This is a genomic window from Desulfuromonas soudanensis, from assembly GCF_001278055.1.
Taxonomy (GTDB): Bacteria; Desulfobacterota; Desulfuromonadia; order Desulfuromonadales; family WTL; genus Deferrimonas; species Deferrimonas soudanensis.
This window is the reverse complement of record NZ_CP010802.1, coordinates 3664120-3721790: the sequence shown is the minus strand read 5'-3', so window position 1 is coordinate 3721790 and position 57671 is coordinate 3664120. Positions and strand designations below refer to the sequence as shown.

The window sequence follows — 57671 nt, the reverse complement described above, 5'->3', positions numbered from 1 at the left end:
GTGGCCGATATCCGCGTCGTGACAAGCTCCGGCTACCGGATGCTCGACAAAAACGTGATCGAAACCATCAAAAGGGCCTCCCCCTTTCCTCCCCCTCCGGTCAGGGCCGAAATCGTCCTGCCGATCACCTATACGTTGAATTGATTTCGCCAGAAAAAAGGGGCGCTTGCGCCCCTGCCGCGCCCCGGTTCCTTCAGGACCGGCCGCTGTCCTCAGAGTAAAACAGGGCTTCCCGTTGCGCAACGGGAAGCCCTGTGGTTTAATTATCAGGATTATTTTTTCAAAACCGCAGCCGTGACGCCCTGTTCCGATCCGAATGGATCCGGATTAAGCCCGGCTGTCCTTGCAAATTCACGGAGTTGAGCCCTTGATGACGCGCGCCGGAAAACTTCTTCTGATGATGTTGGGTCTATCCCTGTTCGTTCTCCCCGGAATCGTTTGCGCTGAAGAAGTATCGCTCCCCGGCCCGAAGGAGCGATGCGTCGTTTGCGGCATGTTTGTCGCCCCCTACCCCGAATGGGTCGCCTCCATCGAATTCAGGGACGGGACGACGGCCTTTTTTGACGGCCCGAAGGACATGTTCGTTTACTTCTTTGACCTGGAGAAGTACAGGCCGGGAGCCAAGCCCGACGACATCGTCGCCATGGTCGTGACCGAATACTATACGGCGCGGCCGATGCCCGTCGGGGAGGTCTTTTTCGTCAGCGGCAGCGACGTCCTCGGGCCGATGGGGTATGAACTGGTGCCGGTGGCGGGGAAGGAAAACGCCGAAACGTTCATGCGCGATCACGGCGGCAAGAAAATAATGCAATTCAACGGCCTGGACTTCTCGGAAATCCCCGCAGGCAAATGACCAAACACCGGAAATTCATCGCTTTGACGCTCTTTTTGGCCGCCGCCCTGGGGCTGTTGCTCGGTTATGGCCGGAGTCAGGTTTCCGCCCGCCTCGCCGGGGAGCTTCCTCCCTTGCAGGCACTTGTTCGAACCTTGCAGCTGACCGACCTCTCCCTCTGGACCGAGGCCCGCTACACCCGTCATCCGTCCCAGGCCGACCGCTTCACCCCTTTTCAGGATTTTCCTGCGGCTCTGGAGCATTTTCCCGCCGGGTCCATCATCGCTCCGGTTCTGACCCTTCACCCCCAACCTTGATCCCCGGACAGGCTTGATTGTGATGCGTCATCTGAAAATCCTCGAATACGCCCTTTCCTCGCTGGTGCGGCGGAGATACAAAAACCTCGCCATCATCCTCGTCTATGCCTTCACCATAGCCGTTCTCTCCTCCGTCCTCTTTCTGACCCACGCCCTGAAGACCGAGGCCTCCCTGCTTCTGGCCGAAGCGCCGGAGCTGATCGTGCAGAAGGTCATCGGCGGCCGTCACGATCTGGTCCCCGTCGCCTACGGCGAAAAAATTGCCGCGATCCCGGGAGTGGCCGCCGTCGTACCGCGGTTCTGGGGGTATTACTACGATGCCCTGACCAAGGCCAACTACACCCTTTTGGCCGTCGAATCCGATCCCCCTGCCCTGGACATGGTTCAGGGACGTCTCCCCGACGGGCCCGGCGAGTGCGCCATCGGCGCCGGGGTGTCGCAATCGAGGAATGTCGGAACCGGCGACGACCTGATTCTCGTCGACAGCGAAAATCTCGGGGTTTCCCTCGAAGTGGTCGGCGTTTTCCGCGCCGAGTCCCGGTTGCTGACCAACGACCTGGTGGTGCTCGGCCGCAACGACCTGACGGCTTTTTTCGGTTATCCCCCCGACCTGGCCACCGACATCTCGGTGGCGGTCCGCAACCCGCGGGAGGTCAATACCGTCGCCGAGAAAATCAAGCGCATCCTTCCCCACTCCCGGCCGATTTCCCGCAGCGAAATTCTCCGGACCTACGCCGGGGTTTTCAACTGGCGCAGCGGCATGATGCTCTCCGTCTTTTCGGCAGCCTTGATCGCCTTCTGCATCCTCGCCTGGGATAAGGCGACCGGAATCAGCGCCGAGGAAAAGAGGGAAATCGGCATTTTGAAGGCGATCGGCTGGGAGACCTCCGACATTCTCGAGCTGAAGTTCTGGGAAGGGATTGCCGTCTCGCTCACCAGTCTGCTCCTCGGCCTTCTTGCCGCCTATGTCCACGTCTTTTTTCTCGGCGCCACGGTTCTGACGCCGGTCATCAAGGGGTGGTCGGTCATCTTCCCGACCTTCCGTCTTCTCCCTGCCGTCGATTTCTACCAGGTTCTGGTCATTGGATTCCTGACCGTCACCCCCTATGTGGCCAGTACCGTCGTCCCCTCGTGGAAGGCGGCCATTACCGACCCCGAAACTGCGATGCGAGGCTGAGCCGTATTGAAACCCCTGATCCGCACCGAAAAGGTCTGCAAAATCTACAACTCCCGACGGCCCGACGAATTTCGGGCTCTCGAGGACATCTCCCTCAGTATCGATTTCGGTGAAGTCGTCGTCCTCAAGGGCCCCAGCGGCTCGGGAAAGACCACCCTCCTGAGCCTCATCGGCTGCATGGGGCGGCCGACCTCGGGGCGGATTGTCGTCGGAGAAAAGGATGTCGCCAAGCTCTCGGAGCGTTTTCTCACCCGGGTCCGGCAACAGACCTTCGGCTTTATATTCCAGCAGTTCAACCTCCTTCGCGACGTCACCGTTCTCGAGAATATCCTTCTGCCGCTCTATCCGCAGCCGACCGGCTTCGCCGAAATGGAGGAGCGGGGGCGCACCCTGCTGGCCATGCTCGGCATGGAAAAAAAGGAGAAGATGAAGGTCAACAAGCTCTCCGGGGGGGAACAGCAGCGCGTCGCCATCGCCCGCGCCCTGATCAATGATCCGGAGATCGTCATCGCCGACGAGCCGACGGCCCATCTGGACAGCAAACTCTCCGCCGACCTCCTCGCCATTCTCGAAGACATCAGTCGCATGGGGAAGACGATCCTCATCGCCACCCACGACCCCCTCGTCTTCAACCATCCCCTCGTCCTCCGCACCATCTCCATGAGGGACGGCCGCATCGAAGGGGGCTCGGACCAGTGATTCTGCATCCGGGCATTCTTGCACTGATTTGCGGCACCGCAACGGTCTTTCTCATGCTGCTGTATGCCGGCATCCTGGCGGTGAAAATTCTCCGGCGCTGGGATTTTGCCAGCTCTTCGGAGGAGCAGCTGGTCCTGGAGAGAAAAACCTATCTGGCGTCGACGATTGTCAACTACGCCCTCGGGTTTGAAATCTTCTCCCTCTTTCTTTTTATCTACACCGTGGATGAAATTCATCCGTTGTTCGTCGGCGCGATGTGCGCCACCGGCGTTCTCAACGCCAACCCCCTCGGCTGGTACGTCCTGGCGGTGAAAATAGCGATATTTTTCGCCGCCGCCCTGTGGGTGGCCCTGAATTTTATCGACAGCCAGGCCGAGGACGTCCCCCTGACGCGGCGGAAATTTGCCTGGCTCCTCCTTCTGGCCCCCCTGGTGGGCGTCGAACTCTACCTGCAGATCGTTTATTTTCTCGGCCTGCACCCCGAAGTCATCACCTCCTGTTGCGGATCGCTCTTCAGCAGCAGCGACGGCGGGCTCGCCGCCGATATGACGGCCCTGCCGGTGAAACCGATGATGGGATTTTTTTATGCCTCAGGCTTCCTCTTTCTCGGGAGCTCGTGGCTCTGCTTCCGGAAAAAGAGCCCCTTCTTCCGCACCCTTTTTTCCCTGCTGGCGGTAATTTTTTTCCTCATATCCCTGGCCTCGATCGTCTCTTTTATCTCCCTCTATATATACGAGCTTCCCACCCACCACTGCCCCTTCGATATTTTTCAGAAAAACTACCGGTTTGTCGGCTACCCCCTCTACCTCGGCCTCTTCGGCGGAACCTTGTTCGGAGTCCTGCCCGGGGTTTTCCAGCCGTTGAAAAAGGTCTCGACCCTGGCCTCGGACATCGACCGGGTTGAAAAAAAGTGGATCGTTCTGGCGGTATGCTTCATTCTGCTCTTCATGGCTCTCGCCTCCTGGCCGATTCTCTTCGGTCCCTTCGAGCTCGCCGGTTATCCGGATTTTATTCAGGGGTAAAGGATGATGGGTTCTCTTTTTCTACGTTTCCGGCGTTTCGCGGGTCAGGAAAAACAATGGCCCCGGCAAATTCGACGGGGCCATTCTTCTCGGGTCGGCATCTGCCGGCGGCGATCCCGGCGGTGGAGCGCCGTTACTGCAGGACGGTAAATCGCGAACCCTTTCGCGACCAGGGGGGCTCGATCTGGGGAAGATCGCGGCAGCAGGAGGGGCGGGGGAGGCGGGTGTGGAGGTAGGTTTCGTAGTTGAAAAAATCGTCGTGGAACCAGGTGCAGGTTTCGGTCTCATCGAGGGCCCCCGGCTTCCCGCAGTGGGGGCAGACAGGGTCGCCGGAATCCTCATATTCGATGGTGATGTCGAGTCGGCGGCGGTCGCTGGCAAAGACCACCTTGGTGACGGACCAGGGTTTGGCGAGGCCGAGGGTTGAAGAAATTATGGCCGGCAGTTGCATGGGGCGGTCCTGGTTAACCTCCTTCGGGATGCGTCCCGGGGCTCCCCGGTGGAGTTCGGTCCGGCGCCCCGAAAGAAGGCTGTTCTCCCCGAATCGTATCAAATTGTATGCCAAAGGCCGGAGGCGGCTCGATTCGGCCGGTGCAGCGAAATTGCGCCGTCCGCAACGGTGCCTTCTCCTGAAAAAATTTATCGGCCGTCGACCTGAAAACTCCCCTTTTTTGCGTTAAACTATAGGAAAAATAAATAGTTGTATAAAAAGCAATAAATGTGGCAGAGCATGGATCTGTGGCACCCCTGCTCCCCTCCCGGCGGTCCCTTTCTGCCGGCATTTCCGCGAAAAGCGTTGAACCGATGCCCCGGAACCCTTCGAAAAACAGATGGACGATCGCCTCCTTCGGAACCTATGCGTTTCTGCTCGTCAGCATTTTCATCACCGAGCTGGCGGTCATGGACCTCGGGGCGCCGCTCCTTCTGCGCCTCCCCCGGCTGCCGGCCGCCCTCCTTGACGCCGCCATTCTGGTGGCGGTCTTCTCCCTGCCGCTCCTTCTCTTCTGCCGGCGCCTCAAGTCCGGGGAATTCGGAAGTCGCCGCTCGAGCTGGCGCCTTTTTCTCCGGGTTCTGGCGGCGATCTTCCTCATCGAATTCACGGTGATGCTCCTTTTGCCGACCCTTCTTCCCGACGGCGATTTCGAGCGGATGGGTCTGATCGATGCCCTGCTGACCCTTCTGTTGAGCGCACCGGCGCTGTGGTGGCTCTTCCGGCAACTGGAATTGCGCTATCGATCGGTCCCTTTGACCGATTACCTCAACAGTCCGCCGATGCTTTTTGTCCTCCTCCTCTTCCTGGTCTTTCTCCTCGATCTCTTTCAGGAACTGCTGCTGCCGATGGTTTGGGGCGCGCAGGACTCCAGCTCGCACAAGGCGTTCCACGCCTTTTTCACCACCCTCTTCATCGCCCCGGTCCTCTGGCTTTTGGTGACCCGTCCGTTGATCCGTCTGGCGCGCTTCGAACAGGCCCGGACCCGGGCGGTTTACGCCCAGGTCGTCGATGCGGTGATCACCTTCGACGCCAATGGCTTGATCGAATGTTTCAACCCCGGAGCCCGGAGGATTTTCGGCGGCTCGGCCGAAGAGATGGCCGGCCGGCCCGTCGCCTCTCTCTTCAGGGACGGGGAGCGGGAACTCGATCGATTGACGCGAGCGGCCCTGACCTCCGTCAAGGATTCGGACAAAATCCCGAGCTACGAATTGCCCGGCTGCCGGCGCGACGGCAGGGTGATGACCATGGATGTCTCCATCAGCCGAATCGAGACTCTGGGAAGACCTGAATTTCTCCTCATCATGCGGGATATCACCGAGCGCCGGCTGGCCGATGAAGCCCTGCAGTCCAGCGAACGCCGCTTTCGCCAGATCTTCGAGCAGAGCGATGACGCCATCATTTTTCTTCATCCGCGAAACCATGCGATTCTCGATATCAACGGCACGACCTGCGACATGTTCGGCTATCGTCGGGAAGAGCTCGTCGGCAAGAGCCTGGCGCTGATCTCTTCGCCCGAAGACTGCCAGCGACTCGATGCCCTGGTCCGGCGCGTCGAAAAGGGGGAGTCGAGTCAGCTGGAAAATTTTGCGGGATTGCGCAAGGACGGCGCAGAGATTATCCTCAGTCTCAGATGCAAGATCATGACGCTTCTCGATCAGGATGTTCTTTACTGCACCGTCCGCAATGTCACCGACCGGGTCCGCATGGAGGCCGAGGCGCGGGAGATTCAATCGAAGCTGATTCAGACCAACAAGATGACGGCCCTGGGGCTGATGGTCTCGGGTGTGGCCCACGAGATCAACAACCCCAACAATTTCATCCTTTCCAATGCCCAGATGCTGGAAAGGATCTGGCTCGACGCCTGCAAGATTTTCAGGGAATATCATCGGGAACAGGGAGAGTTCTGTCTCGGCGGAATGCCGTATTCCCAGATCGAGGCCCATTCGCCGCAGCTCTTTGCCGGGATTGTCGACGGTTCGCGGCGGATTTCCGAAATCGTCGGCAATCTGAAGAGTTTCGCCCGCAAGGAAACCGTAGCCCTCAACGGCGAGGTCGACATGAACCAGGTGTCCCGGTCGGCGGTCTCCATCCTGCGCCATGAGATCGGCCGCCTCACCGATCATTTCAGCTTCGAACCGGGCCAGGGGCCCCTCAGCGTCAGGGGGAACCGGCAGCAGCTCGGACAGGTGGTCGTCAATCTTCTCATGAACGCCTGCCAGGCGCTCCCCGACAGGACCCGGGGGGTGAAACTTGCGACCTTTCTCGATCCGGAGACCGTCGCCGATGACGGCGTCACTCCCTACGCCGGCAGCATCAGCGGCACCAACGTCTTCAACCATTTCTCCCGGCCCCCCTTCCTCCAGGGGTTTTTCCCCGGCGACCCGGTGGCCGAGTGCTGGGTCGGCCTCAACGACGCCGTCACCGGACAGGGGCTCCTCGCCGTCCCCTGCGATGGCGAGAGCAACTTCAGCCTCACCGGCATCCCGCCGGGGACCTACCAGCTGGTCACCTGGGACACCCCCCTCCAGGCCCTCTTCGGCTTCAACACCGTCACCGTCCCGGCCGGCCTCGGCGCAGGCGAGCCCGTCGACCTCGGCAACGTCCTCTCCTTCCGCTGGTTCGGGACCTACGAGGGGTCGGTCTTCCTCGACCACAACCAGAACGGCTTCCGCGATTGCCTGACGGCCGAGTGCAATGACGTGCTGCAGGACGAAATCGGCATCCCCGAACAGGTGGTCAATATCCGCTTCCGCGACGGCACCCTCTACCAGGCCCAACCGACGGACGTTTTCGGCGGCTTCGAGCTCTCCGGCGTCTTCCCCTTCTTCAAGTGGCTGGTGACCGAGGTCGATTTCGCCCGCTTCAAGGCGACGGGTATGACGGCCGTGGTCGATGCCGGCGGCGAAGTCCTCCCCGACAACGGCTGGGCCATGCCGTCCCGCGACAAACTGACCCCGCAGCCCCAGGCCGAAATCAATCCCAACACCGGGAACAACCTCTCCCGCACCGAGACCGGCCCGGTCCTGACCCAGGGGCTGATGCTCTTTCTCAACCAGACCAACACCATCGACTGGGGGAAGCATGAGTACGCCGCCGGCGAAAACGGCGGCATCAGCGGCATCGTCTACTACGCGGTGACCCGCGCCGAGAACGACCCGCGCTACGCCGCCGGCGAGGACTGGGAGCCGGGCATTCCCCGGGTGCAGGTCAACCTCTATGAGGACTTCCGGACCAATGCCACAGGCGTCCCCGGGCCGGACGGCCGGATCGACGACCTCGACGGCGACGGTGTGGAGACGCCCGCCGACGTCGACAACTACCCCTTCGGCAACTTCCCGGCGGCCGAGGATAGGGACCGCAACGGCAACGGCGTCTTCGACAGCGGCGACGCCATCCAGATCGCCACCACCGACAGTTGGGACGACAACCTGCCGAGCGGCTGCATCCAGACCCTGCCGGTGATCGACGGAGAGACGGCGCGCGAGTGCTTCGACAACTTCGGCACCTGGAACCAGGTGCGCCCGGCGCTCTTCGACGGCGGCTTCGCCTTTGCCTCCTACGTCCCCGGCGGACTTTTCAGCGGCCGTCCGGAAGTCGAAGGGCTGCCGGCCGGCACCTACATCGTCGAGGCGGCCAACCCGCGCCCCGGCGTCTACCGCCTGCAGAAGGAAGAGGACAAGAACGTCGATTTCGGCGAGGCGCCGATACCGAGCCCCCTCCTGCTGCCCCAACTCTGCGTCGGCGATCCGCACCTGGTGCCGAACGAACTGGCCCTCTTTCCCGGCGTCGCCATCGATGCGCCGCTGGCCGGCAGCAACCAGCCGCTCTGCGACCGCAAGCAGGTGGAACTCAGCGATCGCAACAACACCGGGGTCAACTTCTTCTACTTCACCGAGGTGCCGAAGGCGGCGCGCGTCGTCGGCTTCGTCAACAACGACCTGGCCGCCGAATTCGACCCGACCAGCCCGATCTTCGGCGAGAAGGCCGCTCCGGAGTGGATTCCGGTCTCCTTCCGCGACTGGCAGGGGAACGAAATCACCCGCGTCTACTCGGACGCCTACGGGGCCTACAACGCCCTGCTCCCCTCGACCTTCAGCATCAACGTCCCCTCGGCGACGGGGGTGGCGCCGAACATGATCACCGCGGTGCTCAACGATCCGGGGCCGATCCCCGACCCGAACAACCCCGGACAGACGATCATCGACCCCAACTACGACGAGCGTTTCGCTGTTGCCCCCTGGACGCTGAACTACGAAGTGGGGCGCACCACCTACCTCGATACGCCGATTGTGCCGGTGGCGGCTTTTGCCACCATCCCCAAGGGGAATCTCGACACCGGCGTTCCGGCCGGGACGCCGGTCATCGCCGGCGCCGTCGGCAACAGCGGCGCGGCCGCCGTCTGTACCGACCAGGCCGGCACCACCCTGACAATTACGGCCGCAACCTCAAGCGACGGCCGCGACAACGGTTTCGGTCCGCAGCGGGGAGAGGTCTGGATCAACGGTGTGCAGATCGACCCGGCGGCCATTGTCCTCTGGACCCCGCAGACGATCATCGTCGGGACGAGCGGCGCCGCCTCCGGCCCCCTGGTGGTGGTCCGCAAGGACACCGGCAAGGCCAACGAGAACGGCGTCACCGTGGAAATTCTCGCCGATTGCAGCCCCGCGGCCGGCGTGCACAGCATCGCCGGCGGCAGCCTTTACCCCTATGCCGGCGGCAGCATCCAGGCCCTGATCGACGCGGCCAATCCCGGCGACCTGATTCTGGTCGGCCCGGGGAGCTACTTCGAAAACATCATCGTCTGGAAACCTGTGCGGCTGCAGGGCTCCGGCGCCGGGGCGACGCGGATCTTCGCCAACCCCAACCCGGCGGAGCGGCTGCAGGTCTGGCACGATAAGACCCGCCAGATTCTCGGCATTACCGACCCGGCCGTCCCCAATCCCTTCCTGGCCAACGAGGCCCCGGGCATTCTCGTCCTCAACGCCCCTTCGGCTTTGATCGACGGCTTCGAGATCAGCGGCGCCCTGTCCGGCGGCGGCATCCACGTCAATAACGACGCCTTCGGCCTGCGGATCAGCAACAACACCGTCCGCAGCAACCAGGGGAATCTCGGCGGAGGGATCGTCATCGGCGTCCCCGACAACGGCCTCGTCTCGGGGAACGGCGACATCGTTATAACCGACAACCGGATCGTCGCCAACAGCGGCGTCCTCGGACCGGGCGGCATCGCCCTCTACGGCGGCGCCGACAACTACCGGGTCGAGAACAACCGCATCGTCGGCAACTTCTCCCGCGATTCAGGGGGCGGCGTCGGCCACGTCGGCCTCTCGGACGGCGGAGTCATCCGCGGCAACAAGGTCCTCTTCAACGAGGTCTTCTACGGTCTCCTCACCCCCGGCGGCGGCCATGGCGGCGGCATTTTCGTCAGCGGCGAAATTCCCCCGCCCCCGGCGGCCCAGCTCTCCGGCGGAGCCGGAAACGTCGTCATCGAGGACAACCTGATCCAGGGGAACCTGGCGGGCGCCGGCAGCGGCGGCGGCATTGCCGCCTATGCCTTCAACGGCGAGGATGTGGCCAACAACCCGACCAACGATCCGGCCGCTCCCGACAGGCCGTGGGACACCCTGACCGTCCGCAATAACCTGGTCGTCAACAACGTCGCCGCCATCGGTGGCGGCGGCATCTCTCTGCAGGACGTCGTCGCCGGGACCCTCGTTCACAACACCGTGGCCAAAAACGACAGCACCGCCACGGCGGCGCTGGCCTTCAACGCCGGCAACCTGACCTTCTCCGTCCCCCAGGGGGCCGGGATTATCAGCAGTGCCCACAGCCAGTCGCTGCGCGGCATACCAGGCTTCACCCAGACCTATTCCGACCCGGTTCTGGTGAACAACATCGTCTGGCAAAACCGCAGCTTTTACAACGACAGCACCATCAACGGCACCGCCGGCGGCCTCGTCCCGGCCAGCCGGCACCAGAATGCCGAAGCCGCCTACGCCCTGACCCATCCGGGGTATGTCCCGGATACCCGGAGCTACGCGGATTATTCCGACCTGGCGGTGTCCGGCGCCCTGGCTCCGGGGGATGTGCTGCATCCGTTCTTTTCCATCCTCACCGATAAGGCCGGTTACGACCCGTCCAATATCGACTTCGACCCGGGCGTGGTGAAGAGCTACGAAAACGACCTGCAATCGTCCACCGTTCTCGACGAGGGGGGCAATGCCATCACCGTGCGCTTCACCCCCCTGACGGCCGATGCCGGCGACTACCGACTCCTCACCGCCTGCTCGCCGGCGGTGGATGCCGGGGTCGATCCTGCCCTTGCGCCGTACAACAGTGCCGTGAACTTCGACTTCGAGGGCGACGTTCGTCCCATCGGAGCCGGGTTCGACATCGGCGCCGACGAGTACGATCCGGCCAGGGAGACTCCGCCCGGTCCGGTCCTCGAACTCCTCAACCCCAACGGCGGCGAGAAACTGACGGCCGGAACGCAACTGATTGCCCGCTGGACGGGACTGAGCGGCGCCGCCACGTACGACGTCGGCTACTCCCTGAGCCCCGGAAGCCCCTTCCGGCTGATCGGCAGCGGCCTCACCGGCACCTGTCTGGCCTTCGCGATTCCGTCGGAAAACTCGGGAAACGCCGTACGATTCGGCGTCATCGCCCGGGACGGCGGGGGTCAGGTGCTCGCTCGCGACCTCAGCGACGCACCGATGAGTATCGTCGTCGAGGCCCTCCTTGTCCCCAACGGCAACGAGGTGCTCATCGGCGGCAATACCGCCACCCTCACCTGGACCAGCAGGCACTACGCCGGCCTGGTCAACCGCGTGGCCCTCTGGTATCAGACGGAGGCCGGCGCTCCGTGGACGGCCATCGGCGTCACCACCGACACCGGCCGCTTCGACTGGGTCGTGCCGTCGCTGCCGGTTACCATCGCCACCGCCCGTGTCGCTCTCTCCTTCTACGGAGCCGACGGCAAGGTTTTGGCCAGCGATATCAGCGCCGGGCCTTTCACCATCATCTCCAACCTCCCGGCGACACCGGCCGCCGCCCCGCAGGCTCTCCAGGAGGCCGCAGAGGCGTCCCTGGATACGGGTACGGCAGGACTCTTTTCCCCCGGCGCCGGAACGCCCCTGACCTCGGCCCAGGCCGCGGCCGCGACGCCGGGCGTGGAGGTGTTCATCCCCGCCGGCGGCGAAGTCTTCACTCCCGGCGAGAGCATCCCGCTCCTCTGGACCAGCCCGTCGATTGAAAGGGTCGTCGCCGGTGTCGAAGTCGCTTTCAGCGGCGACGGCGGCAGCACCTGGCAGATCGTCGGCGAGGCGGATACGGATGCCGGCTACCTCCTCTGGACGGTGCCGTCCCTGGAAGGCGGCACAGGGAAGGGGTTCATCGAAGTCCGGCGTTTTGACGCCGAGGGGAGCGCCATCGATTCGGACCGCAACGACGCGCCCTTTACCATCACGGCGCCGAATAACTGACCAACGACCGGGGGCGCCAGGCGCCCCCGGCACAGGGGAGTCAACGATATGACCATTCTGCAGAAAAGATGGATGTCCCTGGCGGTCGGCCTTCTGGTTGCGGCCGCGGCCCTGCCGGCGCAGGCCGGGGTCTTCCCCCAGTGTCCGACCCGGGACCCGGCTCCCGGCTCGCCGGTTGTCTACGGGAGCTGGTTTTCCGACGTCAACGGCGACGGCATGCTGCGGGCCAGCGACGGCGAAATTCTTAACCCGGTCTCGCCCGAACAGGTCTGCGTGCACCTGGCCGCCGGCGACGGCTTCACCAACATGGCCGACGGCCGCGAGCAGTACATCTTCGGTTTCGTCAACGCCACCGGCTTCAATGCCCCGGCCATGAATGAGCCCTGGGACGCGGTGATGATGGGGTATATGGAGAAGGCGCAATTCCCGGCGCCGACCCTGACCTTCCGGGAAGGGGACGAGGTCTATCTGTCGTTGACCAACGTCGGCATGATCAACCGCCCCGATCTCTTCGACCCCCACTCGGTGCACTGGCACGGTTTCCCCAACGCCTCGGCGATCTTCGACGGCGTTCCCGACGCCTCGATCATCATCAACATGGGCTCGACCCTGACCTACTACTACCAGGTCGTCGAGGCCGGCACCTTCATGTATCACTGCCACGTCGAGGCGACGGAGCACATGCAGATGGGGATGCTCGGCAACCTCTACGTCTCCCCGGCGCAGGACGGCACGACCTTCGGGCCGTTCAACAAGTTTGCCTACAACGATGGCGACGGCTCCACCGGCTACGACGTCGCCTACCCCCTGCAGATTGCCTCCTTCGACCCGGTCTTCCACGAAAAACACATCGGCGTGCAGCCTCTCCCCTTCGCCGATATGGACGACAAATATCCGATGCTCAACGGTCGCGGCTATCCGGATACGGTGAATCCGGCCCTGGCCCTCCCCTACGAGCACGGGTCGTCGAGCCCGATTCCGGCCCTGATCTCCGCCACTGCCGGACAGAAGATCCTGCTGCGGGTCTCCAGCCTCTCCACGACCTCGTTCCACACCCTGACCGTGCAGGGGATCCCGATGCAGGTGATCGGCAAAGGTTCGCGCAAGCTCGGGCTTCCCGGCGACGCCAGCCAGTATTACACCACCAATTCCATCACTCTCGGCGGCGGTCAGTCGATGGACGTCCTCCTCGACACCACCGGCGTTCAACCCGGCACCTATTTTCTCTACACCACCAATCTCGATCACCTCGCCAACGAGGCGGACGATTTCGGCGGCATGATGACGGAGATCCGCATCCAATAGAGAGCGTTTCCATTTCGGGAGAAACACTATGAACAAGCTTTTTCAGCAACCGTTATTGCGGAGCCTGACGTTGGCCGCGGCCCTGCTCTGCTGCGCCGCTTCCGCCGCCCTGGCCATGCACGGCAACATCGCGGTCTCGGGCGTCACGGGTACGGACTTCTCGTTCACCGCCAGGGCCGGCCATATCACAACCGGCGACGGCAATAACGTCTATTTCTGGGGCTATGCCAACGCCGACGGCGCAGTGCAGTACCCCGGGCCGACCCTGATCGTCAATCAGAACGCCGTGGTCACCATCCGCCTCGTCAGCCGGCTCCCCGAAGCGACCTCCCTGATCGTTCCCGGTTTTTCCGTCAGCGCCAGCGGCGGCCAGCCCGGACTGCTGACCCGCGAGGCTCCGCCGGACGGCGTGACCGCCGTGACCTACACCTTTACCGCCGACCGTCCCGGAACCTTTACCTACTACAGCGGCACCCACAGCGACCTGCAGGTGGAAATGGGACTGCTCGGGGCGATCGTTGTCCGTCCCGCCAACTTCGACGCCGCCGATCCGCTGCTGCGCACCGCCTACGGCGACGCCCGCTCCGCCTACGACCAGGAGTATCTCTATCTGCTCAGCGAAATGGACCTTGAAACCCACATCCTGGCGGAAAAGGGGCTCTTCTCCGAGATCGACACCAGCAAGTTCTGGCCGGTCTACTGGTTTATCAACGGTCGGACCGCCCCCGACACCATGCTCGCCGACCAGGTCAGCTGGCTCCCCCATCAGCCTTACGGCGCCATGACGATGATGAATGCCGGCGAACGCGTGCTGCTGCGCATGGTCGGCGGCGGCCGCGATCTGCACCCCTTTCATACCCACGGCAACAACTTCGACCAGATCGCCCGCGACGGCTACCTGCTGGCGACCCCGACGGACCCTGGAACCCGGACCGCCGAAGTCGGCGTCATCCCCGACAAGTCGGTCTCCGATTTCACCCAGACCGTGGTGCCGGGAGCGACCCACGATGCGATCTTCTCCTGGACCGGCCGCGGGCTCGGTTGGGACATCTACAACGGCAGCAGCAACTCCGACCACATGAACACGGCGGTGCTGGTTGATGTCAATGGCGATGGTTTCGACGACACCACTTACGAGTACATCGCCGACCATGGCAAACCCTTCCCGGTCATTCTCCCCGGACAGCAGGAGGTGGCCTTCGGCGCCTTCTACAGCGGCAGTCCATTCCTCGGCGCCGCCGGCTCCCTCCCTCCCGGCGAGGGGGGTAACAATCCAAACTCCGGTTTCGCCTTTATGTGGCACTCCCATAACGAAAAGGAGATGACCAACAACGACATCTTCCCCGGCGGTCTGATGACCATGGTCATTGTCGAGGCTCCGTCTGCACCTATGGTCGTGGCGCCGTAACGCAACCCAAAGAAGGAATACCGCTATGAGAACGCTCCACGGGATAATCCTGGGGATTGCGGCCGCGGCCTTGCTGCTCGCTCCCCCGCCGATTCAAGCCGCCACCTACGACCTTTCCGCCACGGCCGGCACGGTCGTCATGCCGGACGGCGCCGCCGTCCCGGTCTGGGGGCTGGTAGAAGGAACCAACCTGCCGCTGACGCCGGTGCCGGTCCTGACCGAAACGGCCGGCAACAGTCTGGTGATCAACCTGACCAATGAGCTTCCGGAACCGGTCTCCCTGGTGATCAACGGCCAGGGCGCTCAGGGGGGAATGACTCCGGTCTTCTTCGCCGATGCCGACGGGCGTCAGCGGGTTCGCTCCTTCACCCACGAGGCTGGCGCCGATGGCGGTACGGCAACCTACACCTGGCCCAATCTCAAGCCCGGCACCTATCTGATCAGCAGCGGCACCCACCCTGCGGTGCAGGTGCCGATGGGGCTCTACGCCGTGCTCAAGGTCGATGCGGCGACGGGGGAAGCCTATCCGGGTCAGACCTACACCCGGGACCTGACCCTCCTCTTCAGCGAGCTCGACCCCGCCCTCAACCAGGCGGTGACCAGCGGAATCTACGGCGACCCGTCGGGCGCCTACCCCACCGCCCTCAAGGTTGGTTACAGCCCGAAATACTTCCTTCTCAACGGCCGCCCCTGGTCGGCGAGCGCTCCGGCGCTGGCGAACCTGACGGCCGGAGACGTGGTGCTGCTGCGCATGCTCAATGCCGGGTTGCGCCCCCGCACCCCGATTCTCCCCGGCCAGGCACTGACCATGATCGCCGAGGACGGCAATCCCTATTCCCTCGATTTCCAGCCGACCCAGTCCAGTGCCGACCTGGTCGCCGGCAAGACCCTCGACGCCCTGCTGACCATAGCGCCGCCGACCGACCCGCCCGCCGCCGACATCTACCTGCCGCTGCACGACCGCATGCTCGGCCTGGCCGGCGGCGGCATGTTCGGCACTCTGGTCGTCGGGACGTCGGCAACGCAGCTGACCGTGGCCGTGGCCGGTCCCGGGCGCGTCTCTTCCACCAGTCTTCCCGGGGGGATTGCCGACTGCACGACGACGACCGCCGGAGGTCTCAACTGCACGGCCGGTTACCTGACCGGGACCGCAGTCACCCTGCGCGCCATCCCGGACGGCCTCGACAGCGCCCTGACCGGCTGGAGCGTTTCGCCCAATTCCGACCCCCCCGAATGCACCACCCTCGGCGACTGCGTCGTCACTCTCGACCAGGCCAAGACCGTCACCGCCACCTTCACGACCTTTCCCGCCCTGGCTCTGGTTACGCCCAACGGCGGCGAGCAGTTCCCCTTCGATGCGACCCTGCCGATCCGCTGGGTGGCGCCGGCCGATCCGGCTGATCCCGCCCAGGCCTTCACCTTCGATATCGGTTGCTCCCAGGGACCCGGCTCCCCTTTCCGCCTCATCGCCAACCGCGTCGCCGGGCGCGAATTCCTCTGGAATCCGGCGGCCGGCAACCTGCGCCCGTCCACCGGGGTTCGTCTGGCCATCATCAGTTACGACGCAGCCGGCCAGATCGTCGGTCGCGACACCTCCGACGCCCCTTTCACCCTGGTCGCCCCGCTCCAACTGACCTATCCCAACGGGACAGCGGGCGAACCGTCCGTCGTCGCGGGGGCGCCGCTGGCGATTACCTGGAACGTACGCCTGACCGAACCGGCGGCCTACCGCGCCAGCCTCTGGTACCAGACGGCGCCCACCGCCCCCTGGGCTCTGATCGCCGACGTCGACCCGGCCCTGGGGACCTACCCCTGGACCGCACCTTCGGCCTCGACCGCCACGGCCCGGATCGCCCTGACCCTCTATGACGGCGCCGGCAATGCGATTGCCACCGACACCAGCGATGCCCCCTTCGGCATCGGCGCCGCGCCGGGAATGCTGAGTGTCTCGGCGCTCGAGACGGCGCCTGCGCCGAGAGCGGCCCTCGGCACCAGACTCACTCCTGAGGCTGAGGCCGTTTCGGCTCCGGCCGCCGCCGGGGAGGTTTCCGACTTGCTCCTCCTCCTTCCCAACGGGGGTGAAGTGCTCGCCGCCGAGACGCATTTCATCGTCCTTTGGCAGGCCTCCGCCGCGGCCGCAAGCTTTGCTCTTGACTACTCGCTGGACGGCGGGGAGAATTGGCGGAGTCTGGCCAGGGATCTCGACGACACCCAGTTCGACTGGGTCATCGACGCCGGGTTGCGCGGCAGCAGATCCGTCCTGCTGCGGGTCACCGCCTTCGGCGCCGAGGGAGAGATATTGGCCCGCGATCAGGCCGATGAACCCTTTGTCATCGACTGACCCGACTTGACGTCGGTGAAGTGCTGACACTGGAGAAGCCAAAAGGGGCAGGATGTCGATCCTGCCCCTTTTTCCCATTTTTTATCTGCGGAGGTTCGGTGAAATTTCCATTCGGCAGGATCCGTCCGATGTCCGGCGCTCTTCTTTTTCTCCTCCTCCTCCTCGCCTGTGCTCCGCAGCCGCGGCTCAACGAGGACTCAAATTCCGCCGCGGCCGGCCCAGCAGCGGCCCTCGGCATCGAGATCGTCGGTTTGCACCTGAGCTCCGGCGGCTACATGCTCGATTTTCGCTACAAGGTGCGTGATGCGGCCCGGGCGGCCCCGATGATCGACCATGCCCTGATCCCCTACCTTATCCACGAGGAGAGCGGCGCCAAATTCGCCGTGCCGGCGCCGGTCAAGGTCGGTCCGATGCGGCAGATGCCCCGTCAGCTTGAGGCCGGGCGCCAATATTTTATTTTCTTTGCCAACCCCGGCCGGTTTGTCAAAGCCGGAGACTTTGTTACGATTGTTCACGGCTCCTATCGTTTCGAACACCTCAGGGTGGAATGAAGGCCATGAACATTCAACGCTCCCGCACCGTCGCTCCCCGGATTGTCTTGATTCTCTCCTTGCTCCTCTGCCCTTTGGAGGCGACGGCCGCCGTCGACGGGGCGCTTCGGGATCGGATGAGCCATGTCTCCGGCACGGAGACCCTTCCGGTCATCGTTACCTTCGCCGATCAGGTCGCTACTGACGGAATCATCCCCCTGGGTCTGAGGGGCATAGAGCAGCGCCGTGAACTGGTGCGGCGGCTGCGGGACACTGCCGAGCGTTCCCAAAAGCCGCTTCGGGATTTTCTGCGGGGGCGGGGTGTGGAGAGGGTGCGGCCGCTGTGGATTAAAAATGCCCTCGCCTTCGAGGCGACGCCGGAACTGGTGGAGATCCTGGCCGCCTGGCCGGGGGTCGCCTCGGTCACTCTCGACGGCACCGTTTCTCTCCCGGAGGTCCTCCCGGCTCAGGCCGGGGCGGCGCAGTGGAATATCGAGGTGGTGCGCGCTCCGGATCTCTGGGACCTGGGACTCGACGGCACCGGAGTGGTGGTGGCGACTCTCGACACCGGCGTCGATCCCCTGCACCCCGCCATGACGGCCAACCGCCGGGCGAATGCCAGCTGGTTCAACCCCTATGCCGCAAACTGCGCTGTCCCCGGGGTTATCTGTTCGACCTGCGACGCCAGTGCCGATCTTCCATGCGATTCCTCCGGGCACGGGACCGGGGTGATGGGGGTTGCCGTGGGGGCAGGAGGGATCGGCGTCGCTCCCGGTGCTCAGTGGATCGCGGCGAAGATCTTCCCTGACGCTGGCGAAGCTCCCTATTCGGCGATCACCGAGGCATTCCAGTGGGTTCTCGATCCCAACGGCGACGGCGCCACGGATGACGCGCCGGACATCGTCAACAATTCCTGGGGCCTGGGGGGCGGGACGGAATGTCTCACCGAATTCCGGACGGAAATCCAGACCCTGAAGACGGCGGGGATAGCCGTCGTCTTTGCCGCCGGCAACACTGCCGCCTTCGTTACCAGCCCCGCCAATTACCCCGAGAGTGTCGCGGTCGGGATGGTCGACCAAAGCAACCTGATCGACCCCTTAAGCAGTCGTGGGCCCTCCCCCTGCGACCCCCAGGAACCCTTCCCGGAACTCGTCGCCCCCGGCGTGCAGATCCGCACCGCCGATCTGACTCTCTCCGGAACCGTCCAGAATCCCTATCAGACCATCAGCGGCACCTCGTTTTCCGCTCCCCACGTCTCCGGAGTCCTGGCGCTCCTCCTCGACGCTTTTCCGGGACTCTCGTCGGCCGCTCTCGAAACGACGCTCTATTCCTCCGCCGTCGACCTCGGCGCGGCCGGGCCCGACAATATCTACGGCTACGGCCTGGTGAACGCCTTCAATGCCTTCGAGGCCCTCTCGGGAAACCCCGTCGTCTCTCTCCACGATCCGGTGGTGCCGGCGGACGACGGCATCCTCCCCTTCGGCAACATCCCTCCGGGGACAATCAAGGATCTATCGGTGACGGTGACCAACGCCGGCGGCGGAGTGCTCACGATTACCAGCGTCGGCGGTGCCGGTCTGGTCGCCCCCTTTTCCCTTTTCGCCGAGAACTGCAGCGGTGCCGATCTGGTTTCCGGCCAGAGCTGTACCGTCACCCTTCGCTTTGCTCCGGAAAGTCACGATGAATTCACCTCAACCCTTGAGATCATCAGCAGTCCGGCCGCCTCGCCCGTTGCTCTGATCGGCTCGGGGAATACGGCACCTGTCGCACCGCTCCTCGTCTTTCCGGTTAGCGGCGCCTCGGTGGAGAGGCCGGTGACTCTCGGCTGGGTCCATCCGGGGGACGCCGACGGCGACCCGGTGACCGATGAGGTGGTGATCTCCACCTCCCCCCATCTGGCCTCCACCCTGCCGCGCTCCCTCCCTGGCGGGACCGGGGCGATACTGGCCGGGTTCGGACTGGCGGGGGCGCTCTTCCTGCGGCGGCGTTTTCCCCTGGCTGGGAGTGCGGCGCTCCTCGTCCTCCTCGCCTTCCTTCTCTCCTGCGGCGGCGGAGGCGGGACGGCACCTCCTCCCCTCACGGCCGACCGGACCTTTGTTGCCACCGATCTCGCTCCGGCGACGACTTACTACTGGAAGATCGTCTCCAGCGACGGGTTCGGCGGCAGCAGTCAAAGTGCTATCTGGAGTTTCACTACCCGGTGAGGGGAGTCCAGGGGCCAGTGACAAGGCCCGGGGCCGGGGACAAGACCTGAGGCCAGGGGCAAGACCTGAGGTAAGGGGCAAGACCTGAGGTCAGGGGCAAGAGCTGAGGTCAGGGGCAAGAGCTGAGGTCAGGGGCAAGAGCTGAGGCCAGGGGCAAGACCCGGGGGTCGCGGCCCCCGACGCCGCCCTACTCTTTTGTAAAGCGACTAAAGAGTAGGCAGAAAAGCGCTTGACCTGCGGTCGGCATGGGTCGTAACGGATCGGGAAGCAATGTCCGTTTGACGTAGAGACGTCCGGCGCGGCGGCTCAACCACCGGGTGGACCTGCCAGCGGCAGTGCAATCACCGTCGTTGCCGCGGGCATTTTGTTGAGGGGCTTCTGGTTGAAAAGCAGAACCGGGAAAACAAGAACGAGTCCTCGGTGGCCGTTGCCGTGGATTCTGTCTTTGCTCCTGGCTTTTCAAACCAAAAGCCCTTTACTGAAATGTTGATGCACCCCTCGCCAACGGAAAACCGACGATCTAGAATCGAAGCTGAGGCACAAGACAAAACCGACCGACTCTCAGCACCTCAGTAATTAACGGAACCAACCCTCCAAGCCATGCCCACCGCAGGTGCCAGGCACTTTTTGCTTACTTTTTGTTGCCGTCTGGACAAAAAGTAAGGCGCCTGTCGGGGCGCGACCCGACGGTTTGATCTTTTCCCTTCTGTTGGAGAATTTAAGCTCAACAGGATGAAAAAAAGCCTCCGCAATCTGCGGAGGCTTTTGTCGTTTCGAAGGGGAGCGAGAATCGGGTCAGTCGACGAGGAGGAGATTGCTGGCATTGCGCTCCATGGGCGCGACCTGCAGCGACCAGTTTTTCCCGCCCTGCACCAGTCCGATTTCCACCTCGGGGAGCTCCTGCCCCTTGCCGTAGGAGGCGACTATCCCTCCGGCCCGGAGCAGGTCGTCGTCCGCGGCGCAGCCGCAGACCAGGCCGACCGGGCCAGGGAACCCCTGGACGTGGAGGACGATGTCCTCGGGGCCGGCCAGGGCCTGGATCGCCTCGTTGCTCTCCTGATGCCGTCCGAGGACCAGTTTGGTCGTGGGGGAGAGGCGGAACTGGCGACCGAGCTTGAGAAGTTCCACATCGGCGGGGGTGCAGAGAGGGTTGTGGGTGAAGAGGTCCCGCAGGCGGCCGGTGAAGGATTTCTCCGTCAGCAGGCAGCCGCCCCCCGGGGCGGGGTAGCTCTTCAGCCCCATTTGTCGGGCGAGGATCTGCTGGGGACGGCGGGAGCGCCCCTGGAGGTCGTTGAGCCGCTCCCGGTCCACAAGCCCATCTTCTTCCATGGCTGTGACGGGGAGGAGGCGGGCGCTCAGGGGGCGCAGGATGCGCTCCGGGTGCCCCGAATAGTTGGCCACCGTCGTCAGGGCGGAAAGATTCTGGCTCATCGGCCTCTGTCCGAGGACCTCGCCGGAGAAGAGGAAGTCGAACCCTTCGGCGACCATGATTTCTCCGGCGAGGCGGAACATCATGGCGTGGCAGTCGATGCAGGGATTGAGGTTTTTGCCGTAGCCGTAGCGGGGGCTCTTGACCATTTCCAGATGGATATCGGCGATGTCCCGGACGAGCAGGGGGATCTCAAGGGCCGCGGCGGCCTTGCGGGCCTTGGCGGCGCCGAAGAAGGGGGTGACAAAGGCGACGCCGGTCACGTCAATCCCCTGGCGCTTCAGGGTGAGGGCGGCCAGGCTGCTGTCGAGGCCGCCGGAAAGAAGCCCGAGGGCTCTGCTCATGATTAACCTCCGTAAACTTTACTGGTGCGCTGTACAAGGCCTGAGAAAATAACACAAAAGGGGCCGGCGGCACAAGGTGCAATCGCTCCCATCCTCCGAGTCCGCCGGGGTTGTCTCCGAGGCCGGACAAGTGTTATAGTGCAGATGAAAAGACCGTCGGCCGGGCGACGGCTCTTCCCCAGGAGGGGCGTTTTGTGAAAGACAGTTTTGGCCGCACCATCGATTATCTGCGCCTTTCCGTGACCGACCGCTGCAACCTGCGCTGTAGGTACTGCATGCCCGAAGAGGGGGTCTCCGCTCTCGGCCACGGCGACATCCTTTCCTACGAGGAGCTGCTGCGGGTCGCCCGGGCGGCGACCGTCGCCGGGGTGCGCAAGATCCGGGTCACCGGCGGAGAGCCGCTGGTGCGCAGGGGGATCGTCGATTTTATCGGCGAACTCTCGGCTCTGCCGACCCGCCCCGAGATCTCGCTGACCACCAACGGCCTCCTTCTCGCCGAGCTCGCCGGCGATCTGAAGCGGGCGGGGCTCTGCCGGATCAACGTCAGCCTCGACACCCTGCGCGAGGACCGCTTTTTGCGCATCACCCGCCGCGAAGGTCTCTCCCGGGTCCTCGACGGCCTCCGGGCGGCCGAGGAAGCCGGGCTCACCCCCCTCAAGATCAATATGGTGCCGATTGCCGGCGAGAATGCCGACGAGATCGTCGATTTCGCCCGGCTGACGCTGCGCCACCCCTGGGAGATGCGTTTCATCGAATTCATGCCGGTGAGCGCCGACGTCGGCTATCCTCCCGAAAGCCGTTTTCCGGCTGCCGCCATAATCGAGGAACTCTCCCGCCTCGGCATCTTGCTCCCCATCTCCCGCAGCGGCCCCGCCGGCCCCGCCCGGCTCTTTCACTACGCCGGAAGCCCCGGCCGGCTGGGGGTGATCCCCGCCGTTTCCGAACATTTCTGCGGGGAATGCAACCGTCTGAGGGTCACGGCCGACGGGCGGATCCGTCCCTGTCTTTTCTCCACCGAAGAGATCGACATCAAGACCGCTCTGCGCAGCGGGGCCTCGGAAGAGGTGCTCCTGGAGATCCTGCGGGGCGCAGTGCAGGTCAAGCCGGAACGGCATCGTATCGGAGAGGCCGACTTCTCCCAGGGACCGCGGGGGATGCAGGGGATCGGCGGGTAGCAAGCCATCTTTTTCATTCAAACAGACAAAAAGGGGAGGAGGCCGATGGCCTCCTCCCCTTTTTGTTGCGGTGCAGGGTCCGACCAGGAGCCGGTCGGACTATACGGGCCGAAGCGAAAAATTGGATATTTGAAGACAGATTCGAGCTCGTTTGAGAGCCAATAGTTGTCTCTATTGGTCGAAAAGGAGCTCGAATATGGCCCAAATAGACGATTTTGCAGCCGGCTCATGGATAGTCCGACAGGCTCCTAGGTCAGCCGTTCCAGCCAGTCGTTCTCCAGGCGGCAGAACTCCTCCAGCAGCCTCCCCCCCCAGCGGTAGAGAGGGTGTCCCTCTTCGTCTTCGGAGAGTTTGCTGCAAAAAAGGGGGACCCAGGGGTGAAGGAGGGCACGGCAGAAATCGGCCTGGCGGCGAAGGGCCTCGCGGGCCTCCGCGATATCCTTGCGTCCCAGGGCGTCCTCTTCCTTCGTCACCAGGTAGTAGAGGAACTCCAGTTCCGTCGCCAGAAAGTCCGGCGGCTCGCCGCTTCCGTCGAGGCTCAGCCCTTCGGCGCGGTAGGCCTCTCCGGCGTGCAGGGACGTCTGCCCCATCAACTGTCCCCCCTCCTCGAGATAAACCGAGCCGTAGGGGGGAGCGGGAGCGCCGCCGAGGCGGTTGATAAAGAGGTCGGTGTAGGCGACTTCCAGATCCCGGAGACCGACCTTGTCGCTGCCTGGCGGCGCCTCCCCGAGGACGCGGGCGGCCAGGGGTGCGTCGTCCCCCTGCAGCGCGGAAAGGAGTTCGGCATCGGGATAGGAGAAGAGCCGGGCGATAAAGGAGTAGAGTCGCTTGCGTTCGCTGACGTGGAGCATGGCAGGTCCTTTGGGGAAGCTCATTCGAGTCCCATCTGTTTCATCTTGCGCCAGAGGGTGGTGCGGCTGATGCCGAGTTCGAGCGCCGCATCATGCTTGTGCCAGCGGTGGGCCTGCAGCACCGTGAGAATCTGCTGCTCTTCGGCGCGGACCGGGGTGTCGCGCTCGCCGGGGGTTGCGGCGGAACGGAAGAGGGAGGCGGGGAGGAACTGGCGCTCGATGCGGCCGGTGGTGCTGGTGACGTAGGCGTGTTCCACGGCATTTTCCAGCTCCCGGACGTTGCCGGGCCAGTCGTAGGCCATAAGCACCGCCATGGCGCGGCTCGACACCTCGAAAATCCGTTCGCCGCGGGCATTGAATTTCTGGATGAAGGTTTCGACCAGAAGCGGCAGGTCCTCCTTGCGCTCCCGCAGGGGGGGGATGCTGATCGGCACCACGCACAGCCGGTAGTAGAGGTCCTCGCGGAAGGTCCCTTTTTCGATCTCCCGCAGCAGATTCTTGTTGGTGGCGGCGATGACCCGGACGTCGGCCTTGAGGGTCTCGATCCCGCCGACCCTCTCGAATTCCTTTTCCTGCAGCACCCGCAACAGCTTCGCCTGCAGCGCCAGGGAGGTGTCGCCGATTTCATCGAGAAAGATGGTGCCGCCGTTGGCGAGCTCGAAGCGCCCCGGCTTGTCCTTGTGGGCGCCGGTGAAGGCCCCCTTTTCGTGGCCGAAGAGCTCGCTTTCGAGGAGGGACTCGGCCAGGGAGGCGCAGTTGACCTTGACGAAGGCATCCCCCTTGCGGGACGAGCGGAAATGGATGGCCCGGGCCATGATCTCCTTGCCGGTGCCGCTCTCCCCCTGGATGAGGACCGTCGCTTCGGTGGCGGCCACGGTGCGGATGCGGCCGAAGATTTCCTCCATCGACTTGCTCTTGCCGACGAAATCGGAAAAGGAGTATTCGTTGAGGAGCTTGGCCTTGAGGGATTCGACCTCGCTGCGGTCGCGGATGATGCCGATGCAGCCGAAGACGTCGCCGTCGCCGTCCCGCAAAAGATCGGAGGAGAGAAAGGCCGGGAGGCGCCGGCCGTCCTTGGCGACGAGGTTGGCGACGCAGTTCTGGACCGGCTTCTGATTCTTGAGGGTCCATTTCAGCGGACAGTCGGTGTCACAGACGCTGGTGCGCAGGACCTCGCGGCAGGTGAGGCCGAGGACCTCCTCTTCGGCAAAACCGGTCATCTTTTCGGCGCTGCGGGAGAAGCCGGTGATGCGCATGTCGAGATCGACGGTGTAGATGCCGTCGGCGATGGAGTTGATGACGGTGCGCGAGCGCTCCATCTCCTGGGTCAGCAGCGTCTGCTTCTTCTGCAGCCGGTCGGCCAGATCCTTGACCAGCGAGGCGTCGCGGAAGCTTTCCATGACGGCGACGACCGCGCCGCTCGCATCCCTCAGGGGGACGACGTCGAGGCACAGGGAGGCGCTGGAGCGGTTGCGGCTGCATTCGAAGCCGAGGGTCTTGCGTCCCTCCCTGGTTTCGACCACCTCGTGAAAGGGGCACTGGTCGGCGCACAGGGAAAATCCGCTGACCTCCCAGCAGGGACGGCCGATGGCCTCCTCTTCACCGAGGCGGAGAAACTCCTGGGCGCTGCGGTTGAGGGCCAGAACCCTGCGGTTGAGATCCAGCATCAGCATCCCCTGGGACATCTGGTCGAATAGCCAGCGATCGGGCAACAGATTGTCGTGCATGACGCTCTCCTGCTTTGGGTGTTTGCTATTCATATAGTGCAATATATGAATGTATTCAAGTTTCGTGCCCTCTCCGCCCTCAGGCGGTGAGTCAGGGTAATGCCCCTCTTTTTTTGTTGCTTGTCGCGACGGGGGAAAGGGGGGGCACCACTTTTCAGGCCAATTGGCGGACCGTTCCGTCAGCCGGCGTAGGGCGGCAGGTCACGGGCGATGAGCTGCAGGACGTGGATGGTGCGCTGGGGGAGCCCGGCATGGTTGATGGTGTCCTGCAGCTGCATCATGCATCCGGGGCAGGCGCTGGCCACCAGTTCGGCGCCGCTCTTCTCGATGCCGGTGGCCTTGCGGCCGCCGATCTTCTTGCTCGTCTGGTAGTGGTAGACCGAATAGGTGCCGCCGAGGCCGCAGCAGCGGTCGGCGCCCTCCATCTCGACGAAATCGACGGAGGGGAGGGCCTTAAGGAGCGCCCGCGGCTCTTTGGTGATCCCCTGGGTGCGCAGGTGGCAGGGGTCGTGGTAGGTCACCCGGGTGCGCTTCTCCTGTTTGGGGAGGGCCGCCAGTTTTTCGGGGAGCCCCTCTTTGACGAGAAAGACGAGGATGTCCTCCACTCTTTCGGCGAGGGCGTCGTGGCCGGGGCCGAGCCCCTGATAGAGCTTGTCGATGCCGTGGTTGCAGGAGGCGCAGGCGGTGACGATGCGCTCGGCCGCAATGGGAGCGAAGGCTTCGAGGTTGCGCTCGGCGAGTTCTTCGACGGTTTTGCCGTCGCCGGCGGAGAGGGCCGGCAGCCCGCAGCACCCCTGTCCGGAGGGGATGTGGACGCCGATCCCCATGAATTTGAGGATGGCCAGGAGGGCTTCGCCGATCTCGGCGTAGGCGTAGTTGATCATGCAGCCGGTGAAAAAGGCGACGGTCGGCTTACCCTCCTCGCCGGGGATGAAGGCCGGGTGCCGCTGCCGGAAGGGAATCTCGGAGATCTCCGGAAGGGTGCGGTCGGAAGCGATGTAGGGGACGGGAAAGCGCAGGCGCAGGCCGCTCCCCTCGGGGACCTTTTTGAAGAGGAGGCTGGAGAAGGTCTTCCCCCCCTTGACGAGGAAATCCATCAGGGCGGGATGGCCGAGAACGGTGCCGATCCCCTTGCCGAGGGTGGTGAGTCCCTTGCGGGCGGCGATCTCGCGGCGGGCGGCCATGACGATCTCGTCCGTCGGCACCAGGTTGGGACATTTGTCGAAGCAGGAGCCGCAGAGGAGACACTTGGACATGTCGGCCATGAAGCGCTCGTCGAGCTCCACATCGTCCTTGAGGAGGGCGTCGGCGAGAGCGATCTTGCCGCGGGCGACGACGGACTCCTTCTTCTCCTCGCCGAAGACCGGGCAGTGGGCCTGGCAGGCGCCGCACTTGACGCACTGCTTGATCTGCTCTTCGTAGTCTTTGAGTTTTTTATGTTTGCTCATGGTGATCCTGGGGCCTTTACCACAGAGGCACCGAGGCACAGAGATTGGAAAAAATCTGGGTTGCCAGGGTTTTTTGCGACATTCTCAGACGGTATTCTCCGTGTCTTCCGTGTCTCTGTGGTGAAAAAAATCAGTTCTGATCCGCGAGGAAAATCTTCCCGGGATTGAGGATGTTGTTGGGATCGAGGGCGGCCTTGATCGTCTTCATGTAGGCCACCGCTGCCGGGTCGAGCTCCATGGGGATGTAGGGGGCCTTGGTGATGCCGACGCCGTGCTCGCCGCTCATGGTGCCGCCGAGCTTGAGGGTGGCACCGAAGATCTCCTCGATGGCCATTTCGGCTTTCTCCATCTCACCGGAAACGGCGCGGTCGATCATGACGTTGACGTGGATGTTGCCGTCGCCGGCGTGGCCGAAGTTGACGATGGGGACCTGATGGCGCGCGGCGATCCCTTCGATGGTGCGGATCATTTCCGGCACCTTGCTGCGCGGCACGCAGATGTCCTCGTTGAACTTGTCGGGGTTGACCTTGCGCAGGGAGGCCGAAACGCTCCGGCGCACCTTCCAGATCTCATCGCTCTCGGCGGCCGTGGCGGCGATGCGGGTGGCGACGACTCCGAGGGGGGCGACGATCTCCTGGATCCGGGCGGCCTGTCGTTCGATGAGATCGGCGTCGCCGTCGACCTCGATGATCAGCAGCGCTTTTGCCGCCGCCGGGAGATCGAGATTGGTCGCCTTGCGCACGCAGTCGATGGTGGTGGCGTCCATGAACTCGAGGGTGGTGGGGATGATCTTGCCGCGGATGATCGCCGAAACGCCCTTGGCGGCGCCGTCGATGGAGTCGAAGAGGACCAGCATCGTTTTTTTCGCCTCGGGGAGCGGCAGGAGCTTGATGATGATTTTGGTGATGATCCCCAGCGTCCCCTCGCTGCCGACCATGAGCTTGGTCAGGTCGTAGCCGACGACCCCTTTCATCGTCTCGCCGCCGGTCTTGATGATGTCCCCCTGGGGGGTGACGACCTCGAGGCCGAGGATGTAGTCCTTGGTGACGCCGTACTTGACGCAGCGCGGGCCGCCGGCGCATTCGGCGACGTTGCCTCCGAGGGTGGAGAATTTGAGGGAGGCCGGATCGGGGGGGTAGAAGAGGCCGACCTTCTCCACCGCCTGCTGCAGAACCTCGGTGACCACCCCCGGCTCGACCACGGCGACCAGGTTGTCCTCGTCGATGCGCAGGATCTGCTCCATGCGCCGGGTGACGAGGACGATGCCGCCGGAAATGGGGAGCGAGCCGCCGGTGAAGCCGCTGCCGGCGCCGCGGGGAAAGACCGGAATTTTCTCGCTGTTGGCCATCTTGAGGATCAGGCTGATCTCGTGGGCCGACCCCGGGTGAACGACGACATCGGGAAGAAACTGCTGCTGGGTGGCGTCATAGGAGTAGCAGATCAGGTCGGCGCGGTCGGCGCTGACGTTTTCCTTGCCGACGATGTCCTTGAGGATGCGGAGGATGCGGGGCTCGATCATGGGCTTGTCGATTCCTTTGTTGCGATGGGGGGTCATTTCCCGGTTCAGCTGGTTATTTTACCATCACTGACACTTTTGCCGCCAGTGGTAATAATCCCTTTCACCGGATCGAAGTAGCCCAAAAGGCATGAGATGGCCACCAAGGCACCAAGGCACGAAAAAAAACAGACCTGGATTCAGGTTTTCAACTTGGTGTCTTGGCGGCAATATTTGGTTTTTGCAAAGTTTTCAGGGCGCGATGATCATCGGCACCACAGTCCCGCCGTCGGGGATGATCACGCAGGTTTGCGGCCGTCCCTCCCGGGCCAGAGCCAGGGCCTCATCGAGGTCGGCAGCCTTTTCCATCCCCATGGCGCCGGTCTCCACCTCCCCGAGTTCGCTGACCAGGATGACGCGGAAGGCCCGGGCCTTGGCCAGCGTCGCGTAGGCGGTCTGGCCGTTGATCTCGTACCCCTGGCGCAGGGCGGCTTCGAAGGAGGGGAGATCCTGATGACGGAACCAGTCGAAAAAAGTCGGATTGCCGAAGCCGTCGGGGCAGGCGGCCAGGAGAACGAGGGTGCCGCCGGGGCGCAGCGCCCGCACTCCGTAGTCGAGGGCCTTGTGCGCCTGGATGAAATTGATGTCCTTGGGATCTCCTCCGCAGGAGACGATGGCCAGATCGGCCGCCGCGTCGAGGGGGACGGCATAGAGGTCGCGGACCTTGGCGCAGGCGGCCAGATGAGCCGATTCGAGGTCGCCGCAGAAGACTTGGAGGATCTCCTTCTCCGGGGTGAGGACGGTGTTGAGAAGAAAATCGGGGGCGATCATCCGCGCCGCTTCGAGGAGCCCTTCGTGGACGGGGTTTCCCGCCAGGACGCCCGTGGTCGCCCGGGGGTGCCGCCCGCCGACGGATGCCGGAAGGAAAACGGAGAAGTGGGTGGCCATGCAGGTTTCCCGCGACGCCACTCCGGGAACGAGTCCCTTGCGGCCGCCGCCGAACCCGGCGAAGTAATGAAAGCCTGCGGTCCCGGTGACGATCACCCGGTCCGCTTCGGCGACCAGGCGGTTGACGGTGACGGGGATCCCCCCGGTCGTCCGTCCGATGGTCACCAGTCGCGCCGGATTGTCGCATTCGTGGTCGCAGACGCGGATGCGGCCGTAGAGAGGGCCGAGGATCTTGCGGTGCTCGCTCTGGCTCTGCTTGCGGTGGATGCCGAGAGCGATGAGGATTGTGATGTCGCCTTCGTCCACCCCGCACCCCTCAAGGCGCTCCACCAGGATCGGCAGGTAGTGCTCGCTCCCCGTGTAGCGGGTGATGTCCGAGGTGACGATCGTCACCGTTTCCCCGGGGCGCACGATCTCTTCCAGAGGGGGCGATCCCCAGGGGGCATCGAGCGCGGCATGGATCAGGGCCTCTCTTGCCAGCGCCGGGGAGGGGGGGACGACGGAAAGAACCCGGGCGCCGGGCCAACGGCAGGGAAAGGAGGTGTTCCCGTATCTGAGATTGATGGTCGTCAAAATCCATACTCCTTCGGTCAGCTTTCCCATGATACCGGGTCTGGTTCCGCGTTGCAAGGCTGCAATCCCTTCCTCCCCGCCGGGAAGGGGTGCGGCGGGGCGATCGACGTTGACACCCCCCGGCGGAGGGCTTAGAATAAGCCCTTCATTTTTCGGGGGTTCACCGTGCGCCAGAAAACCGTCTATACCTGCCAGCAGTGCGGCCACCAGAGCCCCAAGTGGATGGGGAAATGCCCCGACTGCAATCAGTGGAACACCCTGACCGAGGAGACGGTTGCCGTGGTCAAGGGGAAGGGGCGCGCCGCGGCCCTGGCTGCGGCTGCCGTCCCCTGCCGCCTCTCGGAAGTGACGATCACCGAGGAGGACCGCATCCGCTGCGGCATCCGCGAATTCGACCGGGTCCTCGGCGGCGGGGTGGTCCCCGGCTCGCTGACACTGATCGGCGGCGATCCCGGCATCGGCAAGTCGACGTTGCTGCTGCAGAGCATCGCCCGGCTGGCCGGCGTCGGTCCGGCCCTCTATGTCACCGCCGAGGAGTCGACCCGCCAGGTCAAGCTGCGCGGCCAGCGCCTCGGCGTCGCCGCGGAGGATCTCTTTCTTCTGGCCGAGACCTCCCTCGAGGCGATTCTCGAGCGGGTGAAGGAGCTGCGCCCCTCCTTTCTCGTCATCGACTCCATTCAGACGATCTTCACCAACGCTCTCGAGTCGGCCCCCGGAAGCGTCAGCCAGGTGCGCGAGTGCGCCAGCCGGCTGATGCGGGTCGCCAAGGTCGACGGCATCCCCACCTTTCTCGTCGGCCACGTCACCAAGGACGGGTCCATCGCCGGGCCGCGGATGCTCGAACACATGGTCGACACCGTTCTCTATTTCGAAGGGGATGCCGGCCACCCCTACCGCATCCTGCGGGCAGTGAAGAACCGCTTCGGCTCCACCAATGAGATCGGCGTCTTCGAGATGAAGGAGTCGGGACTCGCCGAGGTCTCCAACCCTTCCGAGCTCTTTCTCGCCGAGCGCCCCGAGGGGGCCGCCGGCAGCGCCGTCGTCCCGTCCCTCGAAGGGAGCCGACCGATTCTGGTGGAGCTGCAGGCCCTCGTCTCCGGTTCGGCCTACGGCACGCCGCGGCGCACCACCATGGGGATCGACCACAACCGGGTCTCCCTGCTGGTGGCGGTGCTGGAAAAAAAGGTCGGCCTCTCCCTGCTGGCCCAGGACATCTTTCTCAACGTCGCCGGCGGCGTGCGTCTCGACGAACCGGCGGTGGATCTCGGGGTGATGGCGGCCCTGGCTTCGAGCCATCTCAACAGGGCGATTCCGCCGCGCACCATCCTCTTCGGCGAGGTCGGTCTGACCGGCGAGGTGCGGGCCGTCTCCCGGCCCGAACTGCGCATCTCGGAGGCGGCCCGTCTCGGCTTCGACCGTTGCCTGCTGCCGGCGGGGAACCTGAAAAATATCGACGCCCCCAGGGGGATGGCCCTGATCGGCGTGCGCAGCGCCGAGGAGGCCCTGAACGGCCTGTTTGATTGAGAATAAGGTATTTCAACGGAGAGGCGCGGAGAAAGGAGCGCCGGAGAAGGGCCCAATTCTGACCTCTCCTCCGATTGTTATTCTTCTTCCCTCCGTCTCTGCCTCTCAGCGTCTCAGCGTTGAAATCTTTTCTTGGGTGGAGATCGGCACCTAATCTGTTTATAGGAGTAAATCCATATGTCCGAACGACTGACCCATTTTGACGAGGACGGCAAGGCGATCATGGTCGAGGTCGGCCAAAAGGCGCCGACGCGCCGCGTCGCCGTCGCCCGCGGCGAGGTCCGCATGCAGGAGGGGACCCTGGCGCGGATCCTCGATCGCGGCGTCGAGAAGGGGGATGTCTTCGGCATCGCCCGCATCGCCGGAATCATGGCGGCCAAGAAAACCTCCGAACTGATCCCCCTCTGCCACCCCCTGCTCCTGACGTCCGTGGCCGTGGAGTTCTTTCCCTTCCCCGGGGAGGGGCGGGTGGAGATCGAGGCCACCGTCAAGGTCGGCGGACAGACAGGGGTGGAGATGGAAGCGCTCACCGCCATTTCGGTGGCCGCCCTGACCATTTACGACATGTGCAAGGCCGTCGACAAGGGGATGGTCCTTGGACAGATCCGCCTCATGGAGAAACAGGGGGGGAAGAGCGGCCCCTACCGGCGGGACGAGTAGCCGACTCGGCCCCAAATGATCCCCCCGGTTGCATGGGGAGGGGGTTCTGTTAAACTACCTGCCGGTTCACCCGGCAGGCTCAAACGTACGATGAGCAGGACTGACATGAAAACATTTGCCATCCGCAAGGCTTTTCTCATCCCTCTCGGACTCCTCCTCCTGCAGTGCCTCGCTCTCCTCGTCCTCTGCGTGGTCAACGGGGAACCGAAGGGGAAGATCATCATCCTCGGGGTGATCATCCTCCCCGTCGCCGTCCTCTTTCTCGAAAGCGCCTTTCGCCGGGTCCTCTTCGACGACCGGGCCTTGACCGTTTTCAAACTGCTGCGCAAAAAGGAATTCCGTTTTTCGGAGATCACCGCGGTGGAGACGATTCAGGTTCGCAAGCGGGCCTTTCTCACCCTCTCAGCCGGCGACGATTTTTTGATCATTTCCAACGCCTACGCCTCTTTTCCCGCCCTGGTCGCCACCCTGCTGGCGAGAGTTCCGCAAGGGGCGGTGAGCGAGGAAACAAGGGCCATGGCGGCGGCGCCGCCGGTCAAGAGCACCGACGTGATTTCCTGCTGGCTGGGGGTGGCCCTGTTGGCACTGATCCTGTATATCCAACTCGGCGGGAGACTGTAGGCAAGGGGCCATTTCGGTTGACTTGATACCCGACATCATTTAACTTGCGTTAATTTCTGCAACTGTTGAGGCGAGGGAGTAGCCATGAAAAAAGAAAAGGCAGAGGAATTCCGAAAAGTTTTGCAGTCGCAGCTCGATGAGCTGGTGCGGGAGGCCGGAAAGACCGTTTCCGAGATGACCGACGAAAAGACCAATTTTCCCGATCCCACCGACCGGGCTTCTCTGGAGTCGGACCGGAACTTCGAACTGCGGATTCGCGATCGCGAGCGCAAGTTGATCATGAAGATCCGTGAGGCGATCGAGCGCATCGACGAGGGAGCCTTCGGCATCTGCGAAAGCTGCGAGGAGGAGATCAGCGAGGCCCGCCTGCGCGCCCGCCCGGTGACCACCCTGTGCATCGAGTGCAAGACCGAACAGGAGCGCCAGGAAAAGATCGGCTGATCCGCGTGGCCGGGTCCGCCACCGAGCGAGGGGGGATGGAAGAGGATCGTTGGGGGTTGCTGCAGCAGTTCCTGCGTCTGGCCAATTGCGGCCTGACGGATTACCCCCGCTCCATCCGCGACTCCCTCGCCCTGCTGGCGTCCTCCCTCAAGCTCGAGGAAACGGCCCTGTGGCTTCTCGGCCCCGGGGAGGACGAATTCGACCAGGTCGCCACCGCCACGGGCCCCCAGATCTTTTCACCCTGTGCCCGCCGCCCCGGACGCAGCACCGAGGCCGAGGCGTTGCGTCTGCGGCACCCGGTCATCCGCGGCCTCAACGCCTGGTACCCCGTCTTCGACCCCGGCCACAACTATGGCGTTCTTTCCCTGCGCTCGGCGGAAGGAAACCCCCTGGGGACGCAGGACCGCGAACTGGTGGCCGCCGTCTGCCAGCTTCTCGGCACCCTGGCCCGCCTCCATCACCATTCCCGGGAAAAACACGAGCGCGCCTCCGCCCTCGACCAGTTCCGGACCCTCTCCGCCGAAAACGACCGCAAATTCCGCGAAATTTCCGTTCTCTACCGCATCTCCCGCCTGATGCACAGCACCCTGCGTCTCAACGAACTGATGCACCTGATTCTCTCGGCCGCAACCGTTCCCGACGGGGGCGGCTTCGATCGCGCCATGCTCTTCATGGTCAACGAACGCAGCGGTGTGCTGCAGGGGCTGCTCGGGGTGACCCGTGAGGGCGCGGAACTGGTCCTGCCGCGGCAGGGGAGCGGGCGGATCTGGGACCGGCCGGAAATCACTCCGGAAGTCCTCGAAGTCCAGCGCCGCTCCCAATTCTGCCGCAGGGTGGTGAAACAGCGGCTCCCTCTCGACCTCAACGACAGCGCCCTGGCCCGGGCCGCTCTGACCGGGCAGGTGGTCTTTGTCGCCGATCCCCTGGGGGAGGACGGCTCCGGAGCCGCCCTCGCCGAAGCCCTGCAGCTCGGACCCTACCTCTGCGCCCCGCTCCTGGGACGGGAGCGGGCTCTGGGTGTTCTGGTGGTGGACAATCAATCGTCGGCGGAGGAGATCACCCCGGCACGGCGGCGTTTTCTCGAACTCTTCGTCAGTCACGCCGGCGGCGCCGTGGAAAATTCCATGCTGGTGCAGCGTCTCGAAGGGGCCCATCACGATCTGCGCGAGACCCAGGAGCGCCTGATTCAAGGGGAGAAGATGGCGGTTCTCGGGGAGATGGCCGCCTCCGTCGCCCACGAGCTCAAGAACCCCCTGGTCTCCATCGGCGGATTTGCCCAGCGTCTGGTTCGGCAGGCCGCCGACGGCAGCCAGGTGCAGGAATATTCGGCCATCATCGCCCGGGAAGTGCAGCGCATGGAGGTCATGCTCTCCAATATTCTCGGCTTTTCGAAAAAGCAGCTCCTCTGTTTCGGCGAGTGCCGTCTCGACGAGGTCATCGAGGAGGCGCTGGCGCTGGTCACGGACGCCCTTCTGCACACCTCGGTGCGGCTGGTGGTGGAAATCGCCGAGAATCTCCCCACCGTTCAGGGGGACGAGCAGAAACTGCGGCAGGTGATGATCAACTTCATCGCCAACGCCCTGCAGGCGATGAAGGAGGGGGGCACCCTGACGGTGCGGGCCTATCGGGCCTCCCTGCGGGGAGACGCCGCGGCCGCCATCGAGATCGAGGACACCGGCGGCGGGATCCCCCCGCAGGTGCTGCGCAATATTTTCAACCCCTTTTTCACCACCAAGGAGGAAGGGACGGGGCTCGGCCTCTCCATTTCCCACCGCATCATCGAACAGCATCAGGGGGAAATCGAGGTTCTCAACCGGGAACACGGGGCGGTCTTCATCGTGCATCTCCCCGCCTTCCGGAAGCACCCTTCTTTCCGTTGACAAATCCTCGCCTGTTGTTTAGAGTTGGGGCGATTTCGGGGCTGTAGCTCAGCTGGGAGAGCGACGCGTTCGCAATGCGTAGGTCAGGAGTTCGATCCTCCTCAGCTCCACCAATAAAAACAAGGACTTACGGTTAATTTCGTAGGTCCTTTTTGTTTTGAATCTTCAAATAGTTGTACCCTAGTTGTACCTATTCTTAGTGCTTGCAGGGTGATATCAGTCTGCAACGCTCATTTTTTTTGGGAAAAATTGCGGTCAATACATGCTCTTCTCGCACTATTAATCTTGTTTAAGGTAAATCGAGGGGGGGGCTTGCCGCCCACATTAATTCCCCTCACTCCCACGCGCTCAATTCCCCGCCGACCTTGACGGTGCAAATCCGTCGTCTTGCGAAATCCTCCCGTGTCAGCTAACGGTATACTGATAGTGCACACTTTAGCCTGACAGATTTTGTGTGTATTAAGGGCTTATTTAAACATTTATTGACAAATTGCCATATCGGTCTTAGAGTGTTTATACACACCTTAAGAGTGGAGGCAAATTATGGTTGATCTGAGAGGTAGGACTATAGGCTACAAGCGAGTTTCATCGTTTGAACAGAATACGGCGAGACAGCTTGAAGGAATGAGGCTTGATGTTGTGTTTGAGGAGAAGGTCAGTGGAAAGGACACGAAACGACCTGAGCTTATGGCACTCCTTAAGACCGCATACAAAGGAGACACCGTTGTGGTCCATTCAATGGATCGCTTGGCAAGAAACTTAATCGATCTAAAAATGATTGTCTCTGAGTTGGTTGAAAAAGGCACTGAAGTAAAATTCGTAAAAGAGAACCTTACCTTTTCTGGCAAAGCTGATCATTACTCTCAACTAATGCTGAACCTTATGGGGTCGTTTGCAGAGTTTGAAAGGTCATTGATTAAATCGAGGCAAATGGAAGGAATCGCTATACGAAAGGCTGCAGGCTTGTATAAGGGCGTGGGTCGCAAAAGATCCATAACGGATGATCAGATCGCAGAGATTAATAGACGAGTGTCGGCTGGGGAGATGAAAACAAAAATAGCTAAGGATATGAAAATAAGTAGGGAATCAATCTACAAACTCCTGAAGAAATAAGGGATAGATTATATTGTAAAAATTGAGAGTTGCCAAACAGTTTAAGACTTAACAATAATTACTACAATAAGGAGCTACTATATGGAAGATATATTCTGGATAATATTTACAATTGGTGTTATAGCAAATTTAGTTATGAGACAATCATAACTATACCATTGCCACAGCTAAGTTCAATTAACAGAGATTTGACAGATAATTTCAGCCGGAATCTCCATGGTTTTGCGAGCCGAGTTAATAACTATCTCGGGATATAAGGTTATTTCGTTGAGTCTTCAGTAAGCAAAATAAAAAGGGTCCGATCACGGGGGGAGTGTGACCGAGCCCTAAATGGGTGAACCTTAGATCCCCCCATTAATAGGACGGTCTGATCTTGGGGTTTATTTGTCAAGTGTTAGTAATAGTTGTGAGGCAAATTGCTTTTGCTAACAGGGACTGAAAATGAGAGATTGGCCATCAGTAACTAAGGCCATTTTTCCGCATCATGTGTGGGCTGCTATTAAGGGAATTTCTCAAAATCATTCTCCCGTGCATCAAAATGCGTTCACACAAGAAAATGTCTAAATGATGTAGTCGGATGCGCTCAGGAGGGCAGGGGGGGGCTCGCAGGAAAGGTTCTGCACTGTCAGATATCGACATTTGAATAGCAGCAGTAAATAGGTGTCGATTTCAAAATGTCAATAAAAAATAGGTAGGGAATTAGCCGGTTTTGGAAGAAATAAAGGACAGCTTACAGTATCGCTTATATCCCCATTGCTCAATTGAAGCGGTAGTTAAATGTTGACCTAGGGTATGTGGGACTATATTATTGGATAGTTTTCAGGAAAGCGTTCCTAATGACCCCTTCCGAATTGTACGCCTTTCATGTGGAACTTTAGGTGGGGGCAGCGTATGATTCATGTGGCCAACCCCTGGCTCTCGATCTAAAAATTTAAATTATTTTGTTCGAACTATTTAAAAATTTACCATGTGAGGCAAAAGGGCAAAACGATTGGTGCAAGGAACTTTTAAGTGGCATTAGATTTTTAAATCAATAAGACGGCCGACTTATTATTTTAATATCTAGTCCGTCGTATAACCCAGTTAAGCATCGGGACAAATTGGTGCATAGGAAAAAAAATGAAAGAATGGATAAAATTAATCGAGCAGAAGCTGCAAAATCAGAAAAACCGTGTTGCCAAAATCAACACTGACAAAGCGACAGTTCAATATTCCGAGAAAATAAAGCTAAACAGAGTTTTGAAGTCATTGACTGGTGACGAAGAAATTGTGCGGGCATTTCTCGTTGACCGATTAGTAAACGAACTCGACTATAAACCTGACAACATTGAAATTGAAAAGGAATATTCAGTAAAAGCGGGACACGGAAAACTCTCGCCAAGAATTGACATCATCGTTAAGGACGAAGAAGGCAATCCATTCTTTTTTATTGAAGCCAAAGCACCTGACAAATTCGAGAAAGACAAATCGGAAATTGAAGGGCAACTTTTTTCGTTAGCCCAAGCGGAAGAAAAAGATTTTAAAACCAAAGTTAGATATTTGGTTTATTACACAGCCGACTTGCAAGACGAGGGAATTTTAGACAAGGCAATCATTATTGATTTTGAAAAGTACCGTAATTACAGCGATTGGGAAAATGATGGGTTCATCTCCATCGGCATAGAATTAACCGCAGGTTATGGAGAACCTAAGAAACAACCATTAATCAAAGGGCACGAAAAGCACGACTTAAGAAACAAAATAAATCGTGAAGAAATCGAAGGTTTGGGAAGAAACTTACATAACGTGCTTTGGGGCGGTGGTGGAACAAACGACAGTGAAATTTTTTATTCCCTTGTAAATATAATTCTTGCCAAAGTCCAGGATGAATACGAAAAAGAAGACGAAGAGGAATATGATTTTCAGATTTATCAATATGGTAATAACGTTGAAAGTTCAGAAAAGGTTTATGACAGAATAAACAAACTTTACAAACGGGCTTTAAAAGATCAACTCAATGTATCGGAACAGCAAAAAATTGATGATGACAATGTGACCAACCGTAACAAGTTTCCTCTAAACAAACTGATTTACACTGTACAGGCGTTGGAGAATTTTTCATTTTTAGAAGGTCGTAGTTCATTAGACGGTAAAGACATTCTTGGCGACTTTTTTGAAACTATCACTAGAGATGGTTTTAAACAAAATAAAGGTCAATTCTTTACACCAACACCAATTGTAAATTTTTTACTTTATGCTTTACAACTTGACAGCTTGGCAATCGACCGACTTAATAATGACCGTGAATTACCTTTGATTATTGATCCTTCGGCAGGAAGTGGAACTTATTTGGTCGAGGCTATGAAACTCATCACCAAAGAATTGAAATACAAACAAAAAGAAAAACTCAAATCAAGCCGACAAATTAAACAACGATTTGAAGAGCTTTTTTCACCTGATTATGCCGAGAACAAATGGGCAAGAGAATATTTATACGGTTCTGAAATCAATTTTGACTTAGGCACGGCTTCAAAGGTCAATATGATTTTACATGGTGACGGCTCAACCAATATTTTCGTAAAAGACGGATTGCTTCCATTTCGCTTTTATGTAAAAGAAACATCGCCCAACTTTTTAGAAACTGCCACGCCTGAAACTTTGTACAACGACAAAGAAGTTAATGCAAAGTTTGATGTGGCTATCAGTAATCCACCCTTCAGCGTTGATTTAGATACACAAACTCAACGAGAAGTAAAAAATGTATTCGTTTTTGGAGACAAAAGGAATTCCGAAAACTTGTTTATTGAACGATATTACCAACTTTTGAAAGAAGGTGGTCGCTTAGGTGTTGTTCTGCCCGAAAGTGTTTTTGACACCACGGAAAATAAGTATATCCGCCTGTTTCTCTTCAAATACTTTAATGTAAAGGCAATCGTAAGCCTTCCGCAGATTACGTTTGAGCCGTTTACTTCAACCAAAACTAGCCTTTTGTTTGCTCAAAAGAAAACCAAACAGCAAGTAGAGAAATGGAACACACTTTGGGACAAGCACGGCAAAGAATGGAGTTTTCTAAAAACACGGGTTACAGACTATGTGAAATATTTCGTCAATGAAGAAAAGATTAATAAAAAGTGGGCAAAAGATGTAGTTGATGACCTTGAAAAAGAAAACTTTGAGAATATCAAGGCCAATATTTATCGCTTTTTAAAAGATTATTTAACGCCCGAAGATGAAAAGTTAACGCCAAAAGAGTTTTTAATAAAATACATGGATGAAATAGACAACATCTCAAAATTTGAGAGAGAAACTAATGTCTTTGGTTTTTATAATGCTTGGTGGGTTTTTGGAGAAGTAGCTAAAGAGTTAGACTATGACATTTTTATGGCAGAGGCTGAAAATATCGGCTACAAAAGAACAAAACGTGGCGAAAAACCAATGCCAAACGACTTGTACGATTTGGAATATGCACCCTATCAAATAGATGCTAATGACATCATTTCCTCTTACGATAAAAACCTGAAAATCTTAAACGACCTTTTGGCTGAGAGCAAGAAAGTCCTTGAAGCCTTAGAAAATAAAATGGCTTCAAAGGAAACTGAACTACAAAAAAAGAAAATCGAAAGCCTTGAAACTGATATTAAAGAGCAAATTGGAAAAATTGAGAATCTAGAAGCAGAGAAAGACCAAGTCACTTTAATTTTTGAAACCTATTATGACGGCGACAAATTAAAAACTGAATATTCAGAAAGAACAGATTCCGAATTGATTAACCATTTCAAAAGCGGTGTACTTTCTCGCTACAAAAGTGATGACATTGTGCTTCGCTCTACTAAATTACTCACCATATTAGACAATATCAGAAAGGAAGTAATATGGGAGTAGTAAAAGCAACAGTCAAACTTTCATCACTTTCTAGTAACGCTAACCTCCGTCTTTGTTTTTCAAAAGATGCCCCAAAAACCTCAAGAGAACTGGTCAAGCTTCTAGGTTGTCTGTCATTATTTGAATCAGGCAGCAGGCCCAAGGGTGGAATTGTTTATTTCGAAGATGAAGAAGTCGCATTGAGTCTTGGTGGTGAACAAATTGGAAAAGACGGAAAAATAAACCTAACTAATATGCCTCTTGTTCCACTAGAGTTTTACAATACGACTGAAAAAGGAATGGTAAAACAAGATGATATCCTTGTTTGCAAGGATGGTGCTTTAACTGGAAAATGCTGTTTTGTCAATTTCAATTTTCCGATTAATGAGGTCGGTCGTCAATAGCGGACACCAAAGTTCTTATGCTGCGCTTAGCTCTTTGTAATATTCCTGTTCGTAGGCAGCAGGCGACAGGTAGCCCAGCCGCTTCTGGCGCCTTTGACGATTGTAGAAGATTTCGATGTACTCCGTGATTTCTCGCATCGCTTCCCACCGGGTGGCGTAACGACGATGGTGGACCAATTCGTTTTTCAGTGTCCCCCAGAAACTCTCAATGGGGGCGTTGTCGTAGCAGTTACCTCGGCGGCTCATCGAAGTCTGCATATTGAACTGCTTCAGTAGTTTCTGAAACTCCAAGGCGCAATACTGGCTGCCCCGATCCGAATGATGGATCAACCCGGTCGCCGGGCGCTTGACTGACACGGCACGGAATAGGGATTGACTCACCAGATTCTTCGTCATTCTTTCGCCCATCGCATATCCCACGATCTCTCCGGTGAAGAGGTCTTTATGCCCGGCCAGATACAGCCAGCCTTCGGCGGTGGGGATGTAAGTAATGTCAGTTACCCAGACCTGGTTGGGAGCTTCGACAGCAAAGTTTTGGTCCAGAAGGTTCTCGGCGACAGGCAGTGAATGGTTGGAGTTTGTTGTCGCCTTGAACTTCTTCACCTGCTTGCAACGAATCCCGTGTTTCTTGCGGATTCGCTTGATCCGATGGACCCCGACCTGAACGCCATGCTCGGCGAGATCGGTTTGTAATCGTTCGGGACCGTAGGTTTCCCGGTTTCTTTTGTGAGCCGCCTTGATTTCGATTGCGAGCCGTGCCTCCTCCTTCTGCCGAGGTGAGTCCGGGCGCTTCAGCCAGGTGTAATAGCCACTGGGTGAAACCTCCAGGCTCTGGCAGAGCAGAGGGACAGAGTACTCAGGTCGAAGTTGATTTATTACCGCGTACCGGGCAGCGACTCCTTGGCAAAGTACGCGGCGGCTTTTTTTAGGATGTCGCGCTCCTGCTTGACCTGGGCCAGTTCTCGTTTAACCCTGTCAAGTTCCAGCTCGACTTCGGTCAGCGGGCGCTGTTGGCCTTTGCCACCGATATTACTGAGCTTTCCGGCCTTGAACGCCCTTACCCAATTCTCAAGGGTGGATTTCGGCAGGGATAACTGGCGCGATGCCTCATAGACAGCGACACCTCCTTCAACCACCATTTTTACGGCCTCAATGCGAAATTCCTTCGAATAGCGGCCATTAGAACCTCTTGTCATGTTGACACCTCCGTAAGATAGATTTCTTAACATTGGTGTCCGATTTTTTCAACTTACCTCATAATGAAGTAATGGTAAACGAACACGTTTATATTTTCCGAAGTAATGAGATGTATTCGCAAAAATTTCTTTATTACTTAATAAGAAGTGAATACGTACAATTTCAAATAAAAGATTTAGCATATCGTAAAAAAGGTCAACCAGGCTTAAACGCAGACCATTTAAAGCTTTTAAAAATCCCTTTCTTCGGCCCAACCGAACAAAAGGAATTTTTGAGAGATATTTGGAAGCTAGAATCTGAAATAGAATGTCTACTTAAATTAAAGGAAGAACCTAGAAAAATAATAAATAATGCGTTTTCAACTCATTTTAAAATTAACCTTGATGAAATGTTAAGTAATGATAACACCAGCATTTTACCAATCTCTTTTAGAAGTATAAGCAAATACAACTCAGGTTTGAGATGCAGTCTACGTTGGAATAAAATGCAGTACCTTCAAAGTATTCTTTATTCTGAAATTGACTGTATTGAGACACTGGGTCACTTCATCAATTCCACCAAAAATGGCTGGAGTCCGTTATCTATGGAAGGCGGTGAAGGCATCCCTGTTTTGGGTCAAGAGCACATCACTACAAATGCCATTTTAAAAATTGAACCTTCAAAAACAACTGAGCAAAATTGTAATAATATTGAAGATTTTTTTATTCAAAAAGATGACTTTTTTGTCAGCAGAGGTAATACGGTTGATTTAGTTGGCCTAGCGTCTATTGTCTGTGAAGAGGTTGAGGAAGATGTAATATATCCTGATTTATATATTAAGGTTGAATTTGATGAATCAAGAGTCAACAAGGAATATATTGCATACCTTTTCAATTCTTTCATTGGCAGATTGTATTTTAAATATGTCGCAAAGGGAAAAAATCAGACTATGGTTAAAGTATCATCTTCTGAACTTTTAAATTTTAGAGTACCACTGCCAGAAATAACTGAACAAACTAAAATAGTAAAAACCATCAAATATTTATTGGACGAACATAAAGAAATTGACCGTCAAATTAAAGAAAAACAACAGTCAATAAATAGAATAATAAAAGAAGCTATAATGCCGGATCAAAAAAATGCATAACAAGGCGCTGAACTCGGTCGGCAATTCCGCTGCGTTCATTACCGCCACTTATCATGAACTTTGTCTTGAATCTCGATGTTTTTTACATGTGTATTTGGCGTTGCCACAGCGTCTCTACGGTTGTGTCAGATGCAATGCCACCTGACGCTAAACTCTATTAAGCAAGAGAATGTCTACATTATGTAATCGGATGCACTCACAAGCAAAGCCAGGGGCTTATAAGCTTGGTTCTGAGTTGCTTTTTCCTGTCAAAAAATATCGAATGAAATTCGTTCTGTAATAAACCTTGCTAATTCTTCCGGAAGGTTCTGGTCACCATAGCAACCTGTTTAATTTCTCTTAAAGGATTTTTTTGTGGAAATAACACACATTATTTTTATCAGTATTATAATAGGAATTGTTCCAGCTGTTATTGCCTCTAGTAAGGGACGTAATGTTTTTTTGTGGTGGTTTTACGGATCTGGCCTGTTCATTGTTGCAATATTCCATGCAATTATATTGAAACCTACTGAAAATCAGCTTCTAGCTGATGGTATGAAAAAATGTCCATATTGCGCAGAAATTATCAAGCCAGAAGCTGTAGTTTGCCGGTACTGTGGGAAAAATTTACCTGAAATTGGTGAAGTTAACATAGTGTCTAGAAAGGATACTTCTGACTTAGACAAAGAAAATGAAAACGTGGATAATAAAAGTGGCAAATTTATTTTTATATTTTGCGTAATATTGATAACATGTTGCATGTTTTTTGTTGTATTTAATAAATAATTTTTAAACGTTAACCAAATCATTGATTGTACAATTTTCTTCGTCAAGAATTAGCATCAAAGCAGAATGTTTAAAACACCCTGCCGTCGCAATAAAAGCTCTCAAGCAAGAAAACGTGAGCATCATGCATTTGAATGCAATCTGAAGAGCAAGGAGGCGCTGAAAAGGTAGGTTGTTAGCTGTTGATGGACTGATGTTTTTATCTGACAAGATGAGTTTTGCGTTTCACTTCGCTTATTTTAGAATAATGGTTCGGGTCACCATAGCCATCTGGTCCGTCGTGATCTGAGTCTTGTGACTGCAAAGACCTTGAAAGACTCGCCACCTTACCAGTCAAATTAATGATTTCCTGGAGCCTCATAGCTGCCTTACGACTCTTGCAAAGACGGGAAAGAAGCTTTGAAGCGTCAACCAAAGCATCTTCAGTTGCAGAAATATTTTTATTCTTATAACTCGTGCTTGTGGTCATGCCCTGTTTTCCTTATGTAATGATGCCTTTAACCATCGAGGAATTGCTGAAAACAAAAGAAATATAAAAGCCCTATTTAACTAAAAAATAAAGAGTATATGCCTTGTCGGATGTAACGCTTTAACTCTCTGATATGAACTTGAATAAGACAAAATCCGAAACATTTATGAAATTATTCTTGTGGCTGTTTAAAATGCCATAAGCCTGAAAGATAATCGATTGATTATTTGTCAGTAAAAACAGTGATGTAGGTGAGACAACAAAAAGAGTAGTATATTGTTATAGGGTTACCTCAACGCTAAATCTGCAATTCGATTGCACTAACATTATTTTTTTATCCCAATTAGACTTCGCCCCGACTTGGGAATTAATTCTTTTTTTTCATTTTTGAACCACCCCGCAAGTTGAGCTGCGGTTCTGATGCCTTCAACCTTCGCAGAGTTCATCATTGTTATTGCAGCAATATCAATGCTAATATTTTGTCGTCTTGTGAAATTCTTCTTTCTGCCCCAACCTAAAATCCATTTTCCAAGCTTCTGAGTGTCGATTTCTTCAAAAACAATATATAAGGCCATTAGATTGTTATATTCTTGTTTGATGTCGAGAAAATAACAATCATTGAAAGTCTCAATTCCAAGCCTTTTTTTTATATTTTTACCTCCACGTATTTTAAATTCTGAGTGGATGCAAGGTTGAGCATTTATTTTAGAAATTCTTGCATAAACAACAAATATTAAACTATTGCTTCCATAATATCCTGTTTGTTCTGAAAATTTACCATGTTCTGTTGCAAATTTTGTCGAATTGTCTGAACCTCTATAATCAAGAATTATATTTTTCGGTGTATATTTTTTTCTTATTAGATTCTGTAATTTATAACTCTCAAACATTGCTTCATGTTTGCTCTCTTTGTAAACATCCATTGCAGCCTCAATATATGAAATTACATAATCTTCTTTCTCCAATCCCGACAACGTTAATAATTCAAAGCATTTTTTGGTCGGCACTGTAATAATTATTTTTGATTTATATCCCCACAATCGGGCTTTTCCCCCCGCTGGTAATAATAAAATTTGTATACATTCAGTTTTCATTTTTTCGATTGGCAATAATTTCTTCAACACATTAAAGTCGAGATAGGTGAGAAATTCTATTTTATCGATTGTATCCTTTGAATCATAAATACCCATACTGACTTTCCAATCATCTGCCCTCCACTGAGTTATTTCACTGACTGACGTGAACGCATCCACTCTTCCACTTCCGACAATCTCCAAGCAACTGCGGACGGACCGAGACGTACAGAGTTCGGGAAACTTCCATCCTTAATTCTTCGCCAAATACTAGATGCTGAATATCCAACAATTTCAATAAGTTCTTTCCGTCTGACAAGTCTGTCTGTTCTCATTGGTCCAATCCTTTCCATGTTTTCCCCTTTTTTGTTTTTTCACGCTGAAAATAAAAACCCCATGCACATGCTTGAAGCATTGTGACACAGGGTTTTTGTCCGCGCTATTCAAGTAATTTGCGTCGAATTATTTACTTCAAGTTTTTTCTGTCTTTACGTATTTCTACGATTTCTAGGAACAATCTGAGCTCCCGTAAAGACTTCTGACCGCTCTTGAGATTGTTAGTGAACGTAGCAAGAGACACCTCATTGGTTCCTTGTAGATGATGTTTTTCACCAAGCTCAGACTGTAAAGTTTTATTGGGAAATTTTATACCTGTTTCTTCTAGTTTTTCGACATCCTCAGCAAGAGCTCTTAAGTTGGACCCCTTAAATTTGGGGCCTCTAGTTTTTCGGAAAAAAGACTTTGGATTCCAATCGCCAGTAAGGATAAAAAATATCTCCTGTCTGTCCTCAGCAGATAAAGATTTTTTATACATAATTTTTTCAGCCAATGTATCTCTTTGCTCTTGACTGATATTGACTAAACGAGAGGATTCTTGTTCCAGATCATCGGTTTTCATTTCCAACCCCCTCGCCACAAATAATGTTTGTCAGCTTATTTGACCACGCGTTAAGAGATTCTTGTTTTTCATCGTCATAATTGTTGCGATTGTAGATTGAAATAACACCCTTCGCAGCATGATTAAGCACAGCATCAATAATGTCGTTTGAAAAACGCAACCTAGACAGTCCTGTCGCGGCTGTTCTTCTTAAATCATGAGGAGTAAACTTATTAATTGACAGTCTGTTCTCAGTCAATAATTTGCCGTCCTCACCATAGAGAAGATTTCCCTTATTGTCTCTAATCGGCCATTCGAGATTACGCCTAACGGCGCAAGCAGCAGCATTACTTTCTATAGGTTTAACAGAATGTTCTGAAATAAAGATGTGGCCTTTACCGTTTGTATCACCAATGAGCAAGAGAGCCATTGCTGTCAAATATACTCGATGAGCCTTTCCGTTCTTTGCGCGTTCCTTGGGAATGGTCCACCAATGACCGTCAATTTCGTTTACATGCATGCCTAGCACTTCACCCGGCCTCTGGGCTGTTACAAGCATGAGTTTCAATGCTCGCTTGACCTCATTGCTCATCCCGCTTGTATCTAGGTTTTCCCAAAGATTCCTTATCTCATTTTCAGCCAATACACGGTCTTTATGGACTTTTTTTGATGGTAATGAAAGCCCGTAACACGGAGAATGTTCAATGATGCCTCGTTCTACGGCAAAATTGAACATCTTACTAATTTTCGCAAATGCATTATTTGCCATAATTAGAGCGCCACGATTAATAATAGTATCGCATAATTCATTAACATCTTTCTTAGTTATATCTTTAGCTTTGGTTGTGCCCCATAGCGGAATTACGTCCTTTTCAAGAACGCGCTTGTCTTCTTTCCACGATTTCTTTTTAACCATAGAGTGTTTTTCCATAAATTCTTTTACAAGATCAGCAACGGATAACGCATTTCTATGGTCAGCATGTTCCGTCATACGCCGCTGACGTTCGTTCTTATTTTCAAGGACAGGATCTAATCCGTCCTTGCTCCCACGCCTCAGTGCTTTAACCTTCGAACTTTCTGTTTGATAAAAATCTCTTGCTGTTTTAAGGCTAGTCGCTGGATAATCTCCTAAAGTCATAAATCGTCGGTATCCATCAAGCTTGTATTGATAGAAAAAGGCCTTACGCCCCGAAGGATAAACTCGAATGCCGAATCCAGGTTCATTCTCTGCCATACACATGTAAACAGAATCTGAAGGCTTTAGGCTTTTCCTGACAGTGAGGTCGTCAAATTTCTTTTTTTTCATAGTGAATTTTCACCCCGCAAAAAAGTTGTATTTTAGTTGTACTTTTATGATTGGTTATAGATGAAATGCGCTGAAAAGGCATGGTGAAATCTATATCGCTTAACATACTAAAAATCAATGTTATTTTGAGGGCATGGTGAATCTTATGAACAGATATGAAATGTAATGACTATGTAATTTTACGCGTTCGCAATGCGTAGGTCAGGAGTTCGATCCTCCTCAGCTCCACCAAAAAAATTAGGGACTCAGGCTATGGCAGCCTGAGTCCCTTTTTTCATTGTGAAGCGCCGCCTTATCCTGCGGCAAAGGACGCATCGCCGGGGGTGACGGTTATCGCCTGTTGCCGGCAAAAGGCGGCGCACAGGCCACAGGCGGTGCAGTCTCCGGGTTGGACCGCCGGCGGCGCGCCGGCCAGGGCCGAAGAGGCGAGGGCGCCGGTGGGGCAGATGCCGACGCAGCCGGTACATCCGGTACAGATCGGGGCCGTTTCGACCCGGGGAAAGCAGGTCGCTGCGACCCGGGGACGCATGTCTTCGGGGATTTGCGGCCAAAACCGGAGCAGTAAAGCCCTGAACCGGGGAATTTTCTTGTTTCGATAGGGTGGGGCCGGAGGAGCGGGGGTCAAGCGGCCGAGCGCCCGCACCGCCGAGTTCGAGGAGCCGCTGCGGACCAGGGAAAAAAATTCCCGGCGGGAGATTCCCGGCGCCTGGTAACGGAGGTCATCGGCCTCCTGCACCGGGCGGATCGCCAGTAGCCCGGGAAAAGGGATCAGGGCTCTGACCCTGGAGAGGGCCAGTTCAAGGCGCGGCAGCACGGCGGAATTGCGGCATTGACCGCATCGGCTCCGGTTGAGCTGCACCCCCTGGGGGAGAGCGGCTGCCACGGCCAGGAGGACTTCGGGGTGGGCAAGGAGGCCCAGACAGGGGAGACGCTCGTGGGCCGGGGCGGGGTTGTTGTCGCAGCCGAGAACAGGCTGCGGCTGCCGGCTCAGTTCGGTCAGATTCTTCTCGACACCGAGGGGAGCGCCTTCACAGGCCCCGGTCGGACAGGCGCCCTGGCACAGCAGGCATCCCCGGCATTTTGCCTGGTTGAACTCCAGTCCAGTGGCGCTCAGGGACCACGCCTGATGGGGGCAGGTATCGATACAGAGGCGGCAGGCGCTGGTATTCAAGCGGAAGCGCAGGCAACGCGCCGGCGTCAGGGCGACGGGATGATCCGGAGTCAGGATTTTGAAGGTTGACGAGCCGAACATGATTAGCCCTGGGCGAGTCGGGGCGACTGCTTTCGGATAAAGCCTTCGGTCAGCTCAGCCAACAGGCGGTAAAAATCCGTTGCGGCTCCCTGAAGGAGAGCGGCGGCAAAGGGCGGGACCCACCGGCCGAGGTGGTTTTGCAGAAAGGTCGTCTTGAGGGCGGCGAGCGCAGCGCGGCGCTTGTTTTCCCCGGAGGCCAGGGCCTCATTTTCGCGAAATGTCAGCAGATAGAGAAATTCCAGCTCCGCGGCGATGTGGTCGGGGACTTCCCGGAAGTCGTCGGAGAGAACGAAGTCTTCCTGCCGGTAGCAGGCCAGGGCGTCCATGGTCGAATCCCCCATCACCACCTTTTCGCCTTCAAGATAGATCGATCCATAGGGTTTCGCCAGAATATCGAAGGGCCCGAGAAACAGCCGGCTGTAGTCGAGAAGGAGCTCGTCCAGGGATTCGGCGGCAAAGGCCTTCCCCAGACGAGCGGCCTGTTCGGCCAGCGAGTCATCCAGGACGGCCAGGGCTTCCTGCAACTGACCGAAGACATCCTCTTCGGAAAACGCGGCTTCCGGCTGATAGTAACAGGCTCCGAGGAGGCGGTAAATGACGGCCCGAGCCTGATTGGCGGACAATGTATTTTGTTTCATAACGAGTCTCTGCGGCAAAAGAAAAGGGGGCGGGACCTGCGCCCGCCCCCGGGATTGGACCCCTGGTCTCCGATTACAGGGTCGGATCGTTGTAGCTGCGGACATAAAAGACGTTCGGTTCGGTCCCTTCCGTCTCTTTGAGGCGGGTCGCCTTGTGCTTTTTCAGCGTCAGGGCGATTTTGCTCTGGGGATCGTTCTGGTCACCGAAGATCCGGGCGCTGGCCGGGCAGGCCTCGACGCAGGCCGGCTGCAGGCCGGCCGTGGTGCGATGGTGGCAGAGGATGCATTTTTCCACCACGCCGGACGCGCGAACCGGCTGGTAGTCGCCGGAGGTGTAGAGGTTGGCGTCGGGGGGGATGGCGCCGGCTTTCTTCACCACTTCGGCCGGAGAGGCGGTGCACCCCGGGATCAGTTCCCCGGTTCGGCGCCACTCCCCCTGGGTCGGAACTCCGTGGGGATTGAAGCTGATCACGCTGTACGTTTCGCCGTGGTTGCTCGTTTCGTCAAGGGCAACTTCGCTGTAGGGGCAGGCGTCCTGGCACTTTCGGCAGCCGATGCAGCGGCCCTGGTTGTGCAGGGTGGTGTTGTCGTCGGCCTTGAACATGGCCTTGGGGGTCACGGGACAGACACTGACACAGGGGGCCTCGGTGCAGTGGTTGCAAAGCACCGGCATCTGGGTGTATTTGGTTCTGGGGAAAATCCCTTCGGTTTTCATGGTGAAATCGGCCCAGTTGAAGCTTTGGCCGTTGGCGCGAACGCCGGTATTGTTTTCATTTTTGCAGGCCAGGGCGCAGGCTCCGCAGCCGACGCACTGGTGCAAATCAATTGCCATTCCATATTTTTTTGACATGGTCGTCTCCTTGATCCTGGCCATAGGTCGTTAAATCTTCTCGACGCGTACGCCGGTAAAGCCGCCGTTGCGCGCCGTCGCACCACTCAAGCGATCATAATCGTCGACCAGCAGTTCGTTGTTGTTGCCGCCGCGAGGTTGCGCCTTGGCGTAATCCTTGGCCGCCACCTGGCCATAGGCCCAGTGCCCCTGGCCGAAGCATTTGGCGACGGTGCCGGGGCGGACGCCTTCCCAGAGCTTCAGGGTGGTGGTGATGGACCCTGTCGTCGAAGAGATTTTGACCCTGTCCCCGGTTTTGAGCCCGAGTTTTTTTCCGTCCACAGGATTCATCTTCAGCACATCGTCCCAGGAGGTGTCTCCGGAGTCGACCTTCTTGAATTCCTGGTAGCCCGTGGTGTTCTGCGACCGTCCTTCGCGATTGAGACGGGACTTGTAATCGATGAAATCAAAGGGGTATTCGCTGAGGCTGCCGTGACGTTTGGGTGGTTCGTAGTGGGGAACAAAGGCCAACTCTCCCCGCGCCGTATAGCCTGAGGCCTCAAGAATTGCGTCGATTCCGGTTTTTTTCTTTTCGGCGAATTCGCTGAAGGTTTTTTTCAGGGTCTCGCTATAGAACTCGAATTTCTTCGTTTCGGTCTTGAACTTGCCCCAGTTCTTTTTGTAGGGGTATTTTTCCGTGTTGTAGATCCCCTTCTTTTTGAACTCCTCCCAACCGTCGATTCTGTCCCCCTTGAGCGGTTCCTTCGGCATCCACATCGGGGCGCTGCTGATCCTGGCGACGATTTCGGCAAATTCATCGGCATTTGTCGGGGCTTTGCCGGTTTCCGGATCCTTGAATTCCCCGGCGTAATAATCGTGAATTTTGGAGAAACCCCGGGCCTTGAGCTTCTCAGCCAGGAGCCAGACGACCTCTGTTTCCTCCTGTTTGACATCCCAGAGGCGTTTGACGACCGGTTGCTGGATCGAGGCATGGGCGTGCATGTTGGCCTTGTTGGAAATGACCGAAAGACCTTCGGCGGCATTGTAGGTCGCCGGCAGAACGATATCGGCGAACTGGGTCATTTCGGCCGGGTTGGTGACCATGTGGACAAAGAACGGCACCCTGGCCATCGCCTCATCCCAGCGGTGGGCGCCGGTGGCGGAAAAGTTGAAGTTGCTCCAGGAACTGAGGAAGACCTTGACCGCCTCGGGATCCTTGAGCATGCCGTTGGCGACATTGTTGGTGACGACCCCGCTGCCGGCCTTGGCCTTCATCATCGCCGGCATATCGATGCCCCCCCGGCCGTCGAGTTTTTTTTCGTGGCCGAAGTGGGTGGCGGTTTCGTCCTTGTAGGGATCGATCTTGGCGAAGTCGCCGAGCGGCGGCTTCAGCTCCTGGAGGACCCCCCCTTCCGCATCGATCGAACCGACCAGCCCGTTCAGGGCATGGACCGCCATCGCCGAGTACGTCCCCCGCGGGTGCATGGCGGCGCCGGGGCCCATCCAGACGGCGGTGGCCGGAGCCGCCTTCCCCATGACCCGGGCCACACGCGCAATCTGCTCGGCAGGGATCAGGGTTTCCTTCTCCCCCCAGGCCGGGGTCTTGTCTTTGAGCTCGATATTCCACCATTTGACCACCCCGTAGGTTTCCTTCTCGGCAAAACTCTCTTCATCCACCGTTTGGCCGGGGACAAACAGATTCTTGCCACCCTTGAAGTCGCCGACGAACTCCTTGTTCCAGAGTCCTTCGGCGAGGAGCAGATGGGCGATGGAACTCGCCAGGGCACCGTCGCTGCCGGGTTTGAGCGGGAGCCATTCATGCGCCTTGGATGCCGAGGCGGAGAGACGCGGGTCGACTGCGATCACCGTCCCCTGATCGAGGATTTTTCCGAACTTGTGGATGGCGTTGGGCACCTGGCGATTGGAGGAGAGGGGATCGCAGCCCCAGATCACCAGACACCTGGTCTTTTCCAGATCGTAATCGCGATAACCGAAAAACCCCTGGGTATATCCGGGCCCCATTTTTTCGGCTTCCGCACACAGGGCGCTGTGAGAATAGGCATGGGGAGTCCCGAAGAGTTTGGGAACGGTCCCGTAGAGGAGTTCGGTGGCCGTTGCCGAGTAGCGGCCGCGCATGTACATGAATTTGTGCGGTTCGTTGTTGTTTCGTAGTTCCATCATTTTATCGGCGACGATGTCCAGGGCTTCGTCCCAGCTGATCGGCACGAATTTTGGATCCACCCCCCGCCCTTTTTGCGGGTTGGTTCGCTTCATCGGCACCTTGATCCGGTCGGGATCGTACAACTGATGAATAATCAGATGCCCGCGGGGACAGCAGTATCCGTTGTTCGCCTTGCTGAGCTGGTTCCCCCGCACCTTCGTTGCGCGGCCGTTCTGGACATAGACCTCGACCGGGCACCAGGCGGTACAACCCTGACAGGTGGTGGGAATCCAATCTCCGGTACCGGGGCTTGAAGGCTGCGCCTTGGCTTCGGCCATGGCGTTCATGGCCGGTTTGCTCGCCGCACATCCGGCGAGGATCACGCCGCCGGTGGCGGCGGATGCCTTGATGAAATTTCTCCGTGACAGCTTCATGCCTTGATTCCTCCTCCATGGATGTTCAACCCGGACCAGTGCTGTTCCTTCCCGATATCGATTACGGCCTTTTTTACCGCTCTTCGCGTTTGCCCAGCGATGAAACGTTCCCAGCAGAAATTTTTCAGAAAGGGCCGAGGCGGGTCAAGTCGGTAAAAATAGATTACCGGAAATTAAAGCAAAATAAGTGCCATTTGCAACAACTTGAAATGTCATTGGTTATTCGGTCGAGAAAGCCACCGACGCGCCCCTTTGATCGCCGGCGGCATGAAGGATGCGGGGAAGGTGGGGGGTGTCGGCGGATGGCCCAGGATGATCGTCGCCGGGACAAGGGCGGCAGCAGACGTCAAAAGACGGCCGGATCAGGGGGAAAGTGTCACTCGGTCACTAGTACCCTGTAACCCATAATCTTTCGCATCTTGCTTGTTCTTTGCCGCGTCAGCTACGTTCCGATTTCAGCTGTTTAGCTACGGCTAGGCAACAGAAATCGCGCCTTGCTGACACGTCAAAGCCCTACGCAATCACTCGAAATCCTATGGGTTACAGGGTACTAGTCGCCGGCACGAAAAGGGGGATTGACACTATCCGCCTATGCGGATATATTTTGGCCATGAAAACCACCGCTCGCCTCTTCAAGGCTCTTTCCGATGAAACCCGTTTGCGCATTCTCGCCCTGCTAAAAGGGGGGGAGCTCTGCGTCTGCGACCTCATGGCCGTTCTCGACCTTCCCCAGTCGACCGTCTCCCGCCATCTCGCCTACCTGCGCAACGGCGGCCTGGTCGAGGATCGCCGCCAGGGGGTCTGGATGTTCTATCGCCTGGCTCCTGAGACCACCCCCCTGGGGCGCGACCTGCTGGCCCTCCTCGGAGAAAGGCTCGATGACCTCCCCCAGGGGCGCCAGGACCGGGACGCTCTCCTCCGCCTCGGCCCCTCTCAGAACCGAGCCGGCTGCCGATGACGGTTTTTCCCTCCTCCGATCCGCCCTGCGGATAATTCCAGCGGGAAAGGTATTTATGGTGATGAAAAAAGTTCTCTTCCTCTGTACCGGCAACTCCTGCCGCAGCCAGATGGCCGAGGGTCTGGTCAACCACGACTTCGCCGGTCGCCTCGAGGCCTTCTCCGCCGGCACTGCGCCCCACGGACTCAATCCGAAGGCGGTGGCGGTGATGGCCGAAATCGGCATCGACATCAGCGGCCACAGCTCGGATCACCTCAGCAAGTACCAGGGGGAACGTTTCGATTACGTCATCACCCTGTGCGGCGACGCCAACGAGACCTGTCCCCTCTTTTTCGGCGGGGTGCAACGGATTCACATGGGCTTTGAAGATCCGCCCAGATTTACCGGAACCGAAGCCGAGGTGATGGCCGTCTACGCCCGGGTGAGGGATGAGATCAGGCGGCAAATGCGGGAATTTTTTGACAGGGAACTGGCCTGATCGCAGGCTTCTGGTAGTTTTTCGAAATAATGACGGCAGGCTCCGGCCTGCCCTGGCAAGGAAAGTCACCATGTCCTCAGAAATTTCCAGGAAGCTCTCGTTTCTCGACCGCCACCTGACTTTGTGGATCTTCACCGCCATGGCGGCGGGGGTCGGCGCCGGCTGGCTCATCCCGGGGGTCAAAGATTTCGTCAATCTTTTTACCGTCGGCACCACCAATATCCCCATCGCCGCCGGTCTGATCCTGATGATGTACCCCCCCTTCGCCAAAGTTCGTTACGAAGAGATGGGGGACGTCTTCGTCAACAAGCGAATACTCGGACTCTCCCTGGTGCAGAACTGGGTCATCGGCCCGATCCTCATGTTCATCCTCGCCATCGTTTTTCTCAGCGGCTATCCCGAATACATGGTCGGACTGATCCTGATCGGCCTGGCGCGCTGCATCGCCATGGTCATCGTCTGGAACGAGCTGGCCGAAGGGAACAGCGAATACGCCGCCGGCCTGGTCGCCTTCAACAGCGTCTTCCAGGTCCTCTTTTTCAGCGTCTACGCCTGGTTCTTCATCACCATCCTCCCCCCTCTCTTCGGTCTGGAAGGGGCGGTGGTCGACATCACCATCGGCGAAATCTCCGAAAGCGTCTTCATCTATCTCGGCATCCCCTTTCTCGCCGGGGCGTTGACCCGCCTCGTCGGCGTCAAGCTCCTGGGACGTGAGCGCTATCACGCCGTGGTGGTCCCGAAGATCAGTCCCCTCACCCTGATCGCCCTCCTTTTCACCATCTTCGTCATGTTCAGTCTCAAGGGGGATCTCATCGTCCAGATCCCCCTGGACGTGGTGCGCATCGCCATCCCGCTGCTGGTCTATTTCGTGGTGATGTTTCTGGTGTCCTTCTACATGGGGAAAAAGGTCGGGGCCGACTACAGCAAGACCACCACCCTGGCCTTCACCGCCGCCAGCAACAACTTCGAACTGGCCATCGCCGTGGCCATCGGCGTTTTCGGCATCAATTCGGGGGCGGCCTTTGCCGCCGTGATCGGTCCGCTGGTGGAGGTGCCGGTCATGATCGGCCTGGTCCATGTCGCCTTCTGGTTCCAGAGGCGCTACTTCGTCGACCGGCCCCGGTTCTGATCCTCAACCGAACGCCTTTTTCCATCGGGAAAAAATCCGCCATTGCAGAGAGTTTCCCCGAGCGCCCTTTTTCTGTGTTAAAAAAGTTTCTGAAAAAAACCGAATTCAATAACTGAAGAGGATCAGGACCCCTTATGACCATGGCTTTTCTGGCGATCGCCTTCGGCCTTTCGCTTCTGGTGTGGAGCGCCGGCCGCTTTGTCGAGGGCTCGGCCGCAACCGCCCGCCACTTCGGCATGCCGCCGCTTTTGATCGGCATGGTGATCGTCGGCTTCGGCACCTCCGCCCCGGAAATGGTGGTTTCCGCCCTGGCGGCCACCCAGGGGAACCCCGGCCTCGCCCTGGGGAACGCCTACGGCTCCAACATCACCAACATCGCCCTCATCCTCGGGGTGACGGCGCTGATCAGCCCCATCGCCGTTCATTCGCAGGTGCTGCGCAAGGAGCTCCCCATCCTCACCGCCATCACGGCCCTGGCCGCCTGGCAGATATGGGACGGGGAGATCACCCGCCCCGAGGCCCTGGTCCTGCTCGGGGTCTTTGCCGCCCTGATGACCTGGACCATCTGGCAGGGGATGCAGAAAAAAGCCGATACTTTAGGGAGCGAGATGGCGCAGGAGCTGGACGTTCACGCCATGCCGCTGCCTCGGGCAATAGTCTGGCTGGTCGTCGGTCTCGTCCTGCTGATTGCCAGTTCCCGCATCCTGGTGTGGGGAGCGGTGGAGATCGCCCGGAACTTCGGCGTCAGTGACCTGATTATCGGCCTGACCATCGTCGCCATCGGCACCTCCCTCCCCGAGCTGGCCTCCTCCGTCATCGCCACCCGCAAAGGGGAGCACGACATCGCCCTCGGCAATATTCTCGGTTCCAACCTTTTCAACACCCTGGCCGTCGTCGGGATCGCCGGGGTCATCCATCCGATGGCGGTGGGGCCAGAGGTTTTTTCCCGGGACATCCTGGTCATGGCCGTACTCACCGTTTCGCTCTTCGTTTTCGGCTACGGGTTCCGGGGTCCCGGCCGCATCAACCGCTTCGAAGGTGCGGCCCTGCTGGTCGGCTATGCCGGCTACACGGCCTATCTGGCCAGCAGCTTTTTCTGACGAAGATCCGGGGAGAGTCGGGAGGAGAAAAACAAAGGGGCCATGTCGACGGGAAAAGTCGGCATGGCCCCTTTGTTTTAAAGAGAGAGGGTCTTCACAAAGGAGGGCCTTGAAACAACGGGCCGGCCTCGTTTCAGAAACGCTCGATTCTGAGCTTGTCGCGATGAAGAGCAGGAGAGGGCGGTTGAAGCTTGAAACCGGCCTGAGAAATCTTCAGGGGCTCTTTGGACAGAGTGAAAAAGGCGATCATCTCCTCGAGCTGATTCGCCTGGGCGGAAAGCTCCTCCGCCGTCGCAGCCATTTCTTCGGAAGCCGTTGCATTCTGCTGAATGACATTGTCCAGTTGCTGAATGCTGAGATTGATCTGTGCGGCGCCGGCATCCTGTTCTTTGCTGGCGGCGCTGATCTCCTGAACCAGGTCTGCCGTCTTGCGGATATTCGGAACAATGACGCTCAGCAGTTCTCCCGCTTTTTCCGCCACCTCGACACTGCTGCTGGAGAGTTGATTGATCTCTCCCGCCGCAATCTGGCTCCGTTCGGCCAGCTTGCGTACTTCGGCGGCAACGACCGCAAAGCCTTTGCCGTGTTCGCCGGCACGAGCCGCTTCGATGGCGGCGTTGAGTGCCAGCAGGTTGGTCTGCCGGGCAATTTCCTCGATAATGAGGATTTTTTCGGCAACCTGCTTCATGGCGACAACGGTTTGCCCCACGGCCTTCCCCCCCTCATCGGCATCGCTGGCCACTTGTATGGCAATTTTTTCCGTCTGGAAGGCGTTTTCGGCGTTCTGCCGGATGTTCGCCGTCATCTGCTCGATGCTGCTCGAGGCTTCCTCCGCGGCCGCGGCCTGCTCGGATGCCCCTTGAGACATCTGCTCGGAGGAAGCACTCAACGCCTCCGTCCCGGAAGTGACGTTCCTGGTTGTCGATTTGACGTGACCGATCACTTCCCGAAGTTTGGTGACCATGTTGAGAAGGGCGTTGCCCAGCTGGTCATGGGATGAGGCCGGCGTGACGACGACTTCGAGGTTGCCTTCGGCAATCTCTTCGGCGACCTTGGCCGAAGCCTCGAGTCGCGCCGCCATCGCATCCAGGGATTGAGAAAGCTGACCGATCTCGTCATTCCTGCTCAGGTTTATGCGCTGGGAAAAATCCCCTCCGGCAATTGCCCTCGCCAGATGGACACCGGCCTGCACCGGTCGGGAAATCCCCCGGGCGATAATCACACCGAGAGCGACGGCGAGGCCGACGCCGAGGAGCAGGGACATGGCGAGAACGCTTTTCACCGTTTCGGCGACACCCTGACCCTCTTCCACACCGGCCTCGACCTTGGCGGTCACGGCCTTGACCGTACGGTTGAGCGCATCGGTCATCTGCTGCCGGACGACGGCCGCCTCGGTTTTCTCGATCTGGTCCATCTCCTCGTAAAGCGCCAGGGAGGCGTTCACCAGGTGGTTGAGATCATCGACATAAAATTGAATCGTGTCGAAGCTGGCGACCACCTCGTACAGATAAAGGTCACGGGCCAGACTGTAATCTCCCTGGGTGAGAAATTCGGCGATACTGCTTACGGAGAGGTAGGCCTCCCGCAGCTGCTGTTG

45 protein-coding genes and 1 tRNA gene (2 of these 46 only partly in view) are annotated in these 57671 nt (G+C 57.8%); 28 read left to right on the top strand and 18 right to left on the bottom strand.

Annotation, left to right across the window (positions count from 1 at the left end; translation table 11 throughout):
* The 6 genes from DSOUD_RS16515 to DSOUD_RS16490 form a co-directional block, all read left to right on the top strand.
* Positions 1–144 carry the end of an energy transducer TonB gene (locus DSOUD_RS16515; protein WP_053552038.1) on the top strand. The gene continues 600 nt to the left of window position 1, outside the view, so only the last 144 of its 744 coding nucleotides appear in the window; the start codon falls outside the window, past its left edge; it ends in the stop codon at positions 142–144.
* Positions 145–370: 226 nt separating this feature from the next.
* A complete protein-coding gene (locus tag DSOUD_RS16510) occupies positions 371–853 on the top strand; it encodes a nitrous oxide reductase accessory protein NosL (RefSeq protein WP_096335454.1) in 483 nt (160 codons plus the stop codon).
* Positions 850–1149 carry a hypothetical protein gene (locus DSOUD_RS16505; protein WP_053552037.1) on the top strand — a complete coding sequence of 100 codons (300 nt, stop codon included), beginning with the start codon at positions 850–852 and terminating at the stop codon, positions 1147–1149. The genes DSOUD_RS16510 and DSOUD_RS16505 overlap by 4 nt, the downstream gene beginning before the upstream one ends.
* Before the next feature lie 22 nt (positions 1150–1171).
* Entirely contained in the window at positions 1172–2326 is a 1155-nt protein-coding gene (locus DSOUD_RS16500) for an ABC transporter permease (RefSeq protein ID WP_053552036.1), read from the top strand.
* A 6-nt stretch (positions 2327–2332) separates the two neighbouring features.
* Positions 2333–3025: an ABC transporter ATP-binding protein gene (locus DSOUD_RS16495; RefSeq protein WP_232426464.1), complete on the top strand. Its 693-nt coding sequence runs from the start codon at positions 2333–2335 to the stop codon at positions 3023–3025.
* Positions 3022–4047 carry a hypothetical protein gene (locus tag DSOUD_RS16490; RefSeq protein ID WP_053552035.1) on the top strand — a complete coding sequence of 342 codons (1026 nt, stop codon included), beginning with the start codon at positions 3022–3024 and terminating at the stop codon, positions 4045–4047. The genes DSOUD_RS16495 and DSOUD_RS16490 overlap by 4 nt, the downstream gene beginning before the upstream one ends.
* A 133-nt stretch (positions 4048–4180) precedes the next feature.
* Here DSOUD_RS16490 and DSOUD_RS16485 read toward each other — a convergent pair whose 3' ends face one another.
* The gene (locus DSOUD_RS16485; RefSeq protein ID WP_053552034.1) at positions 4181–4498 is read right to left on the bottom strand and encodes a hypothetical protein; all 318 of its coding nucleotides are present in this window, start codon (positions 4496–4498) and stop codon (positions 4181–4183) included.
* Between the two features lie 353 nt (positions 4499–4851).
* Between DSOUD_RS16485 and DSOUD_RS16480 the strand changes: the two genes are divergently transcribed.
* The 6 genes from DSOUD_RS16480 (at position 4852) to DSOUD_RS16455 (ending at position 19809) form a co-directional block, all read left to right on the top strand.
* On the top strand, positions 4852–12021 hold the full coding sequence (locus DSOUD_RS16480; RefSeq protein ID WP_053552033.1) for a PAS domain S-box protein: 7170 nt from the start codon (positions 4852–4854) through the stop codon (positions 12019–12021).
* Positions 12022–12069: 48 nt separating this feature from the next.
* On the top strand, positions 12070–13326 hold the full coding sequence (locus tag DSOUD_RS16475) for a multicopper oxidase domain-containing protein (RefSeq protein ID WP_053552032.1): 1257 nt from the start codon (positions 12070–12072) through the stop codon (positions 13324–13326).
* 28 nt (positions 13327–13354) lie between these two features.
* Entirely contained in the window at positions 13355–14734 is a 1380-nt protein-coding gene (locus DSOUD_RS16470) for a multicopper oxidase family protein (protein WP_082351345.1), read from the top strand.
* A 25-nt stretch (positions 14735–14759) separates the two neighbouring features.
* Entirely contained in the window at positions 14760–17075 is a 2316-nt protein-coding gene (locus DSOUD_RS16465; RefSeq protein WP_053552030.1) for a hypothetical protein, read from the top strand.
* 98 nt (positions 17076–17173) lie between these two features.
* Positions 17174–17626: a hypothetical protein gene (locus DSOUD_RS16460; RefSeq protein ID WP_157671907.1), complete on the top strand. Its 453-nt coding sequence runs from the start codon at positions 17174–17176 to the stop codon at positions 17624–17626.
* Positions 17627–17631: 5 nt separating this feature from the next.
* The gene (locus DSOUD_RS16455) at positions 17632–19809 is read left to right on the top strand and encodes a S8 family serine peptidase (protein ID WP_157671906.1); all 2178 of its coding nucleotides are present in this window, start codon (positions 17632–17634) and stop codon (positions 19807–19809) included.
* A 795-nt stretch (positions 19810–20604) separates the two neighbouring features.
* On the opposite strand, the gene DSOUD_RS16450 is transcribed toward DSOUD_RS16455, so the two are convergent.
* Positions 20605–21582: a DUF814 domain-containing protein gene (locus DSOUD_RS16450; RefSeq protein ID WP_053552027.1), complete on the bottom strand. Its 978-nt coding sequence runs from the start codon at positions 21580–21582 to the stop codon at positions 20605–20607.
* Positions 21583–21776: 194 nt separating this feature from the next.
* On the opposite strand from DSOUD_RS16450, the gene moaA reads away from it, so the two are divergent.
* Positions 21777–22757 (top strand): GTP 3',8-cyclase MoaA, encoded by a 981-nt coding sequence (gene moaA / locus DSOUD_RS16445; RefSeq protein WP_053552026.1) that lies wholly within the window; start codon positions 21777–21779, stop codon positions 22755–22757.
* A 248-nt stretch (positions 22758–23005) separates the two neighbouring features.
* On the opposite strand, the gene DSOUD_RS16440 is transcribed toward moaA, so the two are convergent.
* The 5 genes from DSOUD_RS16440 to DSOUD_RS16420 form a co-directional block, all read right to left on the bottom strand.
* Positions 23006–23608 (bottom strand): TorD/DmsD family molecular chaperone, encoded by a 603-nt coding sequence (locus DSOUD_RS16440; protein ID WP_053552025.1) that lies wholly within the window; start codon positions 23606–23608, stop codon positions 23006–23008.
* Between the two features lie 20 nt (positions 23609–23628).
* Positions 23629–25335 carry a sigma 54-interacting transcriptional regulator gene (locus DSOUD_RS19030; protein ID WP_198300330.1) on the bottom strand — a complete coding sequence of 569 codons (1707 nt, stop codon included), beginning with the start codon at positions 25333–25335 and terminating at the stop codon, positions 23629–23631.
* 179 nt (positions 25336–25514) lie between these two features.
* Positions 25515–26783 (bottom strand): (Fe-S)-binding protein, encoded by a 1269-nt coding sequence (locus DSOUD_RS16430; protein ID WP_053552024.1) that lies wholly within the window; start codon positions 26781–26783, stop codon positions 25515–25517.
* A gap of 130 nt (positions 26784–26913) precedes the next feature.
* A complete protein-coding gene (locus DSOUD_RS16425; RefSeq protein ID WP_053552023.1) occupies positions 26914–28302 on the bottom strand; it encodes an FAD-binding oxidoreductase in 1389 nt (462 codons plus the stop codon).
* A gap of 228 nt (positions 28303–28530) precedes the next feature.
* Positions 28531–29799 (bottom strand): nickel-dependent lactate racemase family protein, encoded by a 1269-nt coding sequence (locus DSOUD_RS16420; RefSeq protein WP_232426463.1) that lies wholly within the window; start codon positions 29797–29799, stop codon positions 28531–28533.
* 165 nt (positions 29800–29964) lie between these two features.
* Between DSOUD_RS16420 and radA the strand changes: the two genes are divergently transcribed.
* From radA to DSOUD_RS18610, 9 genes are all read left to right on the top strand, one after another.
* Positions 29965–31323 (top strand): DNA repair protein RadA, encoded by a 1359-nt coding sequence (radA, locus tag DSOUD_RS16415; protein ID WP_053552022.1) that lies wholly within the window; start codon positions 29965–29967, stop codon positions 31321–31323.
* A gap of 177 nt (positions 31324–31500) precedes the next feature.
* The gene (moaC, locus tag DSOUD_RS16410; protein WP_053552021.1) at positions 31501–31983 is read left to right on the top strand and encodes a cyclic pyranopterin monophosphate synthase MoaC; all 483 of its coding nucleotides are present in this window, start codon (positions 31501–31503) and stop codon (positions 31981–31983) included.
* A gap of 105 nt (positions 31984–32088) precedes the next feature.
* Positions 32089–32604 (top strand): hypothetical protein, encoded by a 516-nt coding sequence (locus DSOUD_RS16405; RefSeq protein ID WP_053552020.1) that lies wholly within the window; start codon positions 32089–32091, stop codon positions 32602–32604.
* 84 nt (positions 32605–32688) lie between these two features.
* Positions 32689–33045 carry an RNA polymerase-binding protein DksA gene (gene dksA / locus DSOUD_RS16400; protein ID WP_053552019.1) on the top strand — a complete coding sequence of 119 codons (357 nt, stop codon included), beginning with the start codon at positions 32689–32691 and terminating at the stop codon, positions 33043–33045.
* A 35-nt stretch (positions 33046–33080) separates the two neighbouring features.
* The gene (locus tag DSOUD_RS16395) at positions 33081–34925 is read left to right on the top strand and encodes a sensor histidine kinase (protein WP_157671904.1); all 1845 of its coding nucleotides are present in this window, start codon (positions 33081–33083) and stop codon (positions 34923–34925) included.
* Positions 34926–34962: 37 nt separating this feature from the next.
* A tRNA-Ala gene (locus DSOUD_RS16390) sits at positions 34963–35038 on the top strand.
* Between the two features lie 439 nt (positions 35039–35477).
* Positions 35478–36038, top strand: a complete 561-nt coding sequence (locus DSOUD_RS16385; RefSeq protein WP_053552432.1) for a recombinase family protein — start codon at positions 35478–35480, stop codon at positions 36036–36038.
* 1119 nt (positions 36039–37157) lie between these two features.
* The gene (locus DSOUD_RS16380; protein WP_053552017.1) at positions 37158–39899 is read left to right on the top strand and encodes a type I restriction-modification system subunit M; all 2742 of its coding nucleotides are present in this window, start codon (positions 37158–37160) and stop codon (positions 39897–39899) included.
* Positions 39890–40282 (top strand): restriction endonuclease subunit S domain-containing protein, encoded by a 393-nt coding sequence (locus DSOUD_RS18610; RefSeq protein ID WP_157671903.1) that lies wholly within the window; start codon positions 39890–39892, stop codon positions 40280–40282. Before DSOUD_RS16380 ends, DSOUD_RS18610 begins: the two co-directional genes overlap by 10 nt.
* Positions 40283–40297: 15 nt before the next feature.
* On the opposite strand, the gene DSOUD_RS18080 is transcribed toward DSOUD_RS18610, so the two are convergent.
* A protein-coding gene (locus DSOUD_RS18080; RefSeq protein ID WP_423739487.1) for an IS3 family transposase occupies positions 40298–41478 on the bottom strand; the annotation gives its coding sequence in 2 pieces (ribosomal slippage) (positions 40298–41202 and positions 41202–41478; 1182 coding nt in all).
* A 110-nt stretch (positions 41479–41588) separates the two neighbouring features.
* Between DSOUD_RS18080 and DSOUD_RS18075 the strand changes: the two genes are divergently transcribed.
* Both DSOUD_RS18075 and DSOUD_RS18070 read left to right on the top strand, forming a co-directional pair.
* Entirely contained in the window at positions 41589–42605 is a 1017-nt protein-coding gene (locus DSOUD_RS18075) for a restriction endonuclease subunit S (RefSeq protein ID WP_157671902.1), read from the top strand.
* A gap of 354 nt (positions 42606–42959) precedes the next feature.
* The gene (locus DSOUD_RS18070) at positions 42960–43370 is read left to right on the top strand and encodes a zinc ribbon domain-containing protein (protein ID WP_198300329.1); all 411 of its coding nucleotides are present in this window, start codon (positions 42960–42962) and stop codon (positions 43368–43370) included.
* Between the two features lie 199 nt (positions 43371–43569).
* Here the strand turns inward: DSOUD_RS18070 and DSOUD_RS18605 are convergent, their stop codons facing one another.
* The 9 genes from DSOUD_RS18605 to DSOUD_RS16335 all read right to left on the bottom strand — a co-directional run bounded on the left by DSOUD_RS18605 (position 43570) and on the right by DSOUD_RS16335 (position 52409).
* On the bottom strand, positions 43570–43839 hold the full coding sequence (locus DSOUD_RS18605; RefSeq protein WP_157671901.1) for a hypothetical protein: 270 nt from the start codon (positions 43837–43839) through the stop codon (positions 43570–43572).
* Between the two features lie 326 nt (positions 43840–44165).
* Positions 44166–45029, bottom strand: a complete 864-nt coding sequence (locus tag DSOUD_RS18600) for a hypothetical protein (protein WP_157671900.1) — start codon at positions 45027–45029, stop codon at positions 44166–44168.
* Positions 45030–45061: 32 nt separating this feature from the next.
* On the bottom strand, positions 45062–45247 hold the full coding sequence (locus DSOUD_RS19215) for a helix-turn-helix transcriptional regulator (protein ID WP_423739502.1): 186 nt from the start codon (positions 45245–45247) through the stop codon (positions 45062–45064).
* 131 nt (positions 45248–45378) lie between these two features.
* Positions 45379–45810: a hypothetical protein gene (locus tag DSOUD_RS16360; RefSeq protein WP_053552015.1), complete on the bottom strand. Its 432-nt coding sequence runs from the start codon at positions 45808–45810 to the stop codon at positions 45379–45381.
* Positions 45797–47095: a tyrosine-type recombinase/integrase gene (locus tag DSOUD_RS18060; protein WP_082351338.1), complete on the bottom strand. Its 1299-nt coding sequence runs from the start codon at positions 47093–47095 to the stop codon at positions 45797–45799. Before DSOUD_RS18060 ends, DSOUD_RS16360 begins: the two co-directional genes overlap by 14 nt.
* 292 nt (positions 47096–47387) lie before the next feature.
* Positions 47388–48347, bottom strand: coding sequence for a 4Fe-4S dicluster domain-containing protein (locus tag DSOUD_RS16350; protein ID WP_053552014.1), 960 nt, complete (start codon positions 48345–48347; stop codon positions 47388–47390).
* A gap of 2 nt (positions 48348–48349) precedes the next feature.
* The gene (locus DSOUD_RS16345; protein WP_053552013.1) at positions 48350–48985 is read right to left on the bottom strand and encodes a TorD/DmsD family molecular chaperone; all 636 of its coding nucleotides are present in this window, start codon (positions 48983–48985) and stop codon (positions 48350–48352) included.
* Positions 48986–49058: 73 nt separating this feature from the next.
* Positions 49059–49835 (bottom strand): 4Fe-4S dicluster domain-containing protein, encoded by a 777-nt coding sequence (locus DSOUD_RS16340; RefSeq protein WP_053552012.1) that lies wholly within the window; start codon positions 49833–49835, stop codon positions 49059–49061.
* 30 nt (positions 49836–49865) lie between these two features.
* Complete coding sequence (locus tag DSOUD_RS16335; protein ID WP_053552011.1) at positions 49866–52409, bottom strand: molybdopterin-dependent oxidoreductase; 2544 nt, start codon at positions 52407–52409, stop codon at positions 49866–49868.
* A 610-nt stretch (positions 52410–53019) separates the two neighbouring features.
* On the opposite strand from DSOUD_RS16335, the gene DSOUD_RS19025 reads away from it, so the two are divergent.
* The 4 genes from DSOUD_RS19025 to DSOUD_RS16315 all read left to right on the top strand — a co-directional run bounded on the left by DSOUD_RS19025 (position 53020) and on the right by DSOUD_RS16315 (position 56074).
* Positions 53020–53367, top strand: a complete 348-nt coding sequence (locus tag DSOUD_RS19025; protein ID WP_053552431.1) for an ArsR/SmtB family transcription factor — start codon at positions 53020–53022, stop codon at positions 53365–53367.
* Positions 53368–53422: 55 nt separating this feature from the next.
* Complete coding sequence (locus DSOUD_RS16325) at positions 53423–53845, top strand: arsenate reductase ArsC (RefSeq protein WP_053552010.1); 423 nt, start codon at positions 53423–53425, stop codon at positions 53843–53845.
* A 70-nt stretch (positions 53846–53915) separates the two neighbouring features.
* The gene (gene arsB, locus DSOUD_RS16320; protein WP_053552009.1) at positions 53916–54974 is read left to right on the top strand and encodes an ACR3 family arsenite efflux transporter; all 1059 of its coding nucleotides are present in this window, start codon (positions 53916–53918) and stop codon (positions 54972–54974) included.
* A gap of 134 nt (positions 54975–55108) precedes the next feature.
* On the top strand, positions 55109–56074 hold the full coding sequence (locus DSOUD_RS16315) for a calcium/sodium antiporter (protein WP_053552008.1): 966 nt from the start codon (positions 55109–55111) through the stop codon (positions 56072–56074).
* A gap of 133 nt (positions 56075–56207) precedes the next feature.
* Here the strand turns inward: DSOUD_RS16315 and DSOUD_RS16310 are convergent, their stop codons facing one another.
* A protein-coding gene (locus tag DSOUD_RS16310; protein WP_053552007.1) for a HAMP domain-containing methyl-accepting chemotaxis protein crosses the window boundary here: on the bottom strand, positions 56208–57671 show its 3' portion. The gene runs 624 nt beyond the window's last position; the window shows 1464 of its 2088 coding nt (coding positions 625–2088); its start codon lies beyond the right edge, outside the window; its stop codon occupies positions 56208–56210.

Excerpts from the sequence above, each read along its gene's own strand:
- DSOUD_RS16430 (WP_053552024.1), bottom strand. The coding sequence starts at position 26,783 with ATGAGCAAACATAAAAAACTCAAAGACTACGAAGAGCAGATCAAGCAG.
- DSOUD_RS16380 (WP_053552017.1), top strand. The coding sequence starts at position 37,158 with ATGAAAGAATGGATAAAATTAATCGAGCAGAAGCTGCAAAATCAGAAA.
- DSOUD_RS19025 (WP_053552431.1), top strand. The coding sequence starts at position 53,020 with ATGAAAACCACCGCTCGCCTCTTCAAGGCTCTTTCCGATGAAACCCGT.
- DSOUD_RS16505 (WP_053552037.1), top strand. The coding sequence starts at position 850 with ATGACCAAACACCGGAAATTCATCGCTTTGACGCTCTTTTTGGCCGCC.
- DSOUD_RS16440 (WP_053552025.1), bottom strand. The coding sequence starts at position 23,608 with ATGCTCCACGTCAGCGAACGCAAGCGACTCTACTCCTTTATCGCCCGG.
- DSOUD_RS16480 (WP_053552033.1), top strand. The coding sequence starts at position 4,852 with ATGCCCCGGAACCCTTCGAAAAACAGATGGACGATCGCCTCCTTCGGA.
- dksA (WP_053552019.1), top strand. The coding sequence starts at position 32,689 with ATGAAAAAAGAAAAGGCAGAGGAATTCCGAAAAGTTTTGCAGTCGCAG.
- DSOUD_RS18060 (WP_082351338.1), bottom strand. The coding sequence starts at position 47,095 with ATGAAAAAAAAGAAATTTGACGACCTCACTGTCAGGAAAAGCCTAAAG.
- DSOUD_RS16510 (WP_096335454.1), top strand. The coding sequence starts at position 371 with ATGACGCGCGCCGGAAAACTTCTTCTGATGATGTTGGGTCTATCCCTG.
- DSOUD_RS16425 (WP_053552023.1), bottom strand. The coding sequence starts at position 28,302 with ATGATCGAGCCCCGCATCCTCCGCATCCTCAAGGACATCGTCGGCAAG.
- DSOUD_RS19215 (WP_423739502.1), bottom strand. The coding sequence starts at position 45,247 with ATGAGAACAGACAGACTTGTCAGACGGAAAGAACTTATTGAAATTGTT.
- DSOUD_RS18075 (WP_157671902.1), top strand. The coding sequence starts at position 41,589 with ATGTATTCGCAAAAATTTCTTTATTACTTAATAAGAAGTGAATACGTA.
- DSOUD_RS16350 (WP_053552014.1), bottom strand. The coding sequence starts at position 48,347 with ATGTTCGGCTCGTCAACCTTCAAAATCCTGACTCCGGATCATCCCGTC.
- DSOUD_RS16340 (WP_053552012.1), bottom strand. The coding sequence starts at position 49,835 with ATGTCAAAAAAATATGGAATGGCAATTGATTTGCACCAGTGCGTCGGC.
- DSOUD_RS16485 (WP_053552034.1), bottom strand. The coding sequence starts at position 4,498 with ATGCAACTGCCGGCCATAATTTCTTCAACCCTCGGCCTCGCCAAACCC.
- DSOUD_RS16315 (WP_053552008.1), top strand. The coding sequence starts at position 55,109 with ATGACCATGGCTTTTCTGGCGATCGCCTTCGGCCTTTCGCTTCTGGTG.
- DSOUD_RS16455 (WP_157671906.1), top strand. The coding sequence starts at position 17,632 with ATGAACATTCAACGCTCCCGCACCGTCGCTCCCCGGATTGTCTTGATT.
- DSOUD_RS16360 (WP_053552015.1), bottom strand. The coding sequence starts at position 45,810 with ATGAAAACCGATGATCTGGAACAAGAATCCTCTCGTTTAGTCAATATC.
- DSOUD_RS19030 (WP_198300330.1), bottom strand. The coding sequence starts at position 25,335 with ATGCACGACAATCTGTTGCCCGATCGCTGGCTATTCGACCAGATGTCC.
- arsB (WP_053552009.1), top strand. The coding sequence starts at position 53,916 with ATGTCCTCAGAAATTTCCAGGAAGCTCTCGTTTCTCGACCGCCACCTG.
- DSOUD_RS16405 (WP_053552020.1), top strand. The coding sequence starts at position 32,089 with ATGAAAACATTTGCCATCCGCAAGGCTTTTCTCATCCCTCTCGGACTC.
- DSOUD_RS18610 (WP_157671903.1), top strand. The coding sequence starts at position 39,890 with ATGGGAGTAGTAAAAGCAACAGTCAAACTTTCATCACTTTCTAGTAAC.
- DSOUD_RS16335 (WP_053552011.1), bottom strand. The coding sequence starts at position 52,409 with ATGAAGCTGTCACGGAGAAATTTCATCAAGGCATCCGCCGCCACCGGC.
- DSOUD_RS16450 (WP_053552027.1), bottom strand. The coding sequence starts at position 21,582 with ATGAGCAGAGCCCTCGGGCTTCTTTCCGGCGGCCTCGACAGCAGCCTG.
- moaC (WP_053552021.1), top strand. The coding sequence starts at position 31,501 with ATGTCCGAACGACTGACCCATTTTGACGAGGACGGCAAGGCGATCATG.
- DSOUD_RS16345 (WP_053552013.1), bottom strand. The coding sequence starts at position 48,985 with ATGAAACAAAATACATTGTCCGCCAATCAGGCTCGGGCCGTCATTTAC.
- DSOUD_RS18605 (WP_157671901.1), bottom strand. The coding sequence starts at position 43,839 with ATGACCACAAGCACGAGTTATAAGAATAAAAATATTTCTGCAACTGAA.
- DSOUD_RS16475 (WP_053552032.1), top strand. The coding sequence starts at position 12,070 with ATGACCATTCTGCAGAAAAGATGGATGTCCCTGGCGGTCGGCCTTCTG.
- DSOUD_RS16325 (WP_053552010.1), top strand. The coding sequence starts at position 53,423 with ATGGTGATGAAAAAAGTTCTCTTCCTCTGTACCGGCAACTCCTGCCGC.
- DSOUD_RS16470 (WP_082351345.1), top strand. The coding sequence starts at position 13,355 with ATGAACAAGCTTTTTCAGCAACCGTTATTGCGGAGCCTGACGTTGGCC.
- DSOUD_RS16500 (WP_053552036.1), top strand. The coding sequence starts at position 1,172 with ATGCGTCATCTGAAAATCCTCGAATACGCCCTTTCCTCGCTGGTGCGG.
- DSOUD_RS16465 (WP_053552030.1), top strand. The coding sequence starts at position 14,760 with ATGAGAACGCTCCACGGGATAATCCTGGGGATTGCGGCCGCGGCCTTG.
- DSOUD_RS18600 (WP_157671900.1), bottom strand. The coding sequence starts at position 45,029 with ATGGGTATTTATGATTCAAAGGATACAATCGATAAAATAGAATTTCTC.
- DSOUD_RS16395 (WP_157671904.1), top strand. The coding sequence starts at position 33,081 with ATGGAAGAGGATCGTTGGGGGTTGCTGCAGCAGTTCCTGCGTCTGGCC.